This is a genomic window from Vibrio anguillarum (assembly GCF_001989995.2).
In the GTDB taxonomy this organism is placed as follows: Bacteria; Pseudomonadota; Gammaproteobacteria; order Enterobacterales; family Vibrionaceae; genus Vibrio; species Vibrio anguillarum.
The window spans coordinates 1-57,671 of sequence record NZ_JAHGUP010000031.1 but is presented as its reverse complement, the minus strand read 5'-3'; the positions used below and the strand labels follow the sequence as shown (position 1 = coordinate 57,671).

Genomic DNA, 57,671 nt, shown 5'->3' with positions numbered 1-57,671 from the left:
GTATCGCAATGAGTAAAATCAGTATTTTATTCTGGCATTATTAACTAACTCATTGTTTTTAAAATGCATGTCTATCAATGCTCAAAGTTTTGTTGCGTTATGAAAACTTATCTTTCATTACTGATTATTTGAATTTGCCTTGTTCGGACATTAAGGGTTTATTTTTGTGTTCAGTTTATTAGCCGTTTATTGAGGAGGAGGATGGTGTTAGGATTCAAGAAAAAGAAAAGCAGTAGCTAGGAATAAAATGAAACGTTGGTATTTGTTGTATTGTAAACGTGGCGATCAGAGGCGTGCTAAAGCACACCTTGAAAACCAAGGTGTCGAATGTTTCTACCCAGAAATTGAACTAGAGAGAATTCTTCGGGGTAAGCGGCAAGTTGTCAAAGAGCCACTTTTTCCCTCCTATATGTTCATTTACTTTGATTTTGAAATTGGCCCAACCTTTACTAGTGTGCGCTCTACTCGCGGTGTGGTTGATTTCATCCGATTTGGTTCACATCCGAAGGAGTTGGACAGTGATTTGATCGAGGAATTGAAGTTACTCGACCAGTTAAAATTACCGGTAGCATCGTTCAATATTCCAGAAAAAGGGCAGGTAGTTCGACTTAAGGGTGGGCAGTTCTCAGGAATTGATGCCATTTACCAAGAGCCCGATGGTGAGACGCGATCGATTATGCTGGTTAAAATGATCAGCCAAGTGATACCGATGAGCATTGATAATAAGCATTTAGAATTAGATTCGTGATTGACTCTCTACAGTAAGCTCTTTAGACAAATAAAAGGCGCATTTTGCGCCTTTTATTTGCTTTATTAGCCAGCGTTTTGGTTAGTACGCTTCATTATGCACCGCTTTGACAGCTCGGCCTGACGGGTCAATACAATTTTTAAAGGATTCATCCCACTCAATTGCTTTGGCGGAAGAACAAGCTACAGAAGGACCTCCAGGAACGCATTGTGCAGCAGACTCTAACGGGAACAGCTCTTCGAAGATCTCGCGGTAAACATACCCTTCTTTTGTCGCTGGAGTATTATATGGGAAGCGGTATTTTGCTGTTTCCATCTGTTGATCGGTAACTTTTTCTTCAGCAACACTCTTTAGTGTGTCAATCCAGCTATAGCCCACACCATCGGAAAATTGCTCTTTTTGACGCCAAGCAATCGAGGCTGGCAGATAATCTTCAAAGCACTCACGTAGAATGTGTTTTTCCATCTTGCCATTGCCACACATTTTGTCAGCAGGGTTAAGCCTCATTGCAACATCAATAAACTCTTTGTCTAGGAAAGGAACGCGTCCTTCCACTCCCCAAGCCGCTAAAGATTTATTAGCGCGAGCACAGTCAAACAAGTTCAACGCCAGCAGTTTACGCACAGTTTCTTCGTGGAATTCTTGCGCGTTTGGTGCTTTGTGGAAGTATAAGTAACCACCGAAGATCTCATCCGCTCCTTCGCCGGAAAGTACCATTTTGATACCCATAGCTTTGATTTTCCGCCCCATCAAATACATCGGAGTAGAGGCTCGAATTGTCGTCACGTCATACGTTTCAATATGGTAAATAACATCACGAATAGCATCTAAACCCTCTTGGATGGTATAAGTCATTTCGTGGTGTACAGTGCCAATTTTTTCAGCCACTTCACGAGCCGCTTTAAGGTCTGGAGCACCGTCTAAACCCACCGCAAAAGAGTGAAGCTGTGGCCACCATGCTTCTGATTGTTCATCATCTTCAATTCGCATTGCGGCGTAACGTTTCGCAATGGCTGACGTAATTGAAGAGTCCAATCCTCCAGAAAGCAAGACACCATAAGGTACATCTGTCATCAGTTGGCGCTTTACGGCCGCTTCTAATGCTTGTTTTAGCTCTTCTTTACTGCTGCTATTGCCTTGGACTGCCGCATATTCATTCCAATCTCGAATATAGTAGCGCTGTGCGCCTGCCTCTTTCGAGCTGTAGTAACTACCAGGAGGAAATTCACTGATAGTTTTGCAAATGCTTACCAAAGCTTTCATTTCGGATGCAATGTAGTAGTTACCGTGTTCGTCATGGCCTTGGTAAAGAGGAATGATACCAATATGGTCACGCCCGATGAGGTACTCATCTTTTTCTTCATCATAGAGCACAAAGGCAAAGATACCGTTGAGTTCTTCAAGCAGCGCGGCACCCATGTCTGCATAAAGCGCTAATATCACTTCACAGTCAGAGTCGGTTTGAAAATCGTATTTGCCTTGGTAACGAGCACGAATTTCTTTGTGGTTATAAATCTCACCATTGACCGCTAATATGTGCTTTTTATTTGGGCTGTAAAGTGGTTGTGCGCCGCTGTTTAAACCGACAATAGAAAGGCGCTCATGAGCCAAGATTGCTTTTTCTGAAGCATAGATGCCAGACCAATCAGGGCCGCGGTGACGCATTTTTTTAGACATCTCTAGCGCTATTGGGCGTAACGCTGTTGCATCACTTTTAATATCAAGAATGCCAAATATAGAACACATACAACTTCCTTTTGATGATTTTTAATCTGTTGGACCTAATTTGCCATTCTGGTTAAAAAAAGCAACCATATGGTGTCGTTAATATCACATAAGATGCATCTTGGTGAATTTTATTTAAGTAATGGGTGCTTTATATGGATTTTTTCTATTTGTTTTCTATTTTTGAGCGATGGTGGGTAAATTATGCCCAACTAAGCTCTGGGGCCGTATTGAGTTGGGCATAGAAATGACAATGTTTTACCTAAAAATTGCGATGGCTTACCTAGACATTATTACGGTTTAGTAAAATTAGGTTGGAGCTGTTTACATACGTGACGGGCAAAACCGCTACCCGCTTCGCTATAGATGTTGAATGCCGCATCAACACCACTTTCTAATAGTGATTCCAATTGGTCTGGGTATTCGGCGATGGCTGCGATTTGACCTTTAAAATTACGGTGTTGTAACTGCGATAGCGCGATTTGGTTACCCTGATGATGCGGCATAGCAAGCAGTACGAGTTTTACATTACCAGTGTCTAGAATGCGCTCCCAAAAATCAGGGTCGGTTGCATCACCAGCAATAACATTGCGCCCTTGTGAGCGGTGATCATGAGCAACTTCTTCTCGGACTTCTATGCCTAAACTTATTTTGCCATAACGAGAGCGCAACTCATCATATGCACCGGTACCGATGCGGCCCATCCCTAATATGAGTACCTGGGCATGGCCTGGATTAATTAATTGATCTTTGGTGTTGAGTTTTTCAGCGGCATGTTCTTTTAGCCATTGCCGTGAATGTTGATAGAGTTCATGGCCTTTACGGCTTATTGGGGCTGCGATTACAAATGAAATGGATACCGCAATGGCCAGTGCGACCAATATATCACCCGACATCCATCCCATTTTGAAAGCAAGCCCCCCCACAATCAGTCCGAATTCACTGAAATTGAATAAAGACAAGGTGGCTAACAGTGAGGTTCTCACTCGGAATTTAAAGCGGTTGAGTACCCAAAAATAGAGGATACCTTTGATGGGAAGCAGCAGTAAGAGCAACAATGCGAGCGCAAACCCAGTCATTGTGGGCTGTTCTGATAGTCCAATATTGAGGAAAAAGCAGACGAGAAACAGCTCTTTTAGATTAAAGAGTGATTTTGACAGCTCAGATGCTTTGCGATGGCCTGCTAGCAGCATGCCTAAAATCAGAGCACCAAGATCGGGTTTCATCCCAACCAATTCAAATGATCCTGCTCCGACCACTAAGGCAAAAAATATACCAAACAGAACAAGCATTTCACCGTGACCAACCCAGTCGAGCAGTTTGTAAAATAGTGGCCGCATAAAGGGTAGGATCAATAAAGTGGCAGCGTACCAATGAGGAAGTTTTCCTGTCGAGACGGTTAAAAATATGACAGCAAAGATATCTTGCATCACAAGAATACCGATGGCGATAGTGGCGTATGTCGCGTTCATTTCTCCTTTCTCTTGCAGTGATTTCACCGCAAAAACAGTACTGGAGAATGACAAAGCAAAACCAAGCAGAACTAATTGTTCAATTGACATGGAGGCCAGAGAGCTAACCCCTAAATATTTGAATATCAATAAAGCAATGCTGAAAATCCCTGTCGAAAGGAGGTTATGAACCGTGGCACCAGCCCAAATCTCTCTCGCAAGTAAGGTTTTAATCTCTAGCTTAAGTCCAATTGTGAACAGCAATAAGGTAACCCCTAGATCGGCTAGGGTCAGAATGGTATCGCTGCTGTGGTAGCCAGCAGCATTAAGGCCAAACCCAGCAACTAAAAAGCCAACCAACGGAGGTAAATTGCATTTCAAGGCAATAAACCCTGCGAAAAAAGCCGTTGAAATTAGGATAAGTTCCATAAATTCCTTTAGTAATGCTTTGGTTTAAAAATAATGTTTTGGTTGTAAAAAAGGCTGTGTCATGACGACACAGCCTTTTATTATAATTCAATCGGTTGCTTAATCGCCAAGTAATTTTTGAAGTAAAACACCATTTAACATTGCCCGTTTAATCATAGCAAATGCACCTATGGTTGGTTGTTTATCAATCTGCGACGCGACTATGGGTAAATTGGTGTGGAAAGTTTTGAGTGATTGATTCTCTACATTTCGTTGAATCGCGGGGAATACGATCTCTTGAGCGGCTGTAATTTGACCTGCAATTACCACTTTTTGTGGGTTGAACAAGTTAATGGTCATCGCAATGGCTTTACCGAGTTGATTACCCACTCGAATTAAGCTCTGTTTTGCTAGCTCATCACCGAGATTGGCGTGCTCACATACATCATTGATGGTAATGCTCTCTATATTCGCTAGGCTAGATTCATAGCCCTGAGCAATCAGTTTTTTAACACGAGATATAATAGCCGGGTTTGCGGCTACCGTTTCTAAACAGCCGAAATTTCCGCATTGACACTGTTCGCCGAGTGGGTCGATTTGGATATGACCAATTTCACCTACGTTACGGTTATAGCCTAGGAATACTTGACCATTGACGATAATGCCAGCCCCAGTTCCTCGGTGAACGCTGACTAGGATAGAGTCTTGACAGTCTTTGCTGGCACCAAAATAATGTTCGGCAAGCGCCATACCGCGCACGTCGTTGCCAACAAAACATTCAACATGAAAATTATCACGAATGATGTCACCTAAAGCGAGTGCATCAATAGCAATGTTGGGCATGTATTCTACGACACCCGTTTCTGGGTTGACTAAGCCGGGTAGGGCAATACCAATGGCAATGAACTGTTCGATTCGCTCTTGCTGTTGTTTGATAAAGGTATTGAGGTGGAAAAGGAGCCCCTCAATTAATTGTGTTTGGTGAGAATAGTGAAACTCGTGATAGTCCGACGCGAGTTCTTTACCCCCTAAATTATACAGGCTGAGCTGAATGTAATCTCGGCCTAAACGTACGGCGACAGAGTGAAAAGGGGCGACTTCGGTTGTTAAGGAGATGGCTCTACGTCCGCCAGTAGAGGCTTGTTGTGCGACCTCTTTAATGAGGCCGCGTTCTAGAAGTTGGCGGGTTATTTTTGTAACACTTGCTGGAGCAAGTTGGCTCACATCGGCAACTTGAATACGAGATATCGGACCTTGTAGGTCGATCAATCGGTACACTGCTGCGCTGTTGAGTTGTTTGACTAAATCTACGTTACCTATTTGTCCGCCATTCATTATCAATTGTGCTCGTATTGTCCGTTAACAACCGTCGCCTGAACATTGAAGTCTCTATCAAATGCAGTGAGGTTCGCCACCATGCCTTTTTTAACTCGGCCTAGTTTGTGATCCACACCAATTGCTTTTGCCGGATACAGAGTTGCCATCCGCAGAGCTTCGTCCAATGCGATACCAACGTGCTCAACAGTGTTTTGCACTGCCTCAATCATAGTGAGTGCTGAGCCGCCCAGTGTGCCGTTTTCATCAACACACTTACCATCACGGTAATATACTTTCTTACCGACAAAAATAAAGTAATCCATGTTAGCGCCTGCAGGAGCTGTGGCATCGGTCACTAATACAAGCTTTTCGCCTTTGATTTTGTGAGCAATTCTGATGTTAGCATAATCAACATGAAAGCCATCAGCAATAATGCCAGCATAAACTTCTGGGGTGTCATAAATTGCACCAACGACACCGGGTTCACGTCCAACCATCGGCGTCATGGCATTAAATAAGTGTGTGGCAAAGGTGATGCCTGATTCAAAGCTTTTACGTGCTTCAGTATAAGTTGCGTTAGTGTGACCAATCGATACCACAATGCCAGCTTTCACCAGACGTTCAATGTGTTCTGGATTGTTGTGCTCTGGCGCCAATGTCACTTTAGCAATCACATCGCTATTTTCACACATAGTGGCGATCATGTTGTCATCTGAAGGGCGGATGAAATCCACACTGTGAATGCCCTTTTTCATCACATTAAGATATGGCCCTTCAAGGTGTAAACCCAGTGATTGGTTTTTATATTGAGAGTGATATTCACGTGCGGCAGAAATCGCTTTGCGCATGTCTTCGTCTGAAGAGGTGATTAACGTTGGCAAAAAGCTTGTGCATCCTGATTTTAGGTTGGCTTTATGCATGATCTGCATCGTAGTCGCCGTTACTTCATCATTCAGCATCACACCGCCACAACCATTCAATTGCAGGTCGATAAAGCCTGGGCTTAGGTTTGCACCATTTAAATCTTGTGTCGCTATATCTTGTGGTAAATCCGCAATAGGACAGACCGCTTCAATCAACTCGTTGTTGATAATCACAGCATGGTCAACTAGCACATCACTGCCAGTGTAGATTTTACAGTTAGTTAGTGCGTACATAATCATCAAATCCTTATCTATCAATATTTTATAAATTTGGCGAGGCGACGAAATGAAAGGTGGAATGTGCCAGTACGGTGCTTTCTTTTCTTACTTCAATTAGGTCGCGAATTATCTTGCTAGCAAACAGCCAATGCTGGATGACATTAAAATTAAGTGCTCGTTTTGACTGGGTTATTTGATGGTTATAGTTTGCATTTTATACGAAAAAAGCCAGTCGGGGTTGTTTAGCTTACATGCTATTCGACGATGAAACAGGCAAATATTATCGCCTAATTTCCATTTTTTTTAATTGTAAAATAAGTTTTATGATCTTGCTAGCAAAAACCTTGGTATTTGGCAGATTGTGGTGATTATGATCACAAATGATAAGGTTTTAATTTGCGGAGCAAAATTAATATCATAAACTGAGTTTGACTAAATTGAGCGACTAAAATAAGTGGCTCAACCAAATACAAAAAATCCTAAATCCTATAGGGGGAACTTAAGGTGAATATTCTTGGATACTTTCAAAAAGTAGGCAAGGCGTTGATGGTACCAGTTGCCACATTGCCAGCTGCCGCGATACTAATGGGTATTGGTTATTGGATCGACCCAAATGGGTGGGGTTCAAACAGTGCCTTGGCTGCATTCCTGATTAAAGCAGGTGCTGCAATCATTGATAACATGTCTGTACTGTTTGCTGTTGGTGTGGCTTACGGTATGTCTAAAGATAAAGACGGTGCTGCTGCATTGTCGGGGTTTGTTGGTTTCTTAGTCGTGACGACTTTGCTTTCTCCAGGAGCCGTTGCACAGATCCAAGGTATTGATCCAAGCGCAGTTCCTGCTGCTTTTGGTAAAATCAACAACCAGTTTGTTGGTATTTTAGTAGGTATTGTTTCTGCTGAAATCTACAATCGCTTCTCTACTGTAGAATTGCATAAAGCATTAGCCTTCTTCTCTGGCAAACGCCTAGTACCTATTTTGACGTCGTTTGCTGGTATTTTTATCGCCTTCGTTCTGATGTATGTATGGCCGCATGTTTATGGTGGTCTAGTATCGTTTGGTGAATCGATTCAAGGTCTAGGTTCTGCGGGTGCAGGTATCTATGCGTTCTTTAACCGTTTGCTAATCCCTGTTGGTCTTCATCACGCACTGAACTCAGTATTCTGGTTTGACGTTGCGGGTATTAACGACATTCCTAACTTCTTAGGTGGTGCAAAATCTATCGCTGAGGGTACAGGTATCCCAGGCGTAACGGGTATGTACCAAGCAGGCTTCTTCCCTATTATGATGTTTGGTCTACCTGGTGCGGCATTGGCTATTTACCACACATCTACAGCGAAGAATAAAGAAAAAGTTGCTTCTATCATGATTGCAGCTGGTTTTGCTTCATTCTTTACCGGTGTAACTGAACCTCTAGAATTCTCGTTCATGTTCCTTGCTCCTGCACTATATGTATTGCATGCAGCATTGACGGGTCTATCAGTATTCATTGCTGCTTCAATGCAGTGGATTGCGGGTTTCGGTTTCTCTGCAGGCCTTGTGGATATGGTATTGTCATCACGTAACCCACTGGCGGTTAATTGGTACATGCTAATAGTTCAAGGTATTGTGTTCTTTGCTCTCTACTATGTGATTTTCCGTACCGTTATTTTGAAATTTGGCCTTAAAACACCAGGTCGCGAAGATGACGACAGCGATAGCAAAGTATCAGGCGCGAAAGAGTCTTCTGAGCTCGCTAAACAATACCTTAAAGCTCTAGGCGGTCACAGCAACCTATCTAACATCGATGCTTGTATCACTCGCTTACGTTTATCTGTCAATGACATGAGTATTATCGACGAGAAAACATTAAAAGCATTGGGTGCCATGGGTGTGGTGAAACTGGGTACTAATAACCTACAAGTTATCTTAGGCCCTCTTGCTGAAATCGTTGCTGGTGAGATGAAGTCTATCAATGCAAACGAAGATCTTTCTAGCGTGAAACTTCCTTAGTCTTAATCGCAACGGATGATTAGGTTATTTTAAAGCCTCTGCTTTATGCAGAGGTTTTTCTTATTCATCAAATGAGCGCTATTCAAATTTAAGGCTGCCCACAACGGTAGCTTTTGCCTATTTCTTACGCCCTTTGCCTGAAATTTTGCTTAGCCTAGCCAGACAAAAGGCAATGTCTTGAAATAATCGCAGGAAATGCCCACTTTTTATTGTGCAAGAGCGGATAATTGTGGATCATTAGCGACAAACTTTCTGTTTCTGCAAGCATTACGCTCTTACATACAGAAAAATCTTCTGACGATACTAAATAATTTTGAGGTGCTATAGATGAGTGAAGCTGAGGCTCGTCCATCGAATTTTATTCGCCAAATCATTGATAAAGATTTAGCGGATGGCAAACACACAAGTGTGCATACTCGTTTTCCGCCCGAGCCAAATGGTTACCTGCACATCGGTCATGCTAAATCTATCTGCTTAAACTTTGGTATTGCTCAGGACTATCAGGGACAGTGTAATTTACGTTTTGACGATACAAACCCTGAAAAAGAAGATATGGAGTACGTTGAGTCAATCAAAGCCGACGTGAAATGGCTCGGCTTCCAATGGTCTGGTGATGTTTGTTATTCGTCAGATTATTTTGACAAACTATACCAATACGCGGTTGAGTTGATCCAAAAAGGTCTGGCTTATGTTGAAGAGCTCAGTCCAGAAGAGATCCGTGAATATCGAGGTACATTGACCCAAGCAGGTAAGCCAAGTCCGTACCGCGATCGCAGCATTGAAGAAAACCTAGCGCTATTTGAGAAAATGCGCGCTGGTGGTTTCGAAGAAGGCAACGCGTGTTTACGTGCCAAGATTGACATGGCGTCATCCTTCATGGTGATGCGCGATCCTGTGCTTTACCGTGTTCGTTTCGCTGAGCATCACCAAACGGGTAACAAATGGTGCATTTATCCAATGTACGATTTTACCCACTGTATCTCGGATGCCTTGGAAGGGATCACTCATTCAATTTGTACGCTAGAGTTTCAAGATAACCGCCGTCTGTACGATTGGGTGTTGGAAAATATCACGATTGATTGTCGACCACATCAGTATGAGTTTAGCCGTTTAAACCTTGAATACACGGTAATGTCTAAGCGTAAACTAAACCAGCTGGTTACGGAAAAATTAGTGGATGGTTGGGATGACCCACGTATGCCGACGATTTCAGGTTTACGCCGCCGTGGATTCACACCAGCATCGATTCGTGAGTTTTGCAAACGCATCGGTGTGACAAAACAGGAAAATATGATCGAATTCAGTTCGTTAGAGTCTTGTATCCGTGAAGACTTAAACGAACATGCGCCTCGCGCCATGGCGGTTCTTGACCCTGTAAAAGTGGTGATAGAAAACTTTGAGGCGGGTAAAGTCGAGACATTAACGCTGGCAAATCATCCAAACAATCCTGAAATGGGCGAGCGTGAAGTTCCATTCACTCGCGAATTGTGGATTGAACGTGAAGATTTCCGTGAAGAAGGCAACAAGAAATACAAACGTTTAGTGCTAGGCAAAGAAGTTCGCTTACGCGGCGCTTACGTAATAAAAGCAGAGCGCATTGAAAAAGATGCACAAGGCAATATTACGACAATATTCTGCACTTACGATGTGGATACTCTGGGTAAAAACCCGGCTGATGGACGCAAAGTAAAAGGTGTTATTCATTGGGTATCAGCCGATAAAGCCTTGCCAGCTGAAATTCGTTTGTACGATCGCCTATTTACCGTTCCCAACCCGGCGGCGGCTGACAACTTTGCTGAAACCATTAACCCAGATTCATTGGTTAAAATTAATGGTTTTGTAGAGCCTAGTTTGGTGGCGGCACACGCGGAGCAAGGTTATCAGTTTGAGCGCATGGGTTATTTCTGTGCTGACTCGAAAGATTCTAAACCAGAGGCGTTGGTTTTTAACCGCACAGTGGGTCTACGTGACACTTGGGCAAAAATAGACGCAGAGTAAGCTTAAGTACTATTTAAAAAGGTCAGCCAATGCTGGCCTTTCTTTTTATTATGGTACTGTTTTTGTCTGAGCAAGCTCACTTAGCGGGGAAAAATGTGTGAGATTCCTGCGATTATCGTAGTCGTGACACATTTTTTACCTTGCGTCCTATAGTTTTGCTAGCGTTATCCGATATATTAAACAGATCATCGTATTTATTTATTCCAAGCACATAGCTGAGCCTTATATGCGTCAAATTTTTCAGCGTCTACTGTTGCCGATAGCAATGGTTGCCGTGACTCAGACTTCTATCGTTAGTGCCGAGAGCATTCGCCTGGTTGGGCCGAATGGTGAGATCCAGTCTTCTCCTCAATTTTCAGAAAATCTCACTCAAACTCGTAATCTTCAGCAGGCTAATAGCCAACCATCGACGTTTTTTGGGCCAACCTTAGACAGCGACACTTTGTGGTCTATTGCCACTCGACTACGCCCATCGAATAACGTCACTGTACAACAAACCCTGCTGGCCATTTATCGGCTAAACCCTCAGGCGTTCGAAAATCAAAATATTCACAGTTTGATCCCGGGTAGCAACTTACGTGTTCCATCATTGGCACAGGTAAATAGTGCGCCCACCCAAGAAGCGGTCAATATCATGGCCGCGCATCAAGCCAAATTGAATGCTAATACGGCGCAGCCAACAGCGCCTGTTACTGCTGCTTCTACAGCTTTGCCTGAAAAAACAATTGCCTCTACTGTCGCTCAACCAGTTGTTGAAAAGACGAAGAGTGAACCTGTGCTAAAAGATATTGGCACACAAGTTGCGAAATCTGATACTGAATTACTGGCGCTTGAGGAGAAAAATCATAAGTTACGTTTGATGCTGGCAGATGTTCAATCTGAAGTCGATGCACTCAAAGGAGAACTCGGTGACGAAAACCGCATTCGCTCTGAAGTTGAAAAGCTACTTGATGAAGAACGTAGAAAAGCACTAGAGGCGCAAAAGCTTGCACCAAGTGCACTTGATCAACTGCTTTCCAACTCTTGGTTGGTCGCCGCTCTCGCCCTTATTCCTGGTCTGTTAATTGGTTTACTGGTTGTGATGTTGCTTGGCCGCCGATCCAAGCCAACGGAGCAGCCTGTTGTCACTCAAGGTAATCAAGAGCCCATAACGCCAATGGCTGCTGGCAGCCTTGAAGATATTGACGATGATTTAATGCTGGATGATGACTTGTTTGGTGAGTCTGATGATAGTGAGAAGTTATTTGGTGACGACATCACACTGGATGATGAAATCGATGACAATGCTGAGCAAGAATCGGACATTTTTGCCGATTTAGACGATACAGATTTAGACTTCAACCTCGAAGGTGAAGATGGCGAAGACCCATTTGCGAGTATCGGCGATGATGGTGATCTTGCTGCGGATTTAGAAGATTTGACCGCTAGCAGTAACGGCATCAGTGTTGGTGCTGACGAAAAAGCTGTCGGTCTCGATGAGATGGCGCGAGCTTTAGACGAAGCGTTATTAGATGAAGATGATAGCGAAACAGAATTTGATTTATCCGATGATGATGATTCCATCTCTGAAGACGACATTGACGCGTTATTGGCTGGAGATGAGAAAGCTGAAGATCTCGGAAGCGATACTTTAGATCAATCGCTACTTGACGATTTGTTTGCCGCCAATAGTGATGACGATCATCATGATAGTTTTGACTTTGATTCATTATTGGATGAGTCCGAAGATGATTTCAACTTGGATTCAGAAGAGCCCGAGCTAGCAAAAACCGGCGGTAACTTCGATTTAAAAGAAGCAGAGCTAGCGTCGGATAGTGAACTTGATGATCTATTCGCAACGATTGAAGCGCAATCTGACCTCACCTCAATAGAAACTGATTCCTCCACTGAAACAGCGCTGCTGGATGAATTATTAGAAGAGCAAGATGAAGACGTCCTAGCAATTGATAGTGACAGTGTCGAACTGCTCGATGAGCTACTCGGTGATGATGAAGAGAGCGAGACAGACTTATCGGAAAGCACCGACTTACTTGAAGAACTTGTGCAGCCCGATAAAGACATCGCTTCGAGCGAAGAAGATATTGATGATGTTGACTTCACTGGTGATCAAACTCTGTATGAGTTATTGGGTGAAGAAACTACGGAATCCGACATTGAAACCGAGCTGGATGAGAATAGTACAGAGCTATTGGACGAACTATTTACTGACAATGGTTCTGAATCACTTGAGTTTGAAAAGGCAGACCAAGAGCAAGAAGGTGCTGAAGATAAGGATAGTCTCGCTGAAGAAGATGGTACGGCATTATTTGAAGAGTTGCTGGAAATCGAGCAGCATGCTCAGAATATCGAAGAGACCGAACAGCAAAATAGCGAGTTTTTGGATAATGAAAACGATAGCGTTGAAGATTCCGAGTTTAACAGCGACATCTTCATTGACGATCTGCTAAGTGCCGCTCCTGAAAAAGATCCTCTACTGGATGATGAACAGATGGGAGTGGTTGATGGCGACATCGATGAAGAATTTATCGACGACTCATTTGATTTTAACCCAGAAATTGAAGGGGCAAGTTATCCGGATCTGAAGCCGAATGAGGAGCAACCTCTAAGCAGCTCGACATCCCCGGAAAAAATAGAACCCGCACAGGTTAGCAAACCAGAAGTCAGCCCTAACGAATTTGGAGTTCCACAAGATGAAGACTGGGACATTGGTGAGCTAGAAGAGGAAGAACCAAGCCAAGCTGATGTTGAGCCGCTTCAAACCAATTCAGCAGAATCATCGGCAAAGGACCATGTTGAGGAGCTCCACGATGACAAGTTAGTGGAGTTAGAAGAAGAAGATCTCCTTGCTTCCTTTAATGAGCCATCGCTAGAAGAACAGTCACAGAGCGAGCTTTCCGAAGTCCAACTGCCAGAGCAGTCAGAAGAAGACGCGCTGGCGGATGCGATAGCTGAGCCTCAAGAGGCGGCGTCAGAGCCTCTTGCTCAAGAAAGTTTTGAAGCGATTGATGAGCAAGCCTTACCTGAATTCGGTGAAGAAGATGCACTTGCTTCAATTAACGAGCCTCCTCTAGAAGAAGAAAAGGAAGACGAGAGCGACCTTACGGATCTTGAGCTGCCAGAGTACACAGAAGAAGACGCGCTGGCGGATGCGATAGCCGAGCCTCAAGAAGCGGCGTCAGAGCCTGTTGCTCAAGAAAGTTTTGAAGCGATTGATGAGCAGGCCTTACCTGAATTTAGTGAAGAAGATGCACTTGCTTCAATTAACGAGCCTCCTATAGAAGAAAAGGAAGACGAGCGCGAACTTACGGATCTTGAGCTGCCAGAATACACAGAACAAGACGCGCTGGCGGATGCGATAGCCGAGCCTCAAGAGGCGGCGTCAGAGCCTGTTGCTCAAGAAAGTTTTGAAGCGATTGACGAGCAATCCTTACCTGAATTCAGTGAAGAAGATGCACTTGCTTCAATTAACGAGCCTCCTCTAGAAGAAGAAAAGGAAGACGAGAGCGACCTTACGGATCTTGAGCTTCCAGAGTACACAGAAGAAGACGCGCTGGCGGATGCGATAGCTGAGCCTCAAAAAGCGGCGTCAGAGCCTGTTGCTCAAGAAAGTTTTGAAGCGATTGACGAGCAATCCTTACCTGAATTCGGTGAAGAAGATGCACTTGCTTCAATTAACGAACCAGCACTAGAAACAGATCAACAGCCGCTTTTAGAAGATGATGACGCAGACCAATTGCAGAGTGTTTCAAAACAGGAGTTCGATGAGAAAGCCTTAAAAGATTGGCTAGATGAGGAAAGTGTATCTTCTGCGCCATTCTCTTTTGATCGACCATTAGATGCTCGTACCATTGATAGTGCTGGTATGAATATTGATGCAATGTTAGAGGTAGGCGGTGAAGATTGGAACGGTTTTAATTTAACGCCAGATCAACAAGCTTCCATCCCAGATGACGTGCCTGAAGAAGAGCTTGCCGTTTGGAATGATGAGATTCAAACCGACGAGCCTCAAATTCTTGATGAAAACTGGGGAATTCAAGATGAACTCGATGATTTTGAAGCCCAAAAGAGCCAGTACATGACCATCGATGAGCTAATGGCTCAAGTTGAGGGTGAAGAGGGGATTAGCCCTGAAGATGAAGAACTCAAGTTAGATGTTGGTTTAAGTGAATTTCCGGATGTGATTGGTGACATTGGTGATATCGATGTAGACAATAACTCTGAGGCGGCGGGTAAGCTTGACCTCGCCAAAATTTACATCGAGATGAACGATGATAAAGGGGCGATAAAACTGTTAGAGGAAGCCATTGTTGATGGTAGTGATGATATTCGACGAGAAGCGAAATCCTTGATTGACAGCATTAATCGCCGAGCTTAAAAACAAACGAGGCCGTGAATATACGGCCTCGTTGTTATTGAATAGCCTTTTCTGACTTGCAGATGACCTGAACTTCACATTGAAAGTTGTCGGGGTAGATGGCTTGTCGATTAGAATTTTTTTTTGATTGCGATTATACTGCCCGACCCATTTTCAAAGAGAATCAGATAATGAGAATCGCTTTAGGTATTGAGTACAATGGTTCTCAATACTATGGTTGGCAGCGACAACGTGACGTTAAAAGTGTCCAAGAAGAATTAGAAAAAGCACTCACAGTTGTGGCGAACCATCCGGTTGAAGTATTGTGTGCGGGGCGCACCGATGCCGGGGTTCACGGCACAGGGCAGGTGATACATTTTGATACTACGGCTTGCCGAAAAATGGTCGCTTGGACAATGGGTGTCAATGCTCATTTACCAAAAGATATCGCTGTTCGTTGGGCAACTGAGGTTTCAAGCGATTTTCACGCTCGCTTTTCGGCTACAGCACGCCGTTATCGCTACATCATTTATAATCATGCTTATCGCCCTGGCATATTATCTTCAGGTGTCAGTCATTATCATGGCGATTTAGACGTTGAGAAAATGCAGCAAGCAGGGCAGCTTTTATTGGGCGAAAATGATTTCACCTCTTTTCGCGCTGTGCATTGTCAATCGAATAGTCCTTGGCGAAACGTCATGCATTTGAATGTGACTCGGCATGGCAGCTATGTCGTCATCGACATTAAAGCAAATGCTTTTGTCCATCATATGGTGCGAAATATTACCGGTAGCCTCATCGTTGTCGGCCGTGGTGAGCAGCCTCCAGAATGGATAAAATGGCTGCTTGAAGCCAAAGATAGAAAACTGGCGGGTGCAACAGCCAAAGCGGAAGGATTATATTTGGTTGCTGTTGATTATCCAGAAGAATTTTCTTTACCAAAAGAGTCGCTTGGGCCGCTATTTTTAGCTGATAATTTGAACTAATAACGCGTAAAGTGTCCAAAACAGAGTCGTGACGTGTGTGGAAATGGCAGCCAGAAAATAGGTACAACCAGTTTTTTGTCTACACTAAGCATTTTATATGTTTTAATCCTCACGCATAAATCCCAAATTTGTATCTTTCGCAATCACGCGAGAGAGTTAAGAGTAAAGGTCTTCCATGAGTTGGCTTGAAAAGATTTTAGAAAAAAGCAATATCGTAACTTCGCGTAAAGCATCCATCCCTGAAGGGGTTTGGACTAAATGTACTTCTTGTGAGCAAGTGTTATATCACGCTGAGCTTGAGCGTAATTTGGAAGTGTGCCCTAAATGTGATCATCACATGCGCATGAAAGCTCGTCGCCGCTTAGAGACTTTTCTTGATGAACAGAATCGTGTCGAGATTGGTGACGAGTTAGAGCCGCAAGATAAACTCAAGTTTAAAGACTCAAAACGTTATAAAGAACGCCTTTCAGCCGCTCAAAAAAGCAGTGGCGAGAAAGACGCTCTTGTGGTGATGCAAGGCGAACTATTGGGTATGCCTTTGGTTGCTTGTGCTTTTGAGTTTTCTTTCATGGGTGGTTCAATGGGGTCTGTAGTTGGTGCTCGTTTCGTACGAGCTGTTGATGCCGCTATAGAAAACAACTGTGGTTTGGTTTGCTTTTCTGCCAGTGGCGGCGCGCGTATGCAAGAAGCGTTAATGTCATTGATGCAGATGGCAAAAACCAGTGCGGCGCTTGAACGTTTATCAAGCAAAGGCTTACCTTATATCTCAGTGATGACGGACCCTACCATGGGTGGTGTATCGGCAAGCTTAGCGATGCTTGGTGACATCAATATTGGTGAACCTAAAGCACTGATTGGTTTTGCAGGTCGTCGAGTTATCGAACAAACGGTACGTGAAGATCTACCTGAAGGTTTCCAACGCAGCGAATTCCTGATTGAGCATGGTGCGATTGATATGATTGTCGATCGCCGTGAAATGCGTCAACGCGTGGGGGGACTGATCGCTAAATTGACCAATCACAGCTCACCATTGGTCGTTTCTGTTGACGATTCACCGACTGAACCTGATTACGCTGTACCAGAAGCGCACGAAAAAGGGTAAAGTAGGCACTAACACACTAACTGCTTAATGGTTATAAACGTTAGATGACTCAAAACCTTATCCCACAAGCCACATCCTCTCTTGCGATGTGGCTTGATTATTTAGCGAATATTCATACCTCCGCTATCGACCTTGGCTTGGATCGTGTTCAAGCTGTGGCTCAAAAAGCGAATCTTATTAAACCTGCACCTACCGTAATTACCGTGGCTGGAACGAATGGCAAAGGCTCGACCTGTGCATTAATGGAAGCCATTTTATTGGATGCAGGTTATCGCGTGGGCGTTTATAGCTCACCTCATCTTATCCGTTATAACGAACGCGTGCGTATTAATGCGCTTGAGCTCAGCGATGAGCTGCATACGCAAGCCTTCGCTTTTGTTGAAGCGCAACGGGGTGACATCAGTTTAAGCCTATTTGAGTTCGGTACATTGGCGGCGCTGCGTTTATTTCAAACGCAAGCGGTGGATGTCATTTTATTGGAAGTTGGGCTAGGTGGCCGACTTGATGCGACCAATATCGTGGATCACGATGTTTCTGTGATCACCAGCTTGGCGATTGATCACGTGGATTGGCTCGGCGATGACATCAATGTTATTGGCTATGAGAAAGCGGGGATTTATCGCGCAGGTAAACCCGCTATTTGCGGCCAGCCTAAGCCACCACCAACGGTTGCAGCGCATGCCGATGATATTGGTGCGGAGATGTACCAAGTCGGTATTCAGTTTTCCTATGAACTGGCCTCTGAAACAACGTGGAATTGGCGAAGTGGTCCATTTGAGTTATCTGATTTACCGCTCCCTCGCTTGCCCTTGCCTAATGCGGCTACGGCATTAATGGCACTCGGCTGCTCCGGTTTGGCTGTGAGTGATGTCAATATCGTCAATGGGCTTAGCAACGCAACACTTGCTGGGCGGATGCAAAAAATCAGTGATAGCCCAGAAATCATTCTTGATGTTGCACATAATCCCCATTCGGCCGAATATTTGGTGGCGCAGCTCAAACAGCGTTACGCACACAAAAAGGTCCATGTGGTGATTGGCATGCTGCATGATAAAGATGTGAAGGCCACGCTTCATCAACTGAAATCAATCGCTAACGTTTGGTATCCTGCTTCATTAAGTGGCCCTAGAGCCGCGCAAGCGAATGAACTGTGTCAGTACCTTGAGCCTGGCGTTAAACCGTTTGCTAGCCCAGTCAGCGCTTTTGAAGCCGCGATGACACAAGCCGATAGCAATGATGTCATTATCGTGGTTGGGTCGTTTCATACTGTGGGTGAAGTATTAGAGCACTGGCAGAACAAAGGAGTATAAATGGCAAGTAAGTTTCAGAGCCGCTTGGTAGGAACAATTATATTGGTGGCGATAGGGGTGATAGTGTTGCCTGATGTATTGGATGGCAAAAAGACCCACTACAAAGAAGATATTGCCAGCATTCCAATTAAGCCTGAATTAGACAGCGACGTAGAGAAGTTTGAAATTCTCGACCCCGTTGAAGATCAAGTCGCGTTGCCCGATTCGCCTGTTGAAGTGATCGCACAAACTAACCAGAGCGATGCAGCAACGCAGAGCAAGCCACTCACTGTGAAAGTGAAAGAAACAGCGGAAAGAAATGATTACCAAGATAGTGCTTGGCTCATTCAGTTGATGGCATTAAAGAATGCCGAAAACGCAAAAACCGTGGTTAAAGATCTGCAAAAACGGGGTTATCAAGCTCATACTAAGCAAGAAAATGGCTTCACTCGGATCATTATTGGTCCAGATGTTTCCAAAACCAAGCTTGAGCGTCAACTCTTAGAACTGGAAAAAATTACCGGTGCAAAAGGTCAATTGCTCAAATTTAAACCACTAAACCCATAAGAAAACGTTTGCGTCGCGTTTTTTTCTGTTAAAATGCGCGCCAACTTAAGATGTAGAACTCATGAATTGGTTAGATATTGTCATTTTAAGTGTGATCGGCCTATCGGCATTGATCAGTTTAGTCCGTGGCTTTGCTAAAGAAGCGTTGTCATTAGTGATATGGTTCGGTGCATTTTTTATTGCCAGCCAATACTACGCAAAACTTGCTGTGTATTTTTCAAATATCAAAGATGACATGTTTCGTAATGGCGCGGCCATCGCAGCACTGTTTGTTGCAACACTCATTGTCGGAGCGATCATTAACTATGTGATTGCTCAATTGGTACAAAAAACGGGCCTATCTGGAACTGATCGGGTACTGGGCATTGTTTTTGGAGCATTGCGTGGTGTGTTGATTGTTTCAGCTGCCTTGTTTTTTATGGATGCGTTTACCGCATTTCCAAATTCAGAGTGGTGGAAGAGCTCGCAATTGGTACCGGAATTTAGCCGTATCATTGCGCCGTTCTTTGAACACTTACAAGCAACATCAAGTTTTCTCTCTGGCGCGATTTAGCGCCAGTTACTGTCGCAAATCGAGGATCAGGACATGTGTGGTATTGTTGGAATCGTGGGTACAACGCTGGTAAACCAGTCAATTTATGACGCGTTAACGGTATTGCAGCATCGTGGCCAAGATGCCGCTGGTATTTGTACCATAGAAAGCAATCGTTTCCGTCTGCGTAAGGCGAACGGTTTAGTGAAAGATGTCTTTGAAGCAAAACACATGCAGCGTCTTCAAGGAACGGTGGGTATTGGACATGTGCGTTATCCTACTGCGGGTAGTTCGAGTGCCTCAGAAGCTCAACCTTTCTACGTTAACTCCCCGTTCGGTATCACGCTTGCTCATAACGGCAACCTCACCAATGCCAACGAAGTACGCCAGAAGTTGTTTGAAAAAGATCGTCGCCATATCAATACCACTTCAGATTCCGAAGTGCTGCTTAACGTCTTGGCGCATGAAATTGATACAGTCAGAGGCAATGTAACCGCAGAAGATGTGTTTCGTGCTGTCGCCAATGTACATCGCACCATTCGCGGTGCTTATGCTGTTGTCGCGATGATCATTGGGCATGGGATGATCGCGTTTCGTGACCCGCATGGTATTCGTCCTATCTGCTTAGGTAAACGTGAAGTCGATGGCCGTACCGAATACATGGCCGCTTCGGAGTCGGTGGCGCTAGATGCTGTCGGCTTTGATTTTGTGCGTGACCTTGCCCCCGGGGAAGCGGTGTATGCGACCTTTGATGGCCAGCTATTTACTAAACAATGTGCCGATAATCCAACACTTAACCCATGCATTTTTGAATTTGTCTACTTCGCCCGCCCAGATTCGTTTATCGACAAAATTTCGGTTTACAGCGCGCGCGTAGAAATGGGTAAAAAGTTGGGTGAGCGCATCAAGAACGAATTTGCTGACTTAGATATTGATGTCGTGATCCCCATTCCTGAGACTTCGTGCGATATCGCATTGCAAATTGCACAAGCGATTGATATTCCATATCGCCAAGGTTTTGTCAAAAACCGCTACGTTGGCCGCACATTTATTATGCCGGGCCAGCAACAGCGTAAAAAATCGGTGCGACGTAAACTCAATGCGATTCGTTCTGAATTTAAGGGCAAAAACGTGTTGCTAGTGGATGACTCGATAGTGCGTGGAACTACGTCAGAGCAAATTATTGAGATGGCTCGTGATTCTGGTGCAAATAAGGTGTACATGGTGTCAGCCGCGCCTGAGATCCGTTTCCCTAACGTCTATGGCATTGATATGCCAAGTGCTAACGAGTTGATTGCTCATGGTCGAGATGCCGATGAAATTGCGCAGCGAATTGGTGCCGATGCTCTGATTTTCCAAAATCTGGAAGATTTAGTGGATGCCGTCGGTATGGGTAACCGCGATATTGCAAAATTTGAAGCGTCGGTATTTAACGGCGAATACGTCACGGGCGATATTGATCAGCAGTATCTTGATTTTCTTGAATCGATGCGCAGCGACGATGCAAAAACGGTTCGAGAAATCCAGCAAGATCTCGCCAACCTAGAGATTCATAACGAAGGCGCGTAATCGAGCGCATCTCCCGAAATAGGCTGCAAAGAAAAAGGCTTCCATCTAGGAAGCCTTTTTTGTGCTCGTTAACAGGGTTTGACTAAAGGATCATTGCCGCAATCCAGCCAAACACAATCAGTGGAATATTATAATGGATGAAGGTTGGGACCACCGTTTCCCAAATATGTTCGTGTTGGCCATCCGCATTTAGGCCTGACGTTGGCCCCAAGGTGGAATCTGACGCTGGAGAGCCAGCATCGCCTAACGCAGCAGCGGTACCCACTAGCGCAATGGTCGCCATAGGCGAAAAGCCAAAGGCGAGGGCAAGGGGCACGTAAATGGTTGCGATGATTGGAATCGTTGAGAAGGATGAACCAATGCCCATAGTGACCAACAAACCGACGATCAGCATTAATAAAGCAGATAACGCTTTGTTGTCGCCAATGCTTACTGATAAGGCTTCGACGAGCGACTCAACTCCACCGGTGGCTTTCATCACGGCGGCAAATCCGGCCGCTGAAATCATAATAAAGCCAATCATTGCCATCATATGTACACCTTTGGTGAATACATCGTGCGTCTCTTTCCATGCAATCACACCACCAAAAGTGAAGACCATAAAACCAGCCAGTGCGCCGATGATCATCGAACCTGTGGACAGTTGCACGGCAAGTGCCGTGATAATACCGAGCGCGGCAATCAAAATATGCTTTTTGTTGATCGCTTTTGGTTCGGTATTAATGACAGTATGTTCCGTCTCTTGATACTGGCGAGGTTTACGATAGGTAAAGAAAATGGCGACCAGTAAGCCAAAAATCATCCCAGCGGCGGGTAGCAGCATGGCTATCGGCACTTGGCTTGCCGTCACGTTTTCAAGGCCATTATCGCGTAAATTCTTGAGTAAGATGTTATTGAGGAAAATCCCACCAAAGCCGACAGGCAAGACCATATAGGGCGTGATAAGGCCAAAAGTGAGCACGCAAGCAATCAGCCTGCGGTCAAGCTTCAGCTTGGCAAAGACGCCCAATAGCGGTGGAATTAAAATCGGAATAAAGGCGATATGGACAGGAATGATATTTTGCGATGACATGGTAACTAGAACCAGCGCGACCAGAACCGCATACTTCAAACCTGTGGTGGCCGCACCATGCTCTTTGCCATGGATACGCTTAATCACGTTTTGCGCCAGTAAGTCAGTAATACCAGATTTAGAAATCGCGACGGCAAAGGTGCCTAGCATCGCATAACTTAGTGCGATGGTTGCACCACCACCTAAGCCACTTTCAAATGCAGAAACAGCGTCATTTAAACTCATCCCTGCAACTAAACCACCGACGATCGCACTAAATGTCAGTGCGACGACGACATTGACCCGCATCAGCGCAAGAAGCAGCATGATGCATACAGAAATTACTACAGGATTCATATATTTCTCGGTTAGTTGTGTTTACTTGTTATTGTTTTCTGAAGGTTCAACAAGTGGCCATCCGCCAAGGGCCTTCCATTTGTTGACGATACCGCAAAAAAGTTCGGCTGTTTTTTGCGTATCGTATAGCGCTGAATGCGCTTCTCTATTGTCAAATTCCATCCCAGCGGATTTGCACGCTTTGGCCAAAACGGTTTGCCCATAGGCTAAACCACTTAGCGCAGCGGTATCAAAAGTCGCAAAAGGGTGGAAAGGGACTCGTTTTAGCTTGCAGCGTTCACTGGCTGCCATCACGAAATTCAAGTCAAAGGTAGCATTGTGCGCCACCATGATCGCGCGGCTACAGTCATTGTCGCGTTGCTCTTTTCGGACTAGCTTATAAATTTCTCTGAGTGCTTCGGCTTCGCTGACAGCACCGCGTAATGGGCTAAATGGGTCACGAATGCCATTAAACTCAAGCGCCTCTTTTTCAAGGTTGGCACCTTCAAAAGGCTCAACATGAAAGTGAATCGTCGATGCTGGGTGCAGATCACCTTGTTCATCCATACGCAACGTAATCGCGCAGATTTCTAATAGTGCATCGGTCTTTGCATTGAAACCGGCTGTTTCGACGTCGATGACGACGGGAAAATAACCGCGGAAACGCTTTTTCAGTGTCAATGCTTCATTTACTTCAGTCATGCTAGCTCTTGGTTGTGTGACAGGGCTGGCATTATTACAGATTCTTTCTACGATAAAAACCAAACACGTTAATAAATGCAGGTTTCACTATGCGTTGGATAGTGTGGTGATGTGGCTAGATTTTTGCATTAACTTAGTCAATAGAAAGCGAAGCGGCAATTTTCCGCCATCGTTGTAGTATCGCTCGGAGAATAAAATCGTTATGAATAAATGGGTTACTGCCACTATTGTGATGACCAGCATACTGACATCCTTTGCCCCTATGGCGATGGATAAGCGTTATGTGGCAACACCACAGCAGTCTACGTGGCAGATGGTGACGAATACCCCTTTAGAGTGCCGTTTGGTCCATCCGATCCCCAATTACGGTGACGCTGAATTCTCTTCACGTGCGAATAAGAAGATTAACCTCGATTTCGAACTCAAAATGCGTCGTCCAATGGGCGAAACTCGCAATGTAAGTTTAGTGTCATTACCACCGAGTTGGCGTCCGGGTGAGAGTGCAGACCGTATTACCAATTTGCAATTCTTCAAACAGTTCGATGGTTACATCGGTGGTCAAACCGCTTGGAGCCTACTCAGTGAATTGGAAAAAGGACGCTATCCAACCTTTAGCTACCAAGATTGGCAAAGCCGAGATCAGCGCATTGAAGTGGCTCTCTCGTCGGTTCTTTTTCAAGAGAAGTACAACGTGTTTAGCGATTGTGTGAGCAATTTGCTGACGTACAGTTTTGAAGATATCTCATTTACGATTCTGCATTACGACCGCGATAATGTACAACTCAATAAAGCTTCGCAAAAACGGCTTGCGCAAATTGCTGACTATATTCGCTATAACCAAGATATTGATTTGGTGTTGGTTTCTACCTATACCGACTCTGTTGATAGTCGAGGAGTGAGCCAGGATCTTTCTGAGCGTAGGGCTGAGGTATTAAGAGATTACTTTAAATCACTGGGGTTACCTGAGGATCGTATCCAAGTGCAAGGCTATGGTAAACGCAGGCCGATTGCCGACAATGCATCACCCATTGGCAAAGATAAAAACCGTCGTGTGGTTATTTCACTGGGTCGAACAATTATCTAATAACGTTAGAGTAAAAAAGCAGCCCATTTCAAAGGCTGCTTTTTGTGATGTTATCCGGGAAACCTTACGCATCTAGTTTATATAACTAGCCGATGCCGCAAAGAGGCTTATCCTTCTAAACCTGCTGATGCTTGTTTGTTTTGGATAAGTTCAATCATGTAACCATCAGGATCTTTCACAAAAGCGATATGTGTGGTGCCACCTTTTACTGGGCCAGCTTCACGGGTCACATTACCTCCAGCCGCTTTAATCGCGTCACAGGTGGTATACACATCTTCAACACCAATGGCGATGTGGCCAAAAGCATTACCTAGGTCATAGCTTGTGGTGCCCCAGTTATAGGTCAGTTCGATCACCGCACCCTGAGATTCATCGCCATAACCCAGAAATGCCAATGTGTATTTGTATTCTGTATTTTCATTAGTACGAAGCAGTTGCATACCCATGACCTTGGTGTAAAACGCGATCGATTTTTCTAAATCGCCTACGCGTAGCATGGTGTGCAAAATACGACTATTTGACATGTTGAGCTCCTAACTTTCTGATGAAATATCTATCTCCACCCGACCACTGTGGCGATGATGTTGGCTTACGTTCACCCACTCCAATCACAGAGTTTATCTATGTTCAAAGGAATTCGTTTACTTACTGCCTACTTGCAGAGTTGAGTCTTTTGGGGATCTGGTTAAATTTTATAGGTCAGTTTTATCAGAGAATTCGCAAAGATCTTCAATGATACAACTGCCACAACGCGGCTTTCTTGCGACACAGGTGTAGCGACCATGTAAGATCAACCAATGATGAACATCAACTTTGAATTCTTTAGGGACGACTTTGAGCAGCTTTTGTTCCACTTCATCAACGTTTTTACCCACCGCAAACTTGGTTCTATTTGAAACACGGAAAATATGCGTGTCAACGGCGATGGTTGGCCACCCGAAAGCGGTGTTCAATACCACATTGGCCGTTTTTCTGCCAACGCCGGGCAGCGATTCTAATGCTTCACGGCTCTCTGGCACTTCTCCTGCGTATTGATCCAATAATATACGGCAAGTTTTGATGACGTTTTCTGCTTTGGAATTGAATAAACCAATGGTTTTGATGTATTGCTTTAGCCCATCAACGCCAAGATCAAAGATGGCTTGTGGCGTATTAGCAATAGGGTAAAGTTTGTCAGTGGCCTTATTAACGCTGACGTCAGTCGCTTGAGCGGAAAGCAGTACTGAGATCAGTAACTCAAACGGTGTGCTCCATTTAAGCTCGGTTTCTGGCTTCGGGTTATTGGCCCGTAAGCGCTCGAGGATCTCGACTCGTTTGACATTATTCATCGTTTGGAAAACTTCCTTATGATTTCGCTAAGCGTTAGTGACGCGTGCTCGTTCTATGACGGGCTTTTGTTCTTTAGGTTGGCGAGCAGCCAGATTTTTATCGATGATATTTTTAGCTGCAATCAAAAAGCCAACACCAATAAACGCTCCAGGCGGCAAGAGCGCAAGCAAGAAGCTGTTGTCAAAATGGAAGACCTCAATGCGTAAAATGGTTGCCCAATGACCCAGTAATAAATCAGCACCATCAAACAGTGTGCCATTGCCAATTACTTCACGCAGTGCGCCCAAAATGACCAGAATAGTGGTCATTCCCATGCCCATCCAAAATCCATCTTGTGCTGAAGGCAACACTGCATTTTTTGAGGCAAATGCTTCGGCGCGACCGATGATGATACAGTTGGTCACAATCAGAGGAATGAAGATCCCTAGCGATAGGTACAGGCCGTAAGCGTAGGCATTCATTAACAGTTGTACGCAAGTTACTAGTGCGGCGATGATCATCACAAACACAGGGATACGAACTTCTTTGGGGACATAATCTCGTACTAATGAGATGGTGACATTTGAACAGACGAGAACCAGCAATGTCGCAACGCCTAAACCTAGCGCATTCGTGACAGTGGAAGAAACCGCTAGTAAAGGGCACAGTCCAAGTTGTTGAACGAGCGCAGGGTTGTTGCTCCACATCCCATTTTTAATCAGTGTCTTATGATCACTCATTGCTGGCTCCTTTACAGTCAAAAGGTTGTGCTAATAGTGCTTCTCGATGTTGATTCACAAACTGAGCGGTATTTTTCACCGCTTTGACGACGGCTCGCGGAGTAATCGTCGCTCCAGTAAACTGATCAAATTGTCCCCCATCTTTGCGCACTTTCCAAGTCTCGATATTTTGCTCAGTGACTTGCTTGCCAGTAAAGCTCAATATCCAATCAGTGACGCGTAAATCTATTTTGTCACCTAACCCCGGTGTTTCTTGATGAGACAGAACGCGAGTCCCTGTGATGGTGCCATCGTGCTTGATGCCAATAATTACCTTGATCGCGCCGTTATAGCCATCAGGTGCGATGGCTTCAATAGCCAGTCCACTCGGTTCACCGTTTTGTGTGGCAATATAAGCGTGCATAGGTTGGTCTGTACCAAGTGCAGGATCAGTCACCAGTGTACAGGATTTGTACAGTTCGTTGTCGTGCAAACTGTGCGGGATCACTTGGTTTAAAATCGATTGCAGTTGAATCTGCTCTTGCTTGGTTATTTGATCTTTTGTTAGGTATTGGGTCAACGCTACAACACCTGTTGAAGCACAGGCAAAGATAGCGAGAATCAAACCGTTATTGCGAATGGCGGTTAACATAGCGCTCCTTAATGCCCGTAGGTTCGAGGTTTAGTGTAGTAATCAATCAGTGGGACACACATGTTGGCAAGTAATACAGCGAAGGCTACCCCGTCAGGGAAGCCTCCCCAACTGCGGATAATGAAAATCATCATGCCAATAAATGCGCCGTAAATTAAGCGACCTTTGACGGTTGTGGAAGCGGTGACTGGATCGGTTGCGATGAAAAAAGCGCCGAGCATAGTCGCGCCCGAGAGCAAATGAAACAAGGGTGAGGCGGTTGCTCCCGGTTCAATAAGCGCAGTGAAAGCACTTGCCATTACTAAACCACACAGCACCGCAATCGGGATATGCCAGTTGATCACACGTAGTTTGATCAATAATAAGCCGCCAGCTAAATAGGCAAGGTTAACCCATTCCCAGCCAAGCCCAGCTAACCCACTAAATTGAGGCTGGCTCATCGCTTCATGCAGAGTCTCACCGTTATGTAATCCGGTTTTTACGGCGTCCAATGGGGTGGCCATAGTGACACCATCGATACCTGTTCGGATTTGTTGTAGTGATAAACCTTCTACGTTGAAGCCACTGAAAATAAGTGAAAATGCATCACTAAACGAGATTGGATCCGGGGCTAATTCCGTTGGAGCAATCCAACTGGTCATCTGCACAGGGAAAGAGATAAGCAAAACCACATAAGCAATCATGGCGGGGTTGAATGGGTTTTGTCCTAGTCCGCCGTATAAGTGTTTTGCAATAATGATGGCAAAAATAAGGCCAATAAAGATAACCCACCAAGGGGACATCGGAGGAATGGCAATGGCCAGAAGCCAAGCGGTGACCACGGCGCTGTAATCTTTGATTGCCAACAGTGGTGAGCGCTTACGCAGTAGCATAACGGCAGATTCAAAAGCCAAAGCGATGATGATAGCGAGCATTAGTTGAATGAGAGTACCCCAACCAAAGAAGTAGCTCTGCGCGATAAGCCCCGGTAAGGCGCACAAGGCGACCCACTTCATCAGCTCTGATGTGCTGCGTTTGCTGTGTGCATGGGGGGAGCTGGCAATAAAAAAGGCCACTAATTATTCTCCTCAGAATTATGATTGTTTTTCGCTTGTGCCGTTTGCTGCTCTGCCTTGCGCGCTTTGGCGCGTGCAATGGCGGCAGCGACTGCCGCTTTTTTGGCATCCTCAGGTTGAGCAGGTGCAGGTTCAAGTGTTGGCTGAGGTTCACTCGACGCCGTTTGCTGCTCTGCCTTGCGCGCTTTGGCGCGGGCAATGGCAGCAGCGACTGCCGCTTTTTTTGCATCCTCAGGTTGAGTAGGTGCAGGTTCAAGCGTTGGCTGAGGTTCACTTGGCGCCGTTTGCTGCTCTGCCTTGCGTGCTTTGGCGCGGGCAATGGCGGCAGCGACTGCCGCTTTTTTTGCATCCTCAGGTTGAGCAGGTGCAGGTTCAAGTGTTGGCTGAGGTTCACTCGGCACCGTTTGCTGTTCTGCTTTGCGCGCTTTCGCGCGAGCAATGGCGGCAGCGACTGCCGCTTTTTTATCATCACCAGTTTCTGCTGGTGGCGCATCAGCACTGGTTTGCTGCGCTTTTTTCTCGCGAGCTTGACGTTTGCGCTCTTCGCGCAATTTAACCATTTCAGCGTTATCTGGCTCGACTTGACCTGCTTGCCGTGCTTCGGCTTGCTTGGCTTTAGCGCGAGCAATAGCCGCAGCAACGGCGGGTTTTACGGTGCTTGGGTTGTTTTCTGTTTGTGCTTTTTGCGCTTGAACGCGAGCAATGGCCGCTGCAATCGCATCGTCGCCGCCTGTGTGTTTCATCTCTTGACGACGTTCATCGGCTGCTTTTTTGAAACGATTCTCGCGATCGGCTTTATCGCGTTCTAAACGTGCTTTTTTCTCTTCGAAACGTACTCTGGCACGTTCAGCGGCTTCTGATTCTTGTTGGCGAGTTTTTATCTCGGCCTTGGCTTGACGATAGTATTGCACCAATGGAATTTCACTGGGGCAAACATAAGCACAAGCCCCGCACTCAATGCAATCTTTGAGGTTCAGTTCTTCACACTTATCATATTCTTCCGCTTTCGCGTGCCAGAACAGTTGCTGAGGTAATAAGGAGGCCGGGCAGGCTTCCGCGCACTGACCACAGCGAATGCAGGCCATTTCATGTTGTGAAGAGGCAATCTCTTTACGAGTGGGTGCCAGAATGCAGTTGGTGGTTTTGGTGATCGGAACTTGCGAATGAGGCAGGGTGAACCCCATCATCGGGCCGCCCATGATAAGACGCGGTAATTTTTTATCTGCCTTATAGCCAAATTGTTCGAGTAAATATTGTACGGGTGTGCCTAATAAAACCCAGACATTCCGGGGCTGTTTAAACGTATTGCCCGTTAAGGTGACTACGCGGTTAATCAGGGGTTCGCCATCCATGACGGCGCGTTTAATCGCGTAGATAGAGCCAACATTTTGTACCATCAAGCCAATATCGGCTGGAATTTTACCCGCAGGCACTTCTTGGTTGGTCAGCAATTTAATTAACTGCTTTTCACCACCTGAAGGGTATTTGGTTGGGATCACGCGGATCACGATGTCTTTATGTATTGCGGCGGCTTCTAACGCTTGAATTGCTTCAGGTTTGTTATCTTCAATACCGATGATGGTTAATTTGGGCTTAAGAATGTGCTCTACAATACTGATCCCATCGATGATCTCTGCGGCATGGTGCTGCATGAGTACATCATCGGCCGTGATGTAAGGTTCACATTCGGCGGCGTTGATGATCAAAATATCAGTGCGAGCGAGGCCTGATTGCATTTTTTTTGCAGTAGGAAAACCGGCGCCGCCCAACCCAGAGATGCCAGCTTGACGAATGATTTCAATCAATTGCTCTGGGGAGTGTTGTCGATAATCAGCCAGTGGTGCGCACACTGCCCACTCATCTTGTTGATCAGGCGTGATGACAATACACATTTCACTTAACCCAGAAGGGTGCGCCGTGGTGCGCGGTTCAATGGCGGTAATGATGCCAGAGGTTGAAGCGTGTACAGGCAACATGAAGGTTGAGGTGTATTGTGTCAGTGGTTGGCCTTTGAGTACTTTATCGCCAACGCTGACCAGTAAATCACCGGCTCGGCCAATATGCTGTTTGAGTGGCAATACAATTTCTTGCGGTATACCGGCATGAGTCAGTGCCGTTTTATTTGATTGCTGTTTATTTTCTGGCGGGTGAATGCCTCCTGGGAAGTTCCAGAGAGTGCCAGCTTTGATTTGTTCTATTAATGACAACATACCAATCCTTAATTCACGCTTTTCTGCGCACGTGAGGCAGAGTCGGTAACATCAACAACAGGAATCGCGTTCATTTGCCACTTCCAAGTATCGGTCGTAGTTTCTACCGGGATCATTTCAATACAGTCCGTTGGACAGGGAGCAACACACAGATCACAGCCAGTACATTCTGACTTGATCACGGTATGCAGAGCCTTAGTTCCACCAACAATGGCATCTACGGGACAAGCTTGAATGCATTTTGTACAACCGATGCACATATCTTCATGAATGAAGGCAACGGTTTTGACCTTATTATCAAGATCATGCGCAGACTCTTCGGCTTCAACGCCCATTAAGTCAGCCAATTTTTCAATGGTTGCTTGGCCGCCGGGCGGGCATTTGTTGATTTTATCGCCATTGGCAATGGCTTGTGCATAAGGGCGACAGCCCGGATAGCCACATTGACCGCATTGTGTCTGAGGTAAAATCGCATCAATCTGATCGACGATAGGATCGGCTTCTACTTTAAAGCGAATAGAGGCAAAACCTAAGATAGCGCCAAACACAGCGGCCAATGCGACAAGTGCAAGAATAGCGATGAGTATTGTGCTCATATTACAACTTCACCAATCCTGTAAAACCCATGAAGGCGAGTGACATAAGACCTGCGGTTATCATAGCAATTGATGCGCCTTTGAAGGGCGTTGGTACGTCGGCTACGCCGATGCGTTCGCGCATGGAAGCAAACAGAATCAATACCAATGAGAACCCAACCGCGGCCCCAAAACCATAAATAATGGATTGAATGAAGTTATGATTTTCGTTGATGTTGAGAAGCGCAACCCCAAGTACCGCACAGTTGGTGGTGATAAGAGGAAGGAAAATCCCGAGCAGGCGATATAACGTTGGGCTGGTTTTGTGTACCACCATTTCGGTGAATTGAACCACCACGGCGATCACTAAAATAAAGCTCATGGTGCGTAAGTACTCAATACCTAATGGTTTAAGGACATAGCTTTCTACTAAATACGCACACACTGACGCTAGAGTTAGCACGAAAGTCGTCGCTAACCCCATCCCTATTGCTGTTTCTAGTTTTTTTGATACGCCCATGAAAGGACATAGCCCTAGAAACTTTACCAGTACAAAGTTATTGACCAGTACAGTGCCGATTAATAACAAAAAATATTCGGTCATAGTTATATAAGTCTTAAGTTCCGATCTGGTGATTATCGTGCTTTGCCAAGCGAATAACAACCAAGGAAAGATAAGGTTTTATACCTTTGACGGAATTTTGTACGCTGCTGCGCCAGTATTAGGTTGATATGGGGCGTTATAAAGCAGTGTCAGCCGGCTATTTTTTATGCGTCGAAAAATGGGCTTGACTTAAATAACACCAAGTCAGTACATACTCACTGTCAGGCCAGTGGTAACCAACGCTGATTGTGCATGACGGGTTTAAAAAAGGATGAAGATCAGTGTGAATCTGAAAAATGAGTCGTTTGGCGTGTTTGTCAACATGGATCAGTTCTACCACGTGAAAATCAAGAACCTGTTCAACCCATGGATAAATGGCTTTATAAATCGATTCCTTCGCGGAAAAAATCAACGTAATAAAGCTCGCTAATTGGGCAAAGTGATGAGCAAAAATGTGCTCTGCGGGTGTCATTACTTGCTGGCGAATATCACTGAGCCATTCATCTCGTATGAGTTGTTCAATATCGATACCAAGAGCGGCACACGCTTGAGTCTGGTGAGTGGCGGCTGCGATAGCGTAGCCATGGCAATGGGATATTGAGCCTACGATATTTTGCGGCCAAACCGCTTGGTTCCCCTTGCCAATCTCTAACGTTAGCGACTGTGATTGATCCAGTTTGGTTAGGCAGTGTTTTGCACACATCCTGCCAGCTAAAAATTCACAATGGCGTTTTAGCACGGCTTGGTTTAAAGAAGAGGGTAGGGAGATCCCTTGCTCTTCAAGTTTATTTTTGTATTCAGGTAGATACTTCACTTCAAGCTGGTGGTATTGGATGAAAGATGGCCAGTTTGGAATGATGAGCATGCCTATTTTACCTATCGAGTGAGTGAACTTGTTCGATGCGTCGCCTGCGTGGTGACGTTTATCTAAGATTGAGTGAAAAATCACTCCCCCAGTCAAAAACAAAGTGTTGATGTCTAGGAGAGTGAGTCAGAGTTATTAACTAGAACTGGTAATCAGCGACTATGCCAAAGGTGCGTGGACCGCCGACTTCGTAGAGATCACTTTTCTGGCGAATCACGTACTCTTCATCAGTGACGTTTTTCACGTAAGCGCGAATCGTCAAATCGTTGAGAGTGTAACCTGCATTCAGATTGAACACGGTGTAATCGCCTGCCGTTTTACTCTCTGTGTTGGCTAAATCGGTATAGTAATCGGAAACGTGGTTAACACGAGCACCAAAAAATAGACCAGAATCTAAGTGTTGCGTAAAGCCCGCACCTGCAGACAGTTTAGGAGCGTAACTGAACTCATTGCCTGAGAGATTGGTAGAGGTACCTTTTGGTCCTTCGCTGATGTCCGTTTTAAGAAGACCGACAAACGCAAACAGGTCGAGCCCAGAATCAAACCAGTAAGAGGCTTCAACTTCCGTACCGTAAGTTTTCCCTTTCGGTATATTGGTGATATAGGTGTCGAAGCGTTTTCCGCTGTCACCAGAGACCGAAGTTTGATAATTTTTGTAGTCGTTGTAGAACAGGTTAGCGGTCAGATCCAGCTTGTCATCCAGGAAGCTTGAACGAGAACTTAGCTCGTAGCTCCAGACTTTTTCTTGTTCAAAAACAAAAACTTCTTCTTTGTACTCGTTATAGCCTAATCCACCAGCATTGTAGCCTTTACGGGCCGTAAGACCGAGAGTTGAGTGATCTGAGACATCAAGTAATAGACCAATCTTAGGCAATAGGATGCCGTCATCTTCATCGGCTTTAAAATCGAGTGGTAGGGTAGCGTGATCGAAATCTCGCTTCAGTTCATCTCTTTCATAACGTGCACCTAATAATAGCTGCCAGCGATTATCCAAACGAATTCTTGAATCAAAGTAGATTGAGTTGGTTAAAACTTCATCTTTACGTTTTAATGAGTCTGTTTCGGTGTATTGATCTTTGAAGAAGCTGGCTAGGCCTAGAATCGCATTGTACTTTTCATCAAGTGATTGATATGTAAGCTTTGCTTCTGCGGTGTAGTTATCTTCATCCACATCACCATACCAATTAGTATCAGGATAAGCTTTGAACTTGGTGGTGTAGTTACGATGGGCGACTAAAATATCCGTTGTCAGTTCATCATTAATCACATAATTGACGTCTAGGTTGATATTCCAGCTTTTGGTTTCTTGGCGACGCGTGCCACTTTTGCTATGCAGTTCAAGTGTGCCCGGCTTGGTAACGAAGTTGGTATATTGCCCCTCTTCATTACGGCTACCAACCGTTAGCTTGGCTGTTAGCTTGTCATTTCCTTGGGGTTTCCACAATAATTTACCACGGACATTATAGGATTCGAGCTCGGAAGGATCCCAAGGGTACTGATCGCCGTTAGGCAGAGAGTAATCGATAGGGGTATTGCCTTTGGTACCTTCGGCGGCAAGACGAAACGCTAAAGTATCTTCAACCAGAGGTGCCGACACGACCCCTGCGAGATGATATTTACTGTCTTCATTTTCATAACCAGCGCGAACTTTACCCTCACGGTGGAACGTTGGATCCTTAGTTTTGATCACAACCGCACCGGCAATACTATTGCGGCCTTGGTTGGTGGATTGTGGCCCTTTATAGACTTCCACTTGTTCTGTATCCCACAGTCCAGCTTTGCCAAACGCTTCTCCAGACCAAGATTCAGACACGCCGTCTACCGTTGTATTGACGCGCGGTGTTGCGCCTGTCATGAAGGTCAGAAAACCTTCGCCAGGGCCACGTCCATCGACCCCACGAATGTGTGGAATGCCCGAAGGTGCATTGAGTACGTTTGGTACGCGGTCGAGCAGATCGTAATAATCTCGGCTTTCACCATCATCCACTTCATCGGTGAATAGGGTGAGCGAACTGGTGTTTTCGGCCAGTGTTCCTCCCAATTTCTCACCCACCACAACCACAGTATCTTGCTTTTTCTGTGGCTCTTTTTTTTCGAGCTGTTCCGCGACAACATTTGCGCTAGTACTCACGCAGAGGATGCCAATCAGTGTGGCGAGTTGAGTCTTATTGATATTTCTGACTGCCTTACCGTTATTCATATCCATGGGCTTCATGACCTAAAAGTTCCTTAATAGAAAAAATGATGTTGCTGCAACCATTATCGAATCAACTGTTGCTGGTTGTAATGTTAATGATAATTGTTATTATTTGCAATATCATCAATGCAGTTTTATGCTACTTAGCTTCTATGTTTCAAAAATACTAGGCTTGATATGGGGTGGTTTTAGTGATGGCTGTTAATCAGGAGAGCTTACAAGAGAGGGCTGAGCTCAATGAGGTATTGGCCCGTTTTATTCAAGAGGGCGGCTCTATTGGTGACGAGCCTTGGTGGGCACATGTGCAATCGTTCGGCATGCCTTATGTGATTGAAATAAATGGTGAATATGCAAAGTTGCTTTTTTTATGGCGTGAGCCGAAGCAGAGTGTGGCCGCAAATAAAGCGATCTACGTTGATATTAATGGTGTCACCGATCATCACAGTTTTTCGATGGCGAAGTTTACTCATATCGATAATACCGATGTGTGGTTTTATATCGATAGCGTCAAACAGAGTTGGCGAGGAGGGTACTCTTTTATTCCTGTCCCAGAAGCGTTAGTGCAGCCGAGTTACCAAGGTTCATATGATGCAATGCGCCACCAACATCGGCAATGGCTACGTTCCATTTTTCCACTGAGTTGCGCTGATCCACTGGCTCAAAATGATTTGACAAAATGCGAGTGGGGGCGCGCGAAAACACCTTGTCATATGCCTAAAGCGCTTACGCAAACAGAGTGGCTCGGTTTCGATTCAGCGCAAGGTCAGTGCTTCAAAAGTGCTGATTCGACCTTTACTTGGCGCAGCACTTTGCTCGGTACATCGCGCGAGATTTGGCTTTATTCGACCGCGCAAAGACCCACTACTGAGCCGTTACCTTTGGTATTGATGCTCGATGGCCGTTTTTGGTCTCAATCGATGCCGGTTTATGAGGCTCTTTCACAGGCGACCCACAGTGGAAAGCTTCCAGCGGCGCTCTATGTGTTGATTGATGAAATTAGCGCTCAACAACGCAGTGATGATCTCAGTTGTAATCCGCTGTTTTGGCAATCCGTGATGGAGGAGTTACTCCCCTCGATTAACGAGCGCGTCAGAGTAACCCGCGATGCAGACCAAACGGTGATCGTAGGCCAGAGTTTAGGAGGCTTAGCGGCAATGTACGCAGCATTACACTGGCCGCAGCGATTCGGTTCTGTGGTTTGTCAATCGGGTTCATTTTGGTGGCCCGATTTCTCGATCGTTAAACCCCCCAGTGAATATTGTCCACCGAAAAGCGACTCGCGATTAAGCAAAATGAGCCAAGAGGTACATCAAGGTTTAGGTGCCAATTCACGTCTTGCGCTTTTCCTCGAAGTGGGCAGTGGCGAAGACATCATGATCGATTTAAGTCGAGATCTATACCAACAGTTGGCTTCACAACAGCATCGGATTCAATTTCGTCTGTTTGACGGCGGTCATGATCGACTCTGTTGGCGCGGCGGGATCATCGATGGCTTGTCATATGTTTTAGAACCTTATCTTTAATTTTCAGCGGTAGAGAGAAATATGTCAGAAAAATACACCAACCCTTTTGATGAATCTAAGCATCAATTTTTAGTGCTGATCAATTCGCATAATCAATACAGTTTATGGCCAGAATTCAAAGCCATTCCCGCTGGTTGGCAAGCCATCCTTGGACCGAGGTCAAAACAAGAGTGTTGCAACTACATCGAAGCTCAGTGGTTAGATATTCGAGCTTAAACCAAACGAGTTTTGACTCCTGCAATAGCGGCGCTGTTCATTCATGCTTGTTAAGCGGGGTAACAAAAAGGGACATAGGCAATGACTTTTGTTAGGAATAAAGAGATGCACAACTCATCAGTGCAAGAGGATCAGTGGCCTCTTATCGGCACACAGCAAGGTATTTGGTTTGCCGAGCAGATGATGCCCAATCCAGAGCAATTTAATGTTGCCCACTACGTGGTGATTCAAGGTCAAATCGATATTGAGTTATTTTCAAACGCGGTAGCCATCGGCTTGCAAGGCGTTGATTCCCTTCACTGCCATTATCTAGAGAGCGATGGCAGCGTGAGGCAGCAGTTTTATCCAGCGGATGAAGAAGGGCAGTGGCTTGAAATCCTCGACTTTTCACAAGCCGCCTTACCAGAAGAGTCGGCTCGGGAGTGGATGAAGCACGATCTTGCGCAGCGGTTGGACATTTCATCAAGAAAGAGACGTTTCCGACACTGTTTAATTGATGTTGGTTCAAGCAATGCACCGCAATGGTTTTGGTATCAACGTTACCATCATATTGATGTGGATGGGTTCAGTGTGAATGCCATCAGTCAATACATCTGCCAACTTTATAACCATTGGCGGATTGGCGCTGCGAAACCTCAAGAGTTCAGCGCTTTTAGTAATGTAATTCAAGAATATCAGCAATTTTTAGACTCAGCAGCGCGCCAGCAGGCGTACGACTTTTGGCAAACGCAAGCGGATCATTTACCCAATGTTATTTCGCTCACCACAGGTAGCGCAGCCAATACATCATCGAGCACGATCACTCACACCGTGCCATTAATCGGTGGAGAGTGGTTAACTTGCTATAGTCCACAGTTGTTACCCGCCGAGCTTGCGATGGCGATGGTATTTGCTTATCTCCATTTACATTCTGGGCAAGAGCAAGTGTGTGTTGGTGTCCCCTTTATGCGCCGAATGGGCAATGCCGCCACTTGTGCCGCTGGTGCGGTAGTGAATGTACTGCCGGTGGCGCTGTCACTTCATCCACAAATGAGCATTATTGATGTGGCGCGAGAGATGAATAAAACCATCCGCCAAGTTCGTCGCCATCAAATGTATGGCGCTGAGCAGATCCAACGTGATTTGGGATTAGTAGGCCAGCCGCTCTATGGCCCGATACTCAACTTTAAACCCTTTGAAGCTACATTGAGTTTATCTGGCGTAGAGACTGAGACACATATCCTCTCGGCAGGTCCGATTGATGAGATTGAATTTTCGCCAGTGCTCGATGGTCAGACACTGAGTGTTAATATCACGGCCAACAGCACCAAATATAGCCAAGAGTCATTAGAACTTCATGCCGCTCGTTTCGTTGCGATGGTAGAGCAGATTGCCAACCATCCAACACAGCCACTTGATTTGGTAGAGTTAATCCCGCCGAGCGAGAAGCAGCAGATTGCTTTGTGGTCGGTGGGGCCACAACATGAACATGAAACAGAGCAAACCGTGCTGGATGTGTGGCAGCAGACAGTTGAGAGCAAGCCAAACGAAGATGCCTTGGTGTTTAAACAGCAGCGTTGGACATTTGATGCCTTCAATCACCTCATTGAAACTCGAGCGGATCAACTGATTACCGCGGGCTTGCGCCAAGGTGATATTGCAGGTGTCGCGTTACGACGTGGGCCTGAAAGCGTCGTGACTATGCTAGCGATTTTGCGAGCGGGTGCGATTTACCTGCCTATCGATCTTGATTATCCCATAGAACGTATTGAATCGATTGTTGAACAAGCACGTCCTTGGTGCTTAGTTGTGGAGGAGGATGAGCAAAACATGGCTTATTCATCGATAAGCTACGTCCCTAGGTTTATTGCTCTTCCTGAATTGGCTCGCATTCACACTGCGCCACAACCCAAACCGACGATCAGTCACAGCGACGTGGCTTATATCATCTTTACTTCAGGTTCGACTGGTCACCCGAAAGGGGTCATGAACACACATGGAGCGCTGTTGAATTTACTGCGCTCTCATCAAGGTTCGATTTTTTCTGCGGCTATCAGAAAACTGGCGACACGTCGTCAGTTACCAGAACAAGCTATTACTGTTCGTGCAGCGCATACGACGTCATTCTCCTTCGATGCTTCTTGGGAGCAAGTACTCTGGATGTTGTCTGGCCATACTATGTATTTGTATGACGATGAACAACGGAAAGACGCCTACGAACTGGTTCAGTGTGTTGCTGAAGATAATATCGATGCTCTTGATTTACCGCCTTTACTGTTTGATCAAATGCTCGATAGTGGATTAATGACGAGTGCTCACGTGCCGACGTTAGTTTTGATTGGTAGTGAAGCCATACCACAAAAGCTTTGGTCACGTGTGAGTGAGTTTCCCGAACTGCTGGTGGAAAACTTTTATGGACCAACAGAATTTACGGTTGATGCGATCAGCGCTTCGCTTGATGCAGATGCATCGCCTGTCATTGGTCGACCGATTGCCGGAGCTTGTGTTTACGTGCTTGATGAAAATTTAGAGCCTGTCGCTATTGGTGAGGTGGGTGAGCTTTATTTATCGGGTGCGGGGTTAGCAAAGGGCTACCTCAACCAGCCAAGTATGACAGCAGAACGTTTTGTGGCGAACCCCTTTGCGTATGGCAAGATAATGTACCGCACTGGTGATTTGGTGAAGTGGCGAGACAATGGGCTACTTGATTTTGTTGGCCGGTGTGATCACCAAATCAAAATTCGCGGTTTTCGTATTGAATTGGGCGATGTAGAAAGCGCTATTAATGCGATTGATGGTGTTAATACGACGGTAGTCGTGGCAGAGCCTGTTGGCGATACTCATCGTTTATTGGCTTACTGTACTTTGGAAAAAGGGGCTCAGGGTGAGTCAGTTCAACCCACGTTCACAGAGCAAAGACTGCAAAGTCTTATCGCACAGGCGCTGCCTGACTATATGCAGCCAACCAATGTGATGATCTTGGATGCTTTCTCTTTGAATGTGAATGGGAAAATCGATAGAAAAGCGCTCCCTAAGTACTCGGCAGGCATGCGTAGCGAACGCGTGGCCCCAATAACCCAACCAGAGCAGTTGTTATGTGATGCGATCACCGAGCTACTCGGTGTCAGTGACGTAGGAATGTCAGATGACTTCTTTAACCTAGGCGGGGACAGTATTTCGGCAATGAGTCTTGGGACGCGATTGCGAACGGCGGGCTATGATCTACGACCCAAAGCTATTTTTGCAGCCCGTCAACTGGGTATGATGGCGGGCCAAATGGTGCCACTACAGCAACAACAGCGCGAGAAACAAGAAGGCATTATTCGGCCTCTACCTATGTGGCAATGGTTTGAGGAGACATTTTCTAATACAACCAGTTATGTGCAAAGTGTGCTTGTTGAGGTGGAAAGCGAAACCCAATTAGCGCACTTGCAAGCCAGTTTAGTGCAACTGGTCGCCAACCATTCCGTATGTCGCTTGGTCCAAAAAGAACAGCAATACCATATTGAGGCGCTGCAAAATCTTGATGTAAAAAACTGGGTTGAATCGGTTTCGGTTGAGAGGCTAGATGGCCCCGTATTGGACAGTCTGTTTAGCCAGCGCAGTCAGTCGATGTCAATATCATCGGGTCAGCTATTACGCTTGGTGATGATAACGGAGCGCAGTGGGCGTAAAAATCTCATGATCCTTGCTCACCATTTCCTTATCGATGGTGTCTCTTGGCGAATATTGCTTCCGCAGTTGCAGGCATTAACTCAAGCACAAGTCACAGGTGAAGTGGCGGTGATTTCTGAGGAGGTTACTGGTATCCATTGTTGGTCAAAAGCGCTGTATCAACATTTAGCGGTCGCTGCTGCGCAAATGCCATTTTGGCGAGCGCAGGCACAGCGTGCTGTTGCTCCCATCAAGGATCCTGTCGATAAAATACGCATGACGCATTGGCGTACGCCACTCTCTCATGCCGTTACGCAGCCGTTATTGGAATTACCCACACACCAGACGAATCTAGATATTGAAGAGATGCTATTAGCCGCGATCACGGGGGTGATCGCAAGACTTTATGGGTGTGACGAGATTAAAGTGAACGTCGAATCTCATGGCCGTGAAGAGTGTAAAGAGGGGATCGATCTCAACCAAACCCTAGGGTGGTTTACCACCGAATATCCGTTGATCATTAGCGTGCCAAAGCAGGGTGATTACCGCGAGCGATTACGTGAAGTGAAGCAAAGTAAGCGCAGTGTGAAAGATAAAGGGCTAGGTTATATGGTGCTGCGCTATCTTGATAATCCGTATCGAGATGAGTTACGCACGTTGGCGAATACACGCCAACCGTCATTGCTGTTTAATTACCTTGGCCGTTTCCAAAGCAGCGATGGTCAGTGGTCACCACAGCAATATAGTGGGCAGTTTGCCGATACATTTGCCGTCACCTTAAACAGTGAACGGGCATTGCAGCATCCCTTAGAGCTAAATATTTTCGTCGAAGAATCGGCAACGCCGCGATTGGTGCTCAACTGGTCTTGGAATGCTCATCTGTTCAGCCAACAGGAAATGGTGTCGCTGAGCCAACAGATTGAAAGTGAGCTGCTCAAAATACAGCAAGCGCTACAAGTTAGCGATAGTGCTGAGTTTGACCTCTCTGTACCTGCTGACTATACCGAGCCGGGAATCACACTGCGACAAGCGAGCCTATTGCAACACCACTATGGCAAGTTAGCGGATGTACTGCCAGCATTGCCTTTGCAAGAAGGATTGCTGTTCCAATCTCAATTAGGAGATAAAAATAGCAGTTATAACTCCACCACGCGTCTTACTTTCCAAGGTCAACTGTCTGAACATCGCGTGAGCGAAGCGCTTAATGCGGTGATTAGGCGTCATCCGCAGTTGCTCGCTCGATTTGATAGTTCGATATTGGGGCGCACTGTACAGGTGATGACGCAGGTTAACCCAAGCTGGCCACTGACACGTTATGACATAACAAATATGAGTGGTGATGAGCAAAGCGCGTTGATTGATCAGTTAGAGAAGCAAGAGCTAAGCCGCCAGTTTGGCCTTAACGATCCTACCCACAGCCTGTTGCAGGCCCAGTTGATTTTTCATGGTGATCAGCAAAGCACACTGCTCCTTTCAGCACATCATCTGGTGGTCGATGGCTGGTCAACGCCGATTTTATTGAATGATTTTCTTAGTGCATACGCCCAAGGGGTCTCGAACTTACCTCCGGTAACCGTCGGTTATGCTCACGTTGTGAGCCAGCTAACGCAGCGCGATAAAACTGTTGCGACCGAGCTTTGGCGCAAAGTATTAGCTGATGTTCAGCCGTGTATGGCTTTTGATGATATTCCACTTAGCGAGGAAGTTAACGAGCATCAGTTATGGCTATCAAAGCATAAAACGGATCAGTTAAATCAGTGTTTACGACATCATGGCTTAACCATGAGCACCTTAATGCAAGGCCTTTGGGCGAGTATCCTCGCCAGCATGACGGGCCGCGAAGAGGTGGTTTTTGGTACGCCAATCTCTGGTCGGTTCAGCCGTATTGCTGGTATTGATGAACAGATAGGGTTATTCAGTAATACCGTGCCTGTCCGTGTGACACTGCAACCTCACCTTAGTTTGAGTGAACAATTAAAAGCGCACCAAGCGATCCAAATCCAATTACTGGAGCACGACGAACTTGGCTTGGGTGAGATCCAGCAACTGGTGGGTGGAAAAACACTCTTTGATACCTTGCTGGTGGTCGAAAACTATCCAGATCATAGCCGTTGGTACCAGCAAGATTTTAGCGGCGCGAAATTAATGGCTATCCACAATCGTGGCTATACCCATTATCCATTAACTATTCTCGTCTTACCGGGAGAGCAACTGCATATCCTGTTTGAATATCGAGACCGAGTCGGCGTAGCAAAACAGATCGTACAACGATTTGAGCAAATGCTGGATGAGTTTATGGTTTCGAGTGATAAGCCTTTCGCTGAATGGGATCTGCGGTTAAGTGGCGAAATTGAATTGCAGCAACGCGTCAACCAGACCAAAACCGCCGTTGAACGCATGACACTGCGTGATTTGATGATCACGCAGCAACAACGTTCTCCACATCAGTTGGCTTTAATTGATAGTGAGCACCGTTTTACCTATCAAGCACTGGCTGAGCAGGTGGCCGCCATTGCCGATTTGCTGCTTCAGCAAGGTGTTAAGGCCGGGGATATTGTTGCTGTTGCCTTGCCACGCAGCGCAACCTTGAGCTTGGCGATCTACAGTATTATCGAATGTGGTGCGGCTTATTTACCGTTGGATGTTGGCTATCCGGATGAGCGCTTGGCCTACATGATCAATGATGCTAAGCCTGCACTGATCATCACTTGCTCTTCATTCACCTCACGTTTTGAAGGTTTAGCGGCGCTATTGTTGTTGGATAAGTTACCAGCCCCCGTGCGCGCAGAAGAGCGGCAGAACCGCGCAGATGGGCTTACCCCCTCAAATGCGGCCTACTTGCTTTACACTTCGGGTTCAACGGGTAACCCCAAAGGGGTGTTGGTTTCTCATCAAGCGATTGTCAACCGATTGAAGTGGATGCAGCACCAATATCCCTTGAGCTCTGATGATGTGGTATTGCAAAAAACGCCGTGCAGTTTTGATGTCTCCGTGTGGGAGTTTTTCTGGCCCTTACTGGAAGGGGCGAGCTTAGTGATGGCTCCGGCTGAAGCGCATAAAGACCCTGAATGGTTATTGCAAATAATTGACGATTATCACGTGACCACGATGCACTTTGTACCTTCAATGCTGGCAGCTTTCATGGCCTCAATTGAAGCAACTCACCCAACGGGTTTCACCGTAGCACCAAGCCTCAAGCAAGTATTTTGCTCAGGTGAAGCGCTTGCGAAAGAGCTCTGCCATCAGTACGCACGTAGAATTAATGCACCGCTGCATAACTTGTACGGCCCGACGGAAGCGGCGGTTGACGTGACTTACTATCCAGCTTACGGCGAGGCATTAAACGCAAGCGTTGGCCGTAGTGCACCGATTGGTTTACCGGTATGGAACACCCAAGTTTATGTGCTCGATAGCTTTTTAAGAGCGGTGCCAATCGGTGTGCCGGGCGAGCTCTATCTTGCTGGCGAGCAATTAGCCATCGGTTACTTTAATCGCAGTGCGTTAACGGCGGATCGGTTTATCGCCAATCCATTTACTTGTGGCGAGCGAATGTACCGCACTGGTGATGTCGTACGTTGGTTAGCGTGTGGCTCGATTGAGTATTTAGGACGCAGTGATGATCAGATAAAAATTCGCGGGCAGCGTGTGGAACTGGGTGAAATTGAAAGCGCATTACAGGCACTTCCTGCGGTAAAACAAGCGGTGGTCTGTGCTCAGACGCTCTCTACTCATTCAGGTATGTTAGGCGCTGATGAACGGCAAATTATCGGTTACGTCATCGCGCATGATATGAGCGTAACGAATGGCGAGAAGCTACGCGCTGAACTTTCCGAACATTTACCAGCCCATATGGTTCCGGCGGCTATCGTGTTACTGGATCACTACCCGCTGAGCGCCAACGGTAAGCTAGATAAAAAAGCATTACCGCGGCCAAATGACGTCGCAGCACGGGTAGGGCGCAAGGCTCATCCGGGCCTTGAAACACAATTGGTGACGCTATTTGCTCAAGTATTGGCTGTCGAAACACTGTTTGCTGATGATGACTTCTTTACGCTCGGCGGGCATTCACTGCTGGCGATGAAATTAGCGGCAGATATTCGAAGAGCGCTAAACCTACCTGTCACAGTTGGTCAAATCATGGTCAATCCTACGGTGGAGAAACTGGCGAGTTTGTTGCTGGATGAAGATGCTTTTAACGACCCCACCTTAGCTGGTTTTGGCGAAGTGCTGCCTATCCGTGCCGGAAGTGGCCCAGCACTTTTTTGCGTCAACTCTGCTTCTGGCTTTGCTTGGCAATACACAGGGCTACCTAAATATCTGACAGGACATTATCCCATTTATGGTTTGCAATCACCTCGGCCCGGCGGAGCGATGGCGACCAGTGAAACGATGGAAGAAGTGTGTGATCGTTTATTACCCGTCTTAAGAGAGATACAGCCATTTGGACCTTACCATCTATTAGGCTATTCATTTGGCGGGATTGTGGCACAAAAATTGGCCGCGAAGCTTCAACAGCAGGGTGAAGAGGTGCACTTTTTAGGGTTATTGGATACCTATCCACCGGAGGGTCAGAGCTGGGATGGCCCGATGGATGAAGAAGAGCAGTACGAAATTGAGCGTGAAAAAGAGCAGTTTCTGGCCATCAATGAGCTAACCGATATTGAATTAGATGAGCAACGTTTGGCGATGTTCAATGAGATTACCGCTAACTATGAAGATGCGGTACGTCTACTTGCACAGGCACAAACGTCTGATTATCAAGGTCCGGCCCACCTTTTCGTGGCGCAACGTACGGTGCCAGATGGTTATGATATTGATGCTCATTGGCAATCTTTTGTCGGCCAGTTGATTAAACATCAGTTTGATTGTTCACATGAAGATATTTTGGCCCCAGAAAATGTACGCCAGATTGGCGAATGTTTAAATACGCTGCTGGAGTCGAAGGCTGCACTGAAAAAATAACAAAAACCACCATCGACGAAACCAATGCGTATCAAGGCTGGTTTCGTCTTAATCTTCGCGATGTTTTGAAAGCATTACATTCTGGTTTGAATAGATAATAGTATGAATATAAAGAATATATTTTTAGATTTTAGCCTACTGAAAAACAACCCACATTTCCGAATGGTCTTTATGGCCCGCATGATGTCAGTGCTTGCTCTTGGCATGATGACGGTCGCAGTGCCGATACAGATACATCAAATGACCGGTTCGACCTTGCAGGTAGGTCTTATCATGGCATTGGATGGTATCGGGATGTTTGTTGGCCTGCTGCTAGGAGGCGTATTGGCCGATAAGTACGATCGCCGTCGATTGATTTTGTTCGCACGCGCGACCTGTGGTATTGGGTTTGCTGCATTAGCATTCAATAGCATAGTCGCGCAATCCTCCTTAGCGGCTCTCTATATCCTCTCGGTGTGGGATGGTTTTTTTGGCGCTATGGGTATGACGGCCTTGATGGCTGCTTTACCGACCATTGTTGGGCGACAAAAATTACCTGAAGCTGCCGCATTGAGCATGTTAACGGTTCGATTAGGTATGGTTCTCTCACCAGCGATTGGCGGCTTACTGATCACTGTCGGTGATGTCAGTTGGAACTATATTGCGGCTTCTGTTGGAACGCTTTGTACGCTGATCCCACTGTTTAGATTACCTTCGATGAAACCGCAACATCATTCGCCAGAGAATCCATTTCAATCACTGTATGAAGGTGTTCAATTTCTATTTTCAAACAAAGTGGTTGGCTGTGTGGTGCTGTTTGGCACACTCGAAACATTAGCAACTGCGATTAGAGTGATGTTCCCTGCGTTAGCTTTAGTCTCATTTCAGGGCACCGCCGCTAACGCAGGTGTGATGTATTCGGCCATTCCGTTGGGGGCGATGTGTGGCGCACTGACTTCAGGTTGGGTAAAACAGTCGCAAAAGCCAGGAATGGTCTTAATCTACGCGACGTTAGGTTCATTTTTAGCGATTGTGGCTATGGGGCTTGTGAATAATTTTTGGTGGTTTGCTCTCATCTTAGTTGGCTATGGTTATTTGGGTTCGATCGCTTCTTTGATTCAATATTCGATCGTACAAGGACACACTCCAGATCATCTGTTAGGCCGCGTAAGTAGCTTATGGACGGCGCAAGATGTATCGGGAGACTCGATTGGAGCACTCGGTTTAGGGGCGTTGGGTAAAGTGCTAGCACCAACGATGTCGATCCTCACTTTTGGTTTGGGTGCAACGGGAATTGGTGCGTTGATGGTGATGGCATTTCGCTCATTACGCCAAGCGACTCTGTTTGATCCAGCGCTTATCGTTAGCACAAGCTCAGAACCTAACGTCTCCTCAGATGAGGTCACTTCCCAACCTGCGGCGCAAACGATGAATTAGCTATTCGTTTTGTGGTGGGCTCTTGTTGTGTTGCCGTGAGTCGAGAGCGACATGTTGCACATATAATTGAGAATTAATCTCATTAACAATTGATTTTTATGCGTAGACTGCTTTAGTATTAATGAAATGATAATTGTTACTATTTAGGTGGCGGTTGTCGACGAATACGAGCCTCTTATTTCTGAAGTCGTTATTGGCTTTAAGGCATCACGAACGAGAAAAGCTTCTTTTAACAAGGATTATATTTATGGCGATTCCCAAAATAGCCAGCTACTCCATTCCGTTGGCTGAAACATTTCCGAAAAATAAAGTTCACTGGCATGTCCAAGCGGATAGAGCGGTACTGCTCATTCACGATATGCAAAAGTACTTTATCAACTTTTTTGATCATTCTCAGGCACCCGTTCCTGAGTTATTAGCGAATATTTCAGAGCTGAAATCACTGGCTCGTCAGGCCAATATCCCCGTGGTGTACACAGCTCAACCCCCTAACCAAGACCCAGTAGAGAGAGCGCTACTGACTGATTTTTGGGGAACAGGGCTGACAAAAGATACTGAGATTGTGTCTGAGCTTTCACCTGAAGACGGGGATATCCAATACACCAAATGGCGTTATAGCGCGTTTAAGAAAACGCCGCTGTTGGAGTGGATGAAAGAGACACAGCGTGACCAGTTGATCATTGTGGGTGTCTATGCACATATAGGTATCTTATCAACGGCGTTAGATGCCTTTATGTTGGATATACAGCCTTTTGTGGTCGGTGATGCTGTGGCTGACTTCTCTTTGGAAGATCATCATCATACGTTGAAATACATCACAGAGCGTGTTGGCTGCGTGACTTCGCTTGAGGCATTAAAACCACAAATGATCCACAGTCAAGAAACCAGATTATTGAGCCTTGAACAGATGCGTCAGCAAGTGGCTGAGCTATTGGATCTCGATTTAGATGAAGTGGATGTAGATGAGAAGCTCACTTTTCTTGGCTTAGATTCTATCCGCGCGGTTACCTTATTTGAATCATGGCGCAAGATGGGCATAGAGTGCGCCTTTTCAGAGATGATTAAATATTCAACTTTAAGAGAGTGGTGGCATGTGATGGAGCCTAGTGTTGTTGCTCAGTCGTCACATCAAGTAACGGACACGCGTTCTACTGAAGAGCAACCAGTTTGAGTATACCGGACCACTAGAATAGGGAAAGAGAACGCATCGCCCAGCAAAAGCCGATATCGACGATATCGGCTTTTTTATCTTTAAGTTATTTGAGCGCCTGTATTGCCATGATTAGTGAGAGTATTGCGTTCTTAACCATTTTTTGTCGACTTTTCCCACAGGGGTTTTGGGTAATTCATCGACGAAATGGATGTGATCAGGGATCTTAAATTCTGCTAATCCTTGAGCGTGTAAAAATCGTTTGAGAGTAATGGGTTTGAGCGTTTTACCGTTATCTGGCACGACAATGGCGCAACTGCGTTCACCAAGAAACTCATCAGCAATAGCAACCAAAGCCACATCATGAACATCCTGATGTTGAAGTAGCAGGTTTTCAACCTCTTCGGCTGCGATTTTTTCACCACCACGATTGATCTGATCTTTCTCTCGTCCCGTGACGATAATATTGCCTTCAGCCGTCCTACGCACTCTGTCACCTGTGATATAGAAGCCTTGGTCGGTGAATGAGCGTTGGTTATGTTCTGGAGCTCGGTAATAACCTCGAATCGTATAAGGGCCTCTGGTCATGAGCAAGCCTTCCTCACCCACCGCAGCGGGCTCACCCTCATCGTTGATTATCATCACTTCATCATCAGCTGAGATTGGACGTCCTTGAGTAGTAACAATCACGCTGAGTGGGTCATCAAGTCGTGTGTAATTAACCAACCCTTCAGCCATTCCAAACACTTGCTGTAATTGACAGTGAAGAGTCGTCGGTAAGCGCATTGCTGCGGCTTCACTAAACTTCGCTCCGCCGACTTGTACCAGAGTGAGGCTCGCGATGTTTTCTGTAGCGGACTCGGCGTATTTCATCCACAGTAGCGCTAACGGCGGCACTAGTGCTGCGACAGTAATGTGGTGCTTCTCAATTAAACGGAAAGCGGTGTGCGGTGTGGTATCGGAAGCGAGCACGACACAACCGCCGGCATAAAAGACGCCCAGTGCACCGGGCGAGCTGAGTGGAAAGTTATGCGCAACGGGAAGAACACACAAATACCTCGTTTGTGGGCCAAACTGACAAATTTGAATGCTACCAAGTACGCTATAAGCGTAGTCATTGTGCGTACGAGGGATCAATTTGGGAGTACCGGTCGTTCCGCCGGAAAGCTGAAAAAAAGCCACTTGATCAGCAAAGACCGAATCAGTAATAGGATCGTCTTCTCTGCAGTGGTAAAGCGTATCTAATTCCTGAATTTGCTCGTGTGAGGATTGACCGCAAACAATGGTATGCAAGAGAGAAGGGCAACTACTTCGTAGTTTCTGCGCGGTTTGCTGCGCGTCAAAGCCCACGATATCGTCTGAAAAAATATAGGCTTTGGCGTGAGTATGTTGGCAAAAATAGCTCAGCTCTAGATAGCGGTGCGCTGGCAGAGCTAGAACCGGTTTAATGCCCCGCATGGTCAAGGCAAAAAAGCAGAGATAGAATTCAGCACGATTGGCCATTTGTAGTACGACATTATCACCCCGCTGCAAACCTAGGGAGCTCAAGCCAGCCGCAAGGCTTATCATTTTCTGATATAAATTTTGATAGCTGTACTGGCCGAACTCATCAATCAGTGCGATGGCGTCAGGGCTTTTTTTGACGGAATCACTGAAATAATCAAATAAGGTTCTTTGTTGCCAGTAGCCTTGTTCACGATAGCGCTGGCTGAATTGCTCAGGCCAAGGGGTAAAATCGGTCGGGTTAAGATTATTCATGACCACTCCTTAGGCGGTAAGTAATTCATCAATTTCAATACCAGCGGCTTTCAAAATGGTGCTCATTTTTGCCCCTGTTTCATCGAGTTCACTCTGCGGTGAGGATTCATTCACAATGCCAGCTCCAGCGAACACACTCATCTCGTTTTGGCTCACTTCCGCGCAGCGTATCGTGACAACCCACTCGCCATTCCCCCGAGCGTCGCACCAACCGATCATGCCAGTGAAGTAGCCGCGGTCGAAGGTTTCGATCTGCTTAATCGCTTGGTAAGCCGATAATCTTGGATAACCACACACTGCGGGTGTGGGGTGTAACTCTGCTGCAATGCGTAGCGAGTTAATCATCGGATCATCGGCTTGTCCTTCAAGCACTGTTGATAAATGCAGCATCGTTTCGGTTTCAATCACTGATGGGACCATAGGGGTAAATAAGTTATGGCAGTAGCGGCTGAGTACTTTCTCGACTTCCTCGACGACGAAGGCATGTTCATTCAGATCTTTTTGCGTATCAAGTAATGAAGCGGAGCGCTGTTGGTTTTGCACCGCATTGTTTGATTTAGGCCGCGAGCCCGCTAGGGGGTTAGAAACGATAAACCCGCCTTTCTTCGCCAACAACAACTCGGGACTGGCTCCCATTAACTTGGCGTTAGGGCCAATTTCAGTAGAAAAAGTGTAGCCATTGCGATTGATGGACAACAGATTACGCAATAAACGAGTTTGATCGATGTGTTGCGGAGTCGAGAGTTTCACTAAACGTGATAGCACCACTTTTGATAGTTCGGTGGTATTAAACAGCTCAAGTAAGGTTGTGACTCCTTGTTTGTAGTCGTTGCCTGTTGGCGGTGAAACAATGGTCGCTTTGTGGCTCTGCTGCTCCTCTTTTTCACTGGCCCGCGGGCTACCAGAAACATAGAGCTTTTCTGGAATAAAGAAACGCGTCGCCGTCTCTTCATTAAAAGGAATCGTCGCAAATAAAATAGGATTATCGTACTCATCTGTTTTTGCTGCTTCTAGCATCTTGGTTGCTTGATCCGCCAGCTCACAGAATGGGATCGCCTGATTGAACTGATGAGCAATTCCCACGCCAAGCATGGTGTTGTGAGGCGAAGCAAAAAAGAAGGGAGATTCTTTTAAGTGCTCATCCAATAGCTGATTAGCCATTTTTGAAAACCCAATAACTTCACGTTTCATCACCAAAACTCCATTAATAACGTGTTACGCCTAATTGCTTATTATTTTACAAACCACTAAAGTACGCAGATTATATATGATAATAATTATCAATAACAAATGATAATTAATGTTATTAACTGAGGGTGAGATTCGGTTATGGCTATGGTTTAGTGTGGATTTAACGGAGTAAAGTTAGGAAAATGATGAAATTAGACGAAACGGTTTTATTGACTGGAGCCGGACAGGGGATTGGTTATGCGGTATTGGAATCTTTACTGGCGAGCGGTTATCGAGTTGTAGCGACGGATAGAAATCACCACCAATTAACTCAGCAATTAGCGAGTTTGAACGAGCGCTATACCGAGCAGCTTCATTGCTATGAGCTTGATTTACAGCATCATGACGACGTAAAAAAAAGGGTACAAGAACTGAATGAGCGCTATCAGTTTGCTCATTTCATCAGCTGCGCGGGCACATTGCACCTTGGTTCAATAACCGAATTATCGATGTCAGAGATCAAAGCGATGTTTGATGTCAATACGTTTGGCACCTTAGCCGCTTTGCAAGGGGTTACGATAGGAATGAAAGTGCGCCAGCGTGGCAATGTTATTGTGATTGGCTCTAATTCAGCGAATACGCCTCGGCTCAATATTGGAGCATATGCGGCATCTAAATCGGCTTTGCATATGTTGGTCAAGTGCGCAGCTCTTGAGCTTGCAAACGATGGAATTCGATGCAATATCGTTAGCCCAGGCTCAACACGCACCGAAATGCAAACGCAGTTATGGAACAGCGAATATGGTGAAAGAGAAGTGATAAAAGGTAATCTTGAACAGTACCGTTTGGGGATACCCCTTGGCAAAATGGCGGAGCCCGAAGACATTGCTGGGGTTGTTATGTTTTTGATGTCCAATGCAGCAAGTCAAATCACCATGCATGATTTGAGAGTGGATGGCGGCGCTACGCTCGATAATTAGGTGAAGGCCGCTGACGGTAGGCAAGGTGAAGCAAACGGGAGCTTCACCTTAGTGGTCGTTTACACTGGAGCGGGCTGACAATATTGCTGCTGTTGAAGTGTTGCGACCGCATCATCGAGCGTATTTAAAAAGCACATTGTATCCTCCCAACTTAAGCACTCATCAGTGATCGATTGACCGTAGCAGAGCGGGCCTTTATCCAAAGCTTGGCTACCGCCTTGCAAAAAGCTTTCGCACATTACTCCCGCAATGTGGCGCTCTCCAGACAGCAGTTGCTGGGCTATGTTGTTTATTACATCCAATTGATTCTTAGCGATTTTTCCACTATTGCCGTGGCTGCAGTCAACCACTAGCCTACTACTGAGTTGGCTATGGTGTAATTGATAAGCCGCACTTTTAACACTGTGACTTGCATAGTTTGGCGTGACACCACCACGTAAAATAATATGGCAATATGGATTACCTTGAGTTTGCACCGCAACCGGTTGTCCATTCTCACCCGCCATAATCAGCAGATGTGAATCGTTAGCGGCATGAATCGCATCGATTGCAATTGTCGTATTGCCGTCAGTACCATTTTTAAAACCAATAGGGCAGTGCAATGCCGACGCGAGTTGGCGATGCGGTTGTGATTCTGTGGTTCTTGCGCCAACCGCACCCCAACAAATAAGGTCCGCGATATACGGAGCGATATGCGTATCTAAAAACTCAGTCGCTGTTGGTACACCCAGCGCTAAGACTGACTTGAGTAATTCACGGCTAGAGCTGAGCCCTTTGAGTAAGTTAAATTGACCGTTGAGATCAGGGTCAACCATGTATCCTTTCCAGCCAGTCCGCGTTCTCGGTTTTTCAAAATAGGTTCGCATCACCAATTTAAGAGTGCTGCTGAACTGTTTTTGTGCCTTTGCGAGTCGTTGTGCATAGTCAATTGCAGCCTCAGGGTCGTGGATTGAACATGGCCCAATAATCACCAACATCCTTGAGTCACGACCCGCCAAGATATTTTGAATGTCTTGGCGGTGTTGGTGAACGGCCATTGATCGTTGATTATCGGTTTCTGATGATTGGTCTAGAAGGTAGAGATTGGGTAAAGGAGTGATTGATGAAGCGTTCATCACATTATGTAGAGATTTCATGGGCACTATCCGCATAAATATTACGACGTAATGATAATTATTATCATTAATTGTTTTCGATAGTGTGAAACATTTGTACAATTGTCAATATGTAAACAGATTTAAATCAAAATGGAGGAACGCGTTTAAAATGAAGTAGTAGCAATGATCAATCACTATTACGTTTGTGATGATTGTGCTTTTTATGCCCATTTGGCTAGTATTCTTGTATATACATATTTTTATCAAAGAGCTTTCACTATGGACATATCTCAGGTTACTTATTTTTGTCTAGGTCGTTGTGTTTTTAAGGGAGTGTTGGGTAGTCGATGTATCCATGCTCATTACCACCAAATAATGTCGAACCATCCAGCTCAGCCAGAGGTTGTTGGTGCTTTAAGCGTGCTACCAAATCTGGGTTAGAAACAAACGGGCGTCCAAACGCCACTAAATCCGCATAACCTTTTTCGAGTACATCATCGGCACGATCTTGGGTGTAACTGCCTGCGACGATAATCGTGTTTGTGAAGTATTTGCGTAGTTCGATTCGGAAACTTTCTGGAATCACGGGCGCGTCGTCCCAATCCGCTTCAGACAGGTGCAAGTACGCAATATCACGAGCTTGAAGTTGTTTCGATGCTTCGATGATGGTTGGCACAATGTCTGGGCAGTTCATGTCCTTAAAAGTGATGAAAGGCGCGAGTCTAACTCCCACTTTGTTGGCACCAATGGCTTCGCTCACCGCATCGACCACTTCTAATAAAAAGCGAAGTCGGTTTTCGCGAGTACCGCCATAGTTATCGGTTCTGTGGTTTGAATTTGTACGTAGGAACTGATCAATCAGGTAACCATTACCTCCGTGGATTTCGACGCCATCGAAGCCAGCTTCAATCGCACGTTTAGCTGCATGGGCAAAATCACTCACAACACGGTCAATATCGGCTTGAGTCATAGCTCGTGGCTCTACACAATCGACCATGTTGCCATTGCCTTGTTCGTCGGCAATCCACACTTGGGTTTCTACCGGTTTGAGTGCCGATGGAGCAATAGGCTGTTCACCTTTTTGGAATGTCGGGTGCGAGACACGACCAACATGCCATAACTGGCAAAACATGGCTGCGCCTTGTTCTTTTGCTGCTTGAGTGACTGCTTTCCAGCCTGCCACTTGCTCGTCGGTGTAGACGCCTGGCGTGAAAGAGTAACCTTGTGAGTCATCAGAAATCTGGGTGGCTTCTGAAATAATTAAGCCTGCAGTCGCACGTTGCTTGTAGTAAGTCGCCATCATCTGGTTTGGAATATTACCCGGCTGGCTGGTGCGTGCTCGAGTCATTGGTGCCATGACTACACGGTTTTGTAAATCCAGTTGTTTTAGCTGTGTTGGTTCAAAAAGTTTGCTCATGATCGGTTCCTTACTTAAGTAGTGGTACTTGGGTTTTGTTACTCACAGATTCCATCCAATTTTTCACAGTGTTGTCCCATTGGATTTCTGCGGCACTGAAAAAGCCACGTAAAATAGAAAATAAGATGGCTTCGTCTACCAAAGTCACATGTTGGTAGGAGTCGAGATTCAACACGGTTTTCGCACGTTCGATGAGCGCTTCTACCTCTTTGGCAATGTTTGGTGTGTCTTGCAGAAGGGCATCGAAATTGAGTGCGTCAGTTTCCTTCTTAGCGCGCCAAGCTTGTTGTGCAGACTGAGTGGCAAACTCTGGCAAATCCATATTTGACCAACGTGGGTAACCCACTTTTTGCAGTGGAAGAAACGCGATTTGTTGCCAGTCCAATACTTGCTGAGAGGGTTGACTTGTCTCTGTCGATCTTGCCAGCTCAAGGAAGATAACGATGATGTCTAGGCTTTCTGCTAGCACTTCATCGTTATCTTTGATAAGAAGCGGTACTTGCTTGGTTCCAATCAGGTCGGTGGTGGTTTTGTCGTCATCATACGCAATGTTGATGACGTCGAGTGGGATATTTAGCATGCCAGCAACATAGCGGACGCGAGCACTAAATGGGCAATGTTCGTAAATGTAGAGTTTCATAGCGTTTTTCTCGTGGTTCGTATTAAATAGCCCCGATTTAACTCAGTAGGCGTTAGATAAGGGCTACCGATAGGGATGAAGTTAGTTGTTGAAACTTGGTGCTAACTCAGCTTGTTTGCTTTCTTTGCGGTTTGCTTTGGCGATGAAGAGTAAACCAATCAGTGGAACAAGGATGGCTGCGTAAGGGATCATACCTGCGCCCATTTGGCTATCGAGCACCATGCCACCTAAGAAACCACCAAAGGCATTGGCTAAATTGAATGCTGAGATGTTTGCCGTCGCCGCTAACTCTTGACCTTCACCGCCATGGTTCATTACACGAAGCTGCATCGCTGGTACGTTAGCGAACGAAGCAATACCAAATACAAAGGCGGTAGCGATGAACAGTACTTTGCTGTCTACGGTTAGGCCGACCAGTACGAGTGAAACAATCATCGCGATAGCCCAAAACATGGACGCTTTTTGTAGGTTTTTATCTGATGAACGACCACCTATGGTGTTGCCAACAATTAGACCGATGCCAACGATAACTAAAATCCAAGTCACGGCACTTTCACCAAAGCCAGTGATGTGCATGGCAATAGGGGCGATGTAGCCATACAAAGTCATGAACCCCGACCAAGCAAATACGGTGATCGCTAGGCCGATAAGTAGCATTGGGTTTTTGAACGCGGCCAATTGCGCTTTGACGTCTTTTGCTTCGCTGTGTCCGGTCGATTTGATCACTGACGTGATGAAGAACAGAGCCACTAAGCCAAAAGCGGCAACGGTCAAGAAAGTGGTGTGCCAGCCGAATTGCAAGCCAATCCAAGTACCGCTAGGCACACCTAAAACGTTAGCCAGTGTTAAGCCCGCGAACATCTGTCCGACCGCGCGACCTGCCATTTTTTCTGAAACCAAACTGGTCGCTACCACGGCACCGATGCCGTAGAAAGGACCTTGAACCAAACCAGTGATCACTCGACTCACCATCAGCACAAAGTAGTTTGGTGCGAAAGCAGACAATATGTTGCCGAGGATAAACAACACCATTAGCCCAGCCAGTACGGCTTTCTTATTAAAGCGTGCTAAGTAAATTGTGAGTAGAGGACCGCCAAATACAATGGCAAGCGCGTAGGCACTGATTAAGTAACCCGCTTGTCCTTCAGTGATGGAGAATGAGTTGGCGACTTGAGGAAGAATTCCTGCAATAACAAATTCCGCGGTACCGATAGCAAAAGCTGCAAGCGTTAAGATCCATACCTGCAGCGGCATTTTTTCTTTATTCATGGGGGAGTCTCTTTTTTTATTTCGTTTGAACCCATTGGTGCCATGCTTTTTATTGCGTTGGTACCTTGTTTCTATTTGGTGTTAGCCAAGCAGTGCGCCACCATCGACATCGATCACGGCGCCGGTCATATAACTGTTTTCAATCAGAAGTCGATAAGCTTTCGCAACGTCACTGGCTTCACCAACTTTGCCTATTGGCAAGCTATTTTGTGTGCGTTTGTACATGGCATTTCTGTCGTCTTCGCTCATGCCTTGATACGCCTCTGTTTTGGTTAAACCGGGGCTGACCGCATTCACTCGGATAGGAGCCAATTCTTTCGCCAGTACTTTCGTGGTTGCTTCAATGGCTGCGTTAATAGCGGTTTTTACGTAGGTGTTAGCAACAACTTTGCGCGATAACATGCCGGAAGTTAGCGTGATTGAGCCGCCTTTCTTGATGTAGCGTGCTCCATGTTTAGCAGCGTTGATGGCGCCCCAAAATTTGGTATCAAAAGCGTCTTTTGCTTGTGAGACTTCAACATCCACCACTTTGCCTGCTGGAGCATAAGAACCTGCCGTGACGATAAGATGGTCAAAAGCACCAATGGTTTCGAAGTAGTGGTAAACCGATTGTTCATCACTAATGTCTAAACCTGTCTTACGGCTTGCTACGTGAACAACCGCATTTTCGCTTGCAAGTTGTTGGCTAAGTGCAGCACCAATACCTGATGTGCCACCGAGTAAGACATAAACGGTTTTTTCTGTTTTCATGATTTTTCTCCAATCTCGTTTTGATGGGGTCAGTATATTGATTGGCAGAAAATTGATAATTGGGTAATAGTTGAATTGATTATTCAATTAAGTCGAATAATGAAATTTAAGGAGAGAGCGTGGACAAGTTTTCAGATATGACGCTGTTTGTCAGCATTATAAAGAACCAAGGGCTGGCGGCGGCTGGTAGAGAGCTCGGTTTATCGCCAGCAACAGTGACAGCAAGATTGCAGTCGTTGGAAGACCGTTATGGGGTGAAATTGCTTAATCGTAGTACAAGGCATATTTCACTGACGGACTCTGGCGCGATGTATCATCAAGCGTGTCTGGAAATCATCGACAGCGTTAAAGAGACGGAAAACTTGCTCCAAACTGGCACCAAAGAAGTGCGCGGAACACTCAAAATCTCTGCTCCTCGTGATATTGGCAAGCAATACATTTCGCCAATACTGTCGGAATTTAGTCAGCTCTATCCCGATGTGATCCCTTATCTGTATTTGAACGATAACTTATCCAACTTGGCTGAGTCCGGCTTGGATATCGTTATCCGATACGGAGAGCTGGCCGACAGTAATCTTATCTCGCGCAAACTGGCGTCTAGTCGCCGAGTGCTTTGCGCTTCTCCTCAGTACTTGGCAAAGAAAGGCACGCCGATCACGCCACAAGATTTAGCACAGCACGATTGTTTAGCCATGGTTCGCAGCAATGAAGAACTGAAAACATGGCACTTTCAAGATGAAGAGCAGCACAACGTTGTCACTGTGGTACCAAAACGTTTTTCTGATGATGGAGAAGTAATTCGTCAATGGGCGTTGGATGGGGCTGGTATTGCGTTGAAATCGATTCTAGATGTACAAAAAGATATCAAACAACAGCGTTTAGTGACAGTGCTTAATGGTTACATGAAGAACTTCAATGCATCGACCTCTTCAGCAGGTGCTGATTTGAATGTAATTTACCTAAGTAGAAAGTATCAACCGAGGCGAGTTCGTTTGTTTCTCGAGTTCTTGATTGAGCGCCTGTGTACCGTATTCGAAGATCAAATTCTGTAGGGGCTATACTCTAAAATGTTCGATTCAATCTAGATTTAGATACAAAAAAAGACGTCCTAGGACGTCTTTCTTCTGGAATTTGGCTCCCCCTGCAAGACTT

At 45.8% G+C, this 57,671-nt stretch carries 41 protein-coding genes; 18 read left to right on the top strand and 23 right to left on the bottom strand.

The window, feature by feature from the left end; genetic code table 11:
* Nucleotides 1-247 precede the first annotated feature (247 nt).
* On the top strand, nucleotides 248-748 hold the full coding sequence (gene rfaH, locus PL85_RS09300) for a transcription/translation regulatory transformer protein RfaH (RefSeq protein ID WP_013857303.1): 501 nt from the start codon (nucleotides 248-250) through the stop codon (nucleotides 746-748).
* A gap of 81 nt (nucleotides 749-829) precedes the next feature.
* Here the strand turns inward: rfaH and asnB are convergent, their stop codons facing one another.
* The 4 genes from asnB to nagA form a co-directional block, all read right to left on the bottom strand.
* Complete coding sequence (asnB, locus tag PL85_RS09295; RefSeq protein ID WP_017045499.1) at nucleotides 830-2,494, bottom strand: asparagine synthase B; 1,665 nt, start codon at nucleotides 2,492-2,494, stop codon at nucleotides 830-832.
* Nucleotides 2,495-2,766: 272 nt separating this feature from the next.
* The gene (locus PL85_RS09290; protein WP_017045500.1) at nucleotides 2,767-4,353 is read right to left on the bottom strand and encodes a cation:proton antiporter family protein; all 1,587 of its coding nucleotides are present in this window, start codon (nucleotides 4,351-4,353) and stop codon (nucleotides 2,767-2,769) included.
* Between the two features lie 99 nt (nucleotides 4,354-4,452).
* Entirely contained in the window at nucleotides 4,453-5,667 is a 1,215-nt protein-coding gene (gene nagC, locus PL85_RS09285; RefSeq protein WP_026028126.1) for a DNA-binding transcriptional regulator NagC, read from the bottom strand.
* A gap of 2 nt (nucleotides 5,668-5,669) precedes the next feature.
* The gene (nagA, locus tag PL85_RS09280; protein WP_026028127.1) at nucleotides 5,670-6,806 is read right to left on the bottom strand and encodes an N-acetylglucosamine-6-phosphate deacetylase; all 1,137 of its coding nucleotides are present in this window, start codon (nucleotides 6,804-6,806) and stop codon (nucleotides 5,670-5,672) included.
* 489 nt (nucleotides 6,807-7,295) lie between these two features.
* Here nagA and nagE point away from each other — a divergent pair, with 489 nt between their 5' ends.
* The 9 genes from nagE to purF all read left to right on the top strand — a co-directional run bounded on the left by nagE (nucleotide 7,296) and on the right by purF (nucleotide 21,180).
* Nucleotides 7,296-8,783, top strand: coding sequence for an N-acetylglucosamine-specific PTS transporter subunit IIBC (nagE, locus tag PL85_RS09275; protein ID WP_013857296.1), 1,488 nt, complete (start codon nucleotides 7,296-7,298; stop codon nucleotides 8,781-8,783).
* 327 nt (nucleotides 8,784-9,110) lie between these two features.
* Nucleotides 9,111-10,781, top strand: coding sequence for a glutamine--tRNA ligase (glnS, locus tag PL85_RS09270; protein ID WP_115339635.1), 1,671 nt, complete (start codon nucleotides 9,111-9,113; stop codon nucleotides 10,779-10,781).
* A gap of 226 nt (nucleotides 10,782-11,007) precedes the next feature.
* Entirely contained in the window at nucleotides 11,008-15,156 is a 4,149-nt protein-coding gene (locus PL85_RS09265) for a FimV/HubP family polar landmark protein (RefSeq protein WP_115339636.1), read from the top strand.
* Nucleotides 15,157-15,326: 170 nt separating this feature from the next.
* Nucleotides 15,327-16,121, top strand: coding sequence for a tRNA pseudouridine(38-40) synthase TruA (truA, locus tag PL85_RS09260; protein WP_115339637.1), 795 nt, complete (start codon nucleotides 15,327-15,329; stop codon nucleotides 16,119-16,121).
* A 175-nt stretch (nucleotides 16,122-16,296) separates the two neighbouring features.
* Nucleotides 16,297-17,223, top strand: a complete 927-nt coding sequence (accD, locus tag PL85_RS09255; protein ID WP_017043471.1) for an acetyl-CoA carboxylase, carboxyltransferase subunit beta — start codon at nucleotides 16,297-16,299, stop codon at nucleotides 17,221-17,223.
* A gap of 44 nt (nucleotides 17,224-17,267) precedes the next feature.
* Entirely contained in the window at nucleotides 17,268-18,533 is a 1,266-nt protein-coding gene (folC, locus tag PL85_RS09250; RefSeq protein ID WP_115339638.1) for a bifunctional tetrahydrofolate synthase/dihydrofolate synthase, read from the top strand.
* The gene (locus tag PL85_RS09245) at nucleotides 18,534-19,079 is read left to right on the top strand and encodes an SPOR domain-containing protein (RefSeq protein WP_013857291.1); all 546 of its coding nucleotides are present in this window, start codon (nucleotides 18,534-18,536) and stop codon (nucleotides 19,077-19,079) included.
* 61 nt (nucleotides 19,080-19,140) lie between these two features.
* Nucleotides 19,141-19,632 (top strand): CvpA family protein, encoded by a 492-nt coding sequence (locus tag PL85_RS09240; protein ID WP_013857290.1) that lies wholly within the window; start codon nucleotides 19,141-19,143, stop codon nucleotides 19,630-19,632.
* A 33-nt stretch (nucleotides 19,633-19,665) separates the two neighbouring features.
* On the top strand, nucleotides 19,666-21,180 hold the full coding sequence (gene purF, locus PL85_RS09235; RefSeq protein WP_013857289.1) for an amidophosphoribosyltransferase: 1,515 nt from the start codon (nucleotides 19,666-19,668) through the stop codon (nucleotides 21,178-21,180).
* Nucleotides 21,181-21,262: 82 nt separating this feature from the next.
* Here the strand turns inward: purF and PL85_RS09230 are convergent, their stop codons facing one another.
* Nucleotides 21,263-22,588 (bottom strand): Na+/H+ antiporter family protein, encoded by a 1,326-nt coding sequence (locus PL85_RS09230; protein WP_010318473.1) that lies wholly within the window; start codon nucleotides 22,586-22,588, stop codon nucleotides 21,263-21,265.
* A gap of 21 nt (nucleotides 22,589-22,609) precedes the next feature.
* Nucleotides 22,610-23,269, bottom strand: coding sequence for a ribonuclease T (gene rnt / locus PL85_RS09225; protein ID WP_010318472.1), 660 nt, complete (start codon nucleotides 23,267-23,269; stop codon nucleotides 22,610-22,612).
* Between the two features lie 202 nt (nucleotides 23,270-23,471).
* On the opposite strand from rnt, the gene motY reads away from it, so the two are divergent.
* Entirely contained in the window at nucleotides 23,472-24,353 is an 882-nt protein-coding gene (gene motY / locus PL85_RS09220; RefSeq protein WP_013857286.1) for a flagellar protein MotY, read from the top strand.
* A 107-nt stretch (nucleotides 24,354-24,460) separates the two neighbouring features.
* On the opposite strand, the gene gloA is transcribed toward motY, so the two are convergent.
* The 10 genes from gloA to fvtA form a co-directional block, all read right to left on the bottom strand.
* Nucleotides 24,461-24,877, bottom strand: coding sequence for a lactoylglutathione lyase (gloA, locus tag PL85_RS09215; RefSeq protein WP_013857285.1), 417 nt, complete (start codon nucleotides 24,875-24,877; stop codon nucleotides 24,461-24,463).
* A gap of 168 nt (nucleotides 24,878-25,045) precedes the next feature.
* Nucleotides 25,046-25,681, bottom strand: coding sequence for an endonuclease III (nth, locus tag PL85_RS09210; RefSeq protein WP_064624814.1), 636 nt, complete (start codon nucleotides 25,679-25,681; stop codon nucleotides 25,046-25,048).
* Between the two features lie 27 nt (nucleotides 25,682-25,708).
* On the bottom strand, nucleotides 25,709-26,401 hold the full coding sequence (locus PL85_RS09205) for an electron transport complex subunit E (protein WP_010318468.1): 693 nt from the start codon (nucleotides 26,399-26,401) through the stop codon (nucleotides 25,709-25,711).
* Nucleotides 26,394-27,032, bottom strand: coding sequence for an electron transport complex subunit RsxG (gene rsxG, locus PL85_RS09200; protein WP_013857283.1), 639 nt, complete (start codon nucleotides 27,030-27,032; stop codon nucleotides 26,394-26,396). Before rsxG ends, PL85_RS09205 begins: the two co-directional genes overlap by 8 nt.
* Nucleotides 27,033-27,040: 8 nt before the next feature.
* Nucleotides 27,041-28,087, bottom strand: a complete 1,047-nt coding sequence (gene rsxD, locus PL85_RS09195) for an electron transport complex subunit RsxD (protein ID WP_013857282.1) — start codon at nucleotides 28,085-28,087, stop codon at nucleotides 27,041-27,043.
* A complete protein-coding gene (gene rsxC, locus PL85_RS09190) occupies nucleotides 28,087-30,297 on the bottom strand; it encodes an electron transport complex subunit RsxC (protein WP_115339639.1) in 2,211 nt (736 codons plus the stop codon). The genes rsxD and rsxC overlap by 1 nt, the downstream gene beginning before the upstream one ends.
* Nucleotides 30,298-30,305: 8 nt before the next feature.
* Entirely contained in the window at nucleotides 30,306-30,893 is a 588-nt protein-coding gene (gene rsxB / locus PL85_RS09185) for an electron transport complex subunit RsxB (protein WP_013857280.1), read from the bottom strand.
* 1 nt (nucleotide 30,894) lies between these two features.
* The gene (gene rsxA, locus PL85_RS09180) at nucleotides 30,895-31,476 is read right to left on the bottom strand and encodes an electron transport complex subunit RsxA (protein WP_010318463.1); all 582 of its coding nucleotides are present in this window, start codon (nucleotides 31,474-31,476) and stop codon (nucleotides 30,895-30,897) included.
* Nucleotides 31,477-31,633: 157 nt separating this feature from the next.
* Nucleotides 31,634-32,341 (bottom strand): 4'-phosphopantetheinyl transferase family protein, encoded by a 708-nt coding sequence (locus PL85_RS09175; RefSeq protein WP_017045634.1) that lies wholly within the window; start codon nucleotides 32,339-32,341, stop codon nucleotides 31,634-31,636.
* 139 nt (nucleotides 32,342-32,480) lie between these two features.
* A complete protein-coding gene (gene fvtA / locus PL85_RS09170) occupies nucleotides 32,481-34,556 on the bottom strand; it encodes a TonB-dependent siderophore vanchrobactin receptor FvtA (RefSeq protein ID WP_115339640.1) in 2,076 nt (691 codons plus the stop codon).
* 164 nt (nucleotides 34,557-34,720) lie between these two features.
* Between fvtA and vabH the strand changes: the two genes are divergently transcribed.
* From vabH to PL85_RS09145, 5 genes are all read left to right on the top strand, one after another.
* Nucleotides 34,721-36,061, top strand: coding sequence for a vanchrobactin esterase VabH (vabH, locus tag PL85_RS09165; protein WP_115339641.1), 1,341 nt, complete (start codon nucleotides 34,721-34,723; stop codon nucleotides 36,059-36,061).
* A gap of 21 nt (nucleotides 36,062-36,082) precedes the next feature.
* On the top strand, nucleotides 36,083-36,277 hold the full coding sequence (locus tag PL85_RS09160) for an MbtH family protein (RefSeq protein WP_013857274.1): 195 nt from the start codon (nucleotides 36,083-36,085) through the stop codon (nucleotides 36,275-36,277).
* Between the two features lie 105 nt (nucleotides 36,278-36,382).
* The gene (gene vabF, locus PL85_RS09155; RefSeq protein WP_115339642.1) at nucleotides 36,383-44,872 is read left to right on the top strand and encodes a vanchrobactin non-ribosomal peptide synthetase VabF; all 8,490 of its coding nucleotides are present in this window, start codon (nucleotides 36,383-36,385) and stop codon (nucleotides 44,870-44,872) included.
* A 102-nt stretch (nucleotides 44,873-44,974) separates the two neighbouring features.
* Nucleotides 44,975-46,288, top strand: coding sequence for a vanchrobactin export MFS transporter VabS (vabS, locus tag PL85_RS09150; protein ID WP_115339643.1), 1,314 nt, complete (start codon nucleotides 44,975-44,977; stop codon nucleotides 46,286-46,288).
* Between the two features lie 247 nt (nucleotides 46,289-46,535).
* On the top strand, nucleotides 46,536-47,459 hold the full coding sequence (locus PL85_RS09145; protein ID WP_094124597.1) for an isochorismatase family protein: 924 nt from the start codon (nucleotides 46,536-46,538) through the stop codon (nucleotides 47,457-47,459).
* Nucleotides 47,460-47,570: 111 nt separating this feature from the next.
* Here the strand turns inward: PL85_RS09145 and vabE are convergent, their stop codons facing one another.
* Together vabE and PL85_RS09135 are read right to left on the bottom strand one after the other, a co-directional pair.
* Entirely contained in the window at nucleotides 47,571-49,202 is a 1,632-nt protein-coding gene (gene vabE / locus PL85_RS09140) for a 2,3-dihydroxybenzoate-AMP ligase VabE (protein ID WP_115339645.1), read from the bottom strand.
* Between the two features lie 3 nt (nucleotides 49,203-49,205).
* A complete protein-coding gene (locus PL85_RS09135; RefSeq protein WP_019281787.1) occupies nucleotides 49,206-50,393 on the bottom strand; it encodes an isochorismate synthase in 1,188 nt (395 codons plus the stop codon).
* A gap of 176 nt (nucleotides 50,394-50,569) precedes the next feature.
* On the opposite strand from PL85_RS09135, the gene PL85_RS09130 reads away from it, so the two are divergent.
* On the top strand, nucleotides 50,570-51,346 hold the full coding sequence (locus PL85_RS09130; RefSeq protein ID WP_115339646.1) for a 2,3-dihydro-2,3-dihydroxybenzoate dehydrogenase: 777 nt from the start codon (nucleotides 50,570-50,572) through the stop codon (nucleotides 51,344-51,346).
* Nucleotides 51,347-51,405: 59 nt separating this feature from the next.
* Here PL85_RS09130 and PL85_RS09125 read toward each other — a convergent pair whose 3' ends face one another.
* The 5 genes from PL85_RS09125 to PL85_RS09105 all read right to left on the bottom strand — a co-directional run bounded on the left by PL85_RS09125 (nucleotide 51,406) and on the right by PL85_RS09105 (nucleotide 56,519).
* A complete protein-coding gene (locus PL85_RS09125; RefSeq protein ID WP_088728737.1) occupies nucleotides 51,406-52,482 on the bottom strand; it encodes a 3-deoxy-7-phosphoheptulonate synthase in 1,077 nt (358 codons plus the stop codon).
* A gap of 286 nt (nucleotides 52,483-52,768) precedes the next feature.
* Nucleotides 52,769-53,860 (bottom strand): alkene reductase, encoded by a 1,092-nt coding sequence (locus PL85_RS09120; protein WP_064624846.1) that lies wholly within the window; start codon nucleotides 53,858-53,860, stop codon nucleotides 52,769-52,771.
* Between the two features lie 10 nt (nucleotides 53,861-53,870).
* Complete coding sequence (locus PL85_RS09115; protein WP_115339647.1) at nucleotides 53,871-54,500, bottom strand: GrxB family glutaredoxin; 630 nt, start codon at nucleotides 54,498-54,500, stop codon at nucleotides 53,871-53,873.
* 81 nt (nucleotides 54,501-54,581) lie between these two features.
* Nucleotides 54,582-55,769: an MFS transporter gene (locus PL85_RS09110; protein ID WP_115339648.1), complete on the bottom strand. Its 1,188-nt coding sequence runs from the start codon at nucleotides 55,767-55,769 to the stop codon at nucleotides 54,582-54,584.
* 81 nt (nucleotides 55,770-55,850) lie between these two features.
* A complete protein-coding gene (locus tag PL85_RS09105; protein ID WP_019282887.1) occupies nucleotides 55,851-56,519 on the bottom strand; it encodes an SDR family oxidoreductase in 669 nt (222 codons plus the stop codon).
* Nucleotides 56,520-56,638: 119 nt separating this feature from the next.
* Between PL85_RS09105 and PL85_RS09100 the strand changes: the two genes are divergently transcribed.
* Complete coding sequence (locus PL85_RS09100) at nucleotides 56,639-57,571, top strand: LysR family transcriptional regulator (RefSeq protein WP_064624849.1); 933 nt, start codon at nucleotides 56,639-56,641, stop codon at nucleotides 57,569-57,571.
* The last annotated feature ends 100 nt before the right edge of the window (nucleotides 57,572-57,671 follow it).

What these genes read in the sequence shown, in the direction of transcription:
- nagC (WP_026028126.1), bottom strand. Translation starts at nt 5,667, where the DNA reads ATGAATGGCGGACAAATAGGTAACGTAGATTTAGTCAAACAACTCAAC.
- vabS (WP_115339643.1), top strand. Translation starts at nt 44,975, where the DNA reads ATGAATATAAAGAATATATTTTTAGATTTTAGCCTACTGAAAAACAAC.
- PL85_RS09245 (WP_013857291.1), top strand. Translation starts at nt 18,534, where the DNA reads ATGGCAAGTAAGTTTCAGAGCCGCTTGGTAGGAACAATTATATTGGTG.
- rsxC (WP_115339639.1), bottom strand. Translation starts at nt 30,297, where the DNA reads ATGTTGTCATTAATAGAACAAATCAAAGCTGGCACTCTCTGGAACTTC.
- PL85_RS09130 (WP_115339646.1), top strand. Translation starts at nt 50,570, where the DNA reads ATGATGAAATTAGACGAAACGGTTTTATTGACTGGAGCCGGACAGGGG.
- rfaH (WP_013857303.1), top strand. Translation starts at nt 248, where the DNA reads ATGAAACGTTGGTATTTGTTGTATTGTAAACGTGGCGATCAGAGGCGT.
- truA (WP_115339637.1), top strand. Translation starts at nt 15,327, where the DNA reads ATGAGAATCGCTTTAGGTATTGAGTACAATGGTTCTCAATACTATGGT.
- PL85_RS09265 (WP_115339636.1), top strand. Translation starts at nt 11,008, where the DNA reads ATGCGTCAAATTTTTCAGCGTCTACTGTTGCCGATAGCAATGGTTGCC.
- PL85_RS09205 (WP_010318468.1), bottom strand. Translation starts at nt 26,401, where the DNA reads ATGAGTGATCATAAGACACTGATTAAAAATGGGATGTGGAGCAACAAC.
- rsxB (WP_013857280.1), bottom strand. Translation starts at nt 30,893, where the DNA reads ATGAGCACAATACTCATCGCTATTCTTGCACTTGTCGCATTGGCCGCT.
- purF (WP_013857289.1), top strand. Translation starts at nt 19,666, where the DNA reads ATGTGTGGTATTGTTGGAATCGTGGGTACAACGCTGGTAAACCAGTCA.
- gloA (WP_013857285.1), bottom strand. Translation starts at nt 24,877, where the DNA reads ATGTCAAATAGTCGTATTTTGCACACCATGCTACGCGTAGGCGATTTA.
- PL85_RS09115 (WP_115339647.1), bottom strand. Translation starts at nt 54,500, where the DNA reads ATGAAACTCTACATTTACGAACATTGCCCATTTAGTGCTCGCGTCCGC.
- rsxG (WP_013857283.1), bottom strand. Translation starts at nt 27,032, where the DNA reads ATGTTAACCGCCATTCGCAATAACGGTTTGATTCTCGCTATCTTTGCC.
- PL85_RS09145 (WP_094124597.1), top strand. Translation starts at nt 46,536, where the DNA reads ATGGCGATTCCCAAAATAGCCAGCTACTCCATTCCGTTGGCTGAAACA.
- PL85_RS09105 (WP_019282887.1), bottom strand. Translation starts at nt 56,519, where the DNA reads ATGAAAACAGAAAAAACCGTTTATGTCTTACTCGGTGGCACATCAGGT.
- PL85_RS09110 (WP_115339648.1), bottom strand. Translation starts at nt 55,769, where the DNA reads ATGAATAAAGAAAAAATGCCGCTGCAGGTATGGATCTTAACGCTTGCA.
- folC (WP_115339638.1), top strand. Translation starts at nt 17,268, where the DNA reads ATGACTCAAAACCTTATCCCACAAGCCACATCCTCTCTTGCGATGTGG.
- rsxA (WP_010318463.1), bottom strand. Translation starts at nt 31,476, where the DNA reads ATGACCGAATATTTTTTGTTATTAATCGGCACTGTACTGGTCAATAAC.
- nth (WP_064624814.1), bottom strand. Translation starts at nt 25,681, where the DNA reads ATGAATAATGTCAAACGAGTCGAGATCCTCGAGCGCTTACGGGCCAAT.
- PL85_RS09120 (WP_064624846.1), bottom strand. Translation starts at nt 53,860, where the DNA reads ATGAGCAAACTTTTTGAACCAACACAGCTAAAACAACTGGATTTACAA.
- accD (WP_017043471.1), top strand. Translation starts at nt 16,297, where the DNA reads ATGAGTTGGCTTGAAAAGATTTTAGAAAAAAGCAATATCGTAACTTCG.
- motY (WP_013857286.1), top strand. Translation starts at nt 23,472, where the DNA reads ATGAATAAATGGGTTACTGCCACTATTGTGATGACCAGCATACTGACA.
- glnS (WP_115339635.1), top strand. Translation starts at nt 9,111, where the DNA reads ATGAGTGAAGCTGAGGCTCGTCCATCGAATTTTATTCGCCAAATCATT.
- asnB (WP_017045499.1), bottom strand. Translation starts at nt 2,494, where the DNA reads ATGTGTTCTATATTTGGCATTCTTGATATTAAAAGTGATGCAACAGCG.
- vabF (WP_115339642.1), top strand. Translation starts at nt 36,383, where the DNA reads ATGCACAACTCATCAGTGCAAGAGGATCAGTGGCCTCTTATCGGCACA.
- nagA (WP_026028127.1), bottom strand. Translation starts at nt 6,806, where the DNA reads ATGTACGCACTAACTAACTGTAAAATCTACACTGGCAGTGATGTGCTA.
- PL85_RS09290 (WP_017045500.1), bottom strand. Translation starts at nt 4,353, where the DNA reads ATGGAACTTATCCTAATTTCAACGGCTTTTTTCGCAGGGTTTATTGCC.
- PL85_RS09240 (WP_013857290.1), top strand. Translation starts at nt 19,141, where the DNA reads ATGAATTGGTTAGATATTGTCATTTTAAGTGTGATCGGCCTATCGGCA.
- fvtA (WP_115339640.1), bottom strand. Translation starts at nt 34,556, where the DNA reads ATGAAGCCCATGGATATGAATAACGGTAAGGCAGTCAGAAATATCAAT.
- PL85_RS09160 (WP_013857274.1), top strand. Translation starts at nt 36,083, where the DNA reads ATGTCAGAAAAATACACCAACCCTTTTGATGAATCTAAGCATCAATTT.
- PL85_RS09125 (WP_088728737.1), bottom strand. Translation starts at nt 52,482, where the DNA reads ATGAAATCTCTACATAATGTGATGAACGCTTCATCAATCACTCCTTTA.
- PL85_RS09230 (WP_010318473.1), bottom strand. Translation starts at nt 22,588, where the DNA reads ATGAATCCTGTAGTAATTTCTGTATGCATCATGCTGCTTCTTGCGCTG.
- rnt (WP_010318472.1), bottom strand. Translation starts at nt 23,269, where the DNA reads ATGACTGAAGTAAATGAAGCATTGACACTGAAAAAGCGTTTCCGCGGT.
- PL85_RS09175 (WP_017045634.1), bottom strand. Translation starts at nt 32,341, where the DNA reads ATGCTCATCATTCCAAACTGGCCATCTTTCATCCAATACCACCAGCTT.